Origin of the sequence: Trinickia symbiotica, assembly GCF_002934455.1 — a bacterium.
GTDB lineage: Bacteria > Pseudomonadota > Gammaproteobacteria > Burkholderiales > Burkholderiaceae > Trinickia > Trinickia symbiotica.
This window is the reverse complement of sequence record NZ_PTIR01000024.1, coordinates 1-57,129: the sequence shown is the minus strand read 5'-3', so window position 1 is coordinate 57,129 and position 57,129 is coordinate 1. Positions and strand designations below refer to the sequence as shown.

Here is a 57,129-nt window from a genome sequence, read left to right as displayed (position 1 = left end):
GGAACCGTTCGGGTTGACGCGGGCCGGGTCGAGCCCGAGCTCCGCCGTCACCGCGCATGCCTGTGCCGCGAACGCCTCGTTGGCTTCGATCACGTCGAGATCGGCCACCGAAAGCCCGGCGCGCTGGAGTGCGTGGCGCGTGGCCGGCACCGGCCCGATGCCCATGTATGCCGGATCCACGCCCGCGTGGCCGTACGCGACGATGCGCCCGAGCGGCCTGATCCCTCGCGCTTCGGCGACGCGACGCTCCATCAGCACGAGAGCGCCCGCACCGTCGTTGATGCCCGACGCATTGCCGGCCGTCACCGTCCCGCCTTCCTTCTGGTAGACAGGCTTGAGCCGCGCGAGATCTTCGATCGACGTCTCGTGCCGGACATGCTCATCGGCGTCGAAGACCACTTCGCCCTTCTTCGACGGAATCGAAATCGGCAAGACCTGGCTCTTGAAGTAACCTTCGCGAATCGCGCGCGACGCGCGCCGATGCGATTCGAGCGCGAGTGCATCCTGGGCCTCGCGCGTGATGCCGTACTTGCGCGCGACGTTCTCGGCCGTCACGCCCATATGAAACGACTCGAAGGGGTCATGAAGCGCGCCGAGCATCATGTCGACGATGCGCGCGTCGCCCATGCGCTGTCCGAAGCGCGCGGCCGGCGCGATGTACGGTGCGCGGCTCATGCTTTCCGCGCCGCCCGCGACAGCGATGTCGGTATCGCCGAGCAGAATGCTCTGCGCGGCCGAAACGACCGCCTGCAGACCCGAGCCGCACAGACGGTTGACCGTCATGGCGGGCGCGGACTGCGCCACGCCGGCGTTGAGCGCGGCCACGCGCGCGAGGTACATGTCCTTCGGCTCCGTCTGAATGACATTGCCGAAGACGACATGGCCGACTTCGTCGCCACGCACTTGCGCGCGCGACAGCGCTTCGCGCACGACGCGCGCGCCGAGCTCGGTCGGCGCGAAGTCCTTGAGGCTGCCGCCGAAATCGCCGACCGCCGTCCGCACGCCGCTCACCACTACGACTTCTCGTTGCATTGCCGTCTCCTGAACTAAGGCTGTCGATGGATGGATACGAGGCGAACGAGACGCGAAGCACGCGCTGCGGTCAGACTTCTCCCCACAGGTCGTGCCCGTCGGCGCCCGTGATTCTCACCGATACGAAGTCGCCGACCTTGTAGCGCTTCGACGCCTTCGTCGCCGGCGCGACATAGACCACGCCGTCGATCTCCGGCGCGTCGGCGGCCGTGCGGCCGATGCCGCCGTCGGCGTTGACTTCGTCGACGAGCACCTTCAGCGTTTTGCCGACCTTGCGCGCCATGCGCTTGGCCGACACTTCTTCGGCGACTTCCATGAAGCGCGCGCGACGCGCTTCCCGGACTTCATCGGGCAACGCGCCATCGAGCTCGTTCGCGCTCGCACCTTCGACGGGAGAGTACGCGAAGCAGCCCACTCGATCGAGCTCCGCGGCGCGAATGAATTCGAGGAGTGTCTCGAATTGCGCCTCCGTCTCGCCGGGGAACCCCGCGATGAACGTGCTGCGGATCGTCAGATCGGGGCAAATCCGGCGCCAGTTGGCGACGCGCTCGAGCGTCCGCTCGGCGTTGGCAGGACGCTTCATGCGCTTGAGCACTTGCGGATCGGCGTGTTGGAACGGCACGTCGAGGTAGGGCAGAACGTGGCCCTTCAGCGGGCCCTCGGCCATCATCGGAATGATCTCGTCGACGTGCGGATAGGGATAGACGTAATGGAGCCGGACCCAGGCGCCGTATTGCGCCGCGAGCTCGCCGAGGGCACCGACGAGCTCCGTCATGCGCGTCTTGAGGGGCCGACCATTCCAGAAGCCGGTGCGGAACTTGACATCGGTACCGTAGGCGCTCGTGTCCTGCGAGATGACGAGCAACTCCTTCACGCCCGATTTGAAGAGATTCTCGGCTTCCAGCATGACTTCCGCGATGGGACGCGAGACGAGGTCTCCGCGCATCGACGGGATGATGCAGAACGTGCAGCGATGGTTGCAGCCCTCGGAAATCTTCAAATACGCATAGTGGCGCGGCGTGAGCTTGATCCCCGCGGGCGGCACCAGATCGACGAACGGGTCGTGCGGCTTGGGCAGATGGCTGTGCACGGCCTGCATGACCTCGCCGACGGCGTGCGGGCCGGTGACCGCGAGCACCTTCGGATGCACTTCCTCGATGAGACCGGTGCCGCTTGCACTCTTTTTGGCGCCGAGGCAGCCGGTGACGATGACCTTGCCGTTCTCGGTGAGGGCTTCGCCGATGGCGTCGAGGCTTTCCTGAACCGCTTCATCGATGAAGCCGCAGGTGTTGACGACAACGAGATCGGCACCGTCATAGGTGCCCGAGATCTCGTAACCCTCGGCGCGCAGCTGGGTGATGATCTGCTCGGAGTCGACGAGAGCCTTGGGGCACCCGAGGGAAACGAAGCCGACTTTGGGAGCGGCGCTCGGCGCGGCGACAGGCGAGGTGGGGGATGAAGTCTGCGGCATGGGCGGTTCGGCGACAAATGGCAACGAGGGAAGCGGCGAGCGCGATAGGCGCTGTCCAGTCCCGCGGCTCGTCAGAGAAACCGCGTATTGTAACTCGCCGCCAGGGCCCGCGCCTTCGCACGCCGGCCGATCCGGCATCCGCCCGCGGATCGCCGCACCGTCCGTCCTACTTCTTTTCCGGCGGCTCCGACCCCGAGTTGGGCTTGTTGAAGGTAAACGAACTGAACATCGACTTCGCCTGGTTCTGCATCTGCTCCTGCAGTTGCACGAACATGTTCTTCGATTGTTCGATGTAGCTCGTCATCATGCCCTGCATCATCGGCGCCTGCATGTTCATGAATTGCGACCATACCTCGGGGTTCAGCGCATTGCCCTCGTAGAGGGTCTTCGACTGCTCGGCGAGCTTGTTCTGGATATCGATGAACGCCTGAATATTCTTTTCCAGATACGTGCCCATCATTCCCTGCATCGCATGCCCGTAGAAACGGATGATCTGCGAGAGCATCGAAGAGGAGAACATCGGCACGCCGCCGCTCTCCTCTTCGAGAATGATCTGCAGCAGGATGCTGCGCGTCAGATCTTCGTTGGTCTTCGCATCGATGACCTTGAAGTCCTCCTGGTCGAGCACCAGTTGCTTCACGTCGCTCAACGTGATGTACGTGCTCGTCTCCGTGTCATAGAGCCGACGGTTCGGATATTTTTTGATGAATCGCTCGGCTGTTTTCTTTGTAGTCGACATGTAACGCCTTCTAATATCAAGCCAATGTAGCGCAGTGTCGGCGCGTCGTATCCGCCGCTGTGGCACTGGCGGACCGGCCCCCGAAACCGAAACCCCGAAACGCGACTGTGCCGGCCGCGACACAGCGGAATCCGCAGCCGGCCGACGCGCATCAGCCCATGTGCAAACCGCCGTTCAACGAAAAATCGGCGCCCGTCGAAAACCCCGACTCCTCCGACGCCAGCCACGCCACGATCGAAGCGATCTCGTCCGGAGAGCCGAGCCGGCGCACCGGAATCGTCGCAATGATCTTCTCGAGCACATCGGCGCGGATCGACTTGACCATATCCGTCCCAATGTAGCCCGGCGACACCGTATTGACCGTCACGCCCTTCGTCGCCACTTCCTGCGCCAGCGCCATCGTGAAGCCGTGAATGCCCGCCTTGGCGGTCGAATAGTTCGTCTGCCCGAACTGCCCTTTCTGACCGTTGACCGACGAAATGTTGACGATGCGCCCCCATCCACGCTCGACCATCCCGTCGATGACCTGCTTGGTCACGTTGAAAAGGCTCGTCAGATTGGTGTCGATGACGGCCGTCCAGTCCTCATGCGTCATCTTGCGAAACACGACGTCGCGCGTAATGCCCGCGTTGTTGACGAGCACATCGATCTCGCCGACTTCGGCCTTCACCTTGTCGAACGCGGCCTTCGTCGACTCCCAATCGCCGACGTTGCCTTCCGACGCGACGAAATCGTAGCCGAGCGCCTTTTGCTGCTCGAGCCACGTCGCGCGGCGCGGCGAGTTCGGCCCGCAGCCCGCGACTACCCGATAGCCCTGCTTGTGAAGGCGCTGGCAGATGGCGGTGCCGATACCGCCCATCCCGCCCGTTACGTACGCAATGCGCTGACTCATGAATCACGCTCCATTTCTCTTTTTGGGCGGGGCGCCTGACGCCCCGCCCCTCGTTATCAACCGCCCCGACCAAGCGGCCCTTCCTGCGACATGCGCGCCGTCACACCCGCTCGACGGCCAGCGCCACGCCCATCCCTCCGCCGATGCAAAGCGAAGCCAAGCCGCGCTTCGCGTCGCGCTTTTGCATCTCGTGCAGCAGCGTGACAAGAATACGGCAACCCGACGCGCCGATCGGGTGACCGATCGCAATTGCGCCGCCGTTCACGTTGATCTTCGACGTATCCCAGCCCATTTGCTTGTGGACCGCCAGCGCCTGCGCCGCGAACGCCTCGTTGATTTCCATTAGATCGAGATCGCCGACAGACCATCCCGCACGCTCGAGGCAGCGCCGCGACGCCGGCACGGGCCCCATGCCCATCACCTTCGGATCGACGCCCGCATTCCCGTAGGCCTTGATGCGCGCGAGCGGCTTCAGGCCGAGCGCGTCGGCCTTCTTAGCCGACATGACGAGCACGGCCGCCGCACCGTCATTGATGCCCGACGCATTGCCGGCCGTCACCGAGCCTTCCTTCGCAAAAGCAGGCTTGAGCCCCCCCAACGATTCGGCGGTGACGCCGTGACGCACGAACTCGTCGGTGGCAAAGCGCAGCGGCTCGCCCTTCCTCTGCGGCACTTCGACGGGCACGATCTCGTCGTCGAACCGCCCCGACTTCTGCGCGGCCTCGGCCTTGTTCTGCGAGAGCGCGGCAAACTGGTCCTGCTCTTCGCGCGTCACGCTGTATTCCTTGGCGACGTTTTCGGCCGTCACGCCCATGTGATACTGGTTGTAGACGTCCCATAGGCCGTCGACGATCATCGAATCGACGAGCTTCGCGTCGCCCATGCGGAAGCCGTCGCGCGAGCCGAGCAGGATGTGCGGCGCGGCGCTCATGTTTTCCTGGCCGCCCGCAACAACGATGTCCGCATCGCCGGCAATGACGGCGTTCGCCGCGAGCATGACCGCCTTCAGGCCCGAGCCGCAGACCTTGTTGATCGTCATGCCGGGTATGGCGCTCGGCAGGCCCGCCTTGATCAGCGCTTGCCGTGCGGGGTTCTGCCCGGAGCCGCCGGTCAGCACTTGGCCCATGATGACTTCGCTGACCTGCTCGGGCTTCACGCCCGCACGCTCGAGCACCGCGCGAATCACCGTGGCCCCGAGCTCCGGCGCCGGAATCTTGGCAAGCGAGCCGCCGAATTTGCCGACGGCGGTACGAGCAGCGGAAACGATCACTACGTCTGTCATTTTGGAACTCCTCCGAGCGAGGCGGCCTTTTGGGCCGCGCCCCGTACAGTTGAAAATCAATTCCGACCGCGGTTCGCGCGGGTGCGCGTGACCGAGGTCCCGTGAAGCAGCCGATCCGGACCTTCGCGCGTCAGCGCTCGATCCGATCGAGTGTCGCGGCCGATGGAACGAACGGCTTGCCTTCGCTCAATCGCGCTCTTGCACATAGCGCCCCGGCGCCGGCTCGATGACCGGATACTCGGCTGAGCCGAGTTGCGCGCGGGACTTGACCTTGCGGCCGCCATACTGGTCGAGCCACGTGATCCAGTCGGGCCACCAGCTGCCGGGTTTTTCGACGGCCGCGTCGAACCACTCGTCCGGATCCTCGGGCAGCGTCTTCTCGCTTCCTTCATATACCCAGTAGCTGCGCTTGCGCTTCGCCGGCGGATTGATGACACCGGCGATATGGCCCGAGGCGCCGAGCACGAACCGCTGCGGCCCGGTCAACAGCGGCGCCGACCCGTAGGCCGTCCGCCACGGCACGATATGATCCTCGCGCGAGCCGTAGATGAACGTCGGCACGTCGATGCGCGACAGGTCGAGCGGCTCGCCGCACACGGTCAGCGCGCCGGGCTCTCGCACCCGATTCTCGAGATACGTGTTGCGCAGATACCAGACGAACATCGGCCCTGGCAGATTCGTCGAATCGCTGTTCCAATAGAGCAGATCGAACGGCACTGGCGTGCGGCCCTTCAGATAATTGTCGACGACGTAGTTCCAGACCAGATCGTTCGGCCGCAAAAACGAGAACGCGTTCGCGAACTCGAGGCCGCGCATGAGACCCGGCGCCGCGCCGTTGCAGCCGCCGATCGTCTGTTCGCGCATGCTCACATGCGCTTCGTCGACGAAGACGTCCAGGACCCCCGTGTCGGAGAAATCGAGCATCGCCGTGACGAGCGTCATCGAGGCGGCCGGATGCTCACCGCGCGCCGCGAGGATCGCGAGCGCCGACGCGAGCATCGTCCCGCCGATGCAGAACCCGAACGTATTGATCTGCTCGCGCTCGCTCACGCTCTTGACCACGTCGATGGCGGCGAGCACGCCTTCCGTCATGTAGTCGTCCCACGTCTTGCCCGCGAGCGACGCATCGGGATTGCGCCAGGAAATCATGTAAACCTGATGGCCCGATTCGAGCGCATGGGCGACGAGCGAACTTTCGGGTTGCAGATCGAGAATGTAGTACTTGTTGATGCAAGGCGGCACCATCAGGAGCGGGCGCTCGAAGACGCTCTCGGTGCGCGGCTTGTACTGGATCAGCTGAATGAGATCGTTCTCGAAGACGACGGCGCCTTCCGTCGAGGCGATATTCTTGCCGACCACGAACCGCGACTCGTCGCTTTGCGAGATCTTCCCGCGCCGCAGATCGGAGAGCAGGTTCATGACACCCTGACGCAAGCTCTCGCCGTGGCTCTCGACGAGCGCCTTCTGCGCTTCGGGATTGAGCGCGAGGAAGTTGCTCGGCGAGGCGGCCGCTGTCCATTGCTGGACCGAGAAGCGAATCCGCTCGCGCGTCTTCGGATCGGTGTCGACTGCGTCGGCAAGTTCCTGCAGGTATCTCGCGTTGAGCAGGTACCACGCGGCCATATAGGCAAAGGCCGGCGAGGCTTTCCAAGCTTCAGACGAAAAGCGCCGGTCCGGCAGTTCGGGCGCCGCCGCGCCGCCGGCGCTCGCCTGCTTCATCAGCTCGATGAATTCCCGCGTGTAGTCCGCCTGCAATCGCTGTAGCCGCTCGGCCGGCACCGCCAGGGGGATGCCCGGAAATCCGGCCGCCGTCTGATTGGCGTTGGGCGCGCCGGCCATGCCGTACATGGCGGACAACGACGGCATCTGCGGCATGTGGGGCATCGCCGGCATCTGCGGCATCTGTGGCATCGGCGGCATGGTGAACGGGAACGCGAACGGCGCGGCCGCTCCGTTCGACGCCGACGCGGACGCGCCCCCGCCCGACGGCGCGGCCGCGGGCCGCGACATCTCATTTGCAAACGCACGCCATGCGTTCATCCATGCATCGAACATTTGCTGCGGATCGGCGCTGCCCGCCGCGGCCTGCTGCCCGTGGCTCGAAGAAGTATCAGCGTGAGAGGAACTCGAAGGATGTTTTGAAGCTGTCATACCCGCTCGTGACCGGTAAGCCTCGGAAGACTGATTGATAGGCGGGTGCAGCGCATCCGGGCGAACCCTCGGGACTTCGATGCGCTCACCCATTGCGAGGGTCATTCTTGCTCCCCGCCGTAAGTCGTGTCAATGCTTGAGACCGATTTTGCCGCACTGCGATAGCTTTTTTATTATCGTTTTCCCGATGTCGATCGTACGGACTATCGGCAAGCCAGCAAACGTATTGTCAGTGCATACCGTTCCGTCTGACCGAGCCGCGCATCACTTTTCGACACTCATCGCGGCACGCAGTTCGCTCGTTTCTTGTGCGGCGCATCGCCTGGCACCCGTTCGCACCTCATTGATCGAGCCAGATCAGCGCGGCCATTCGCCCTGTCACGCGATCGCGTCGATACGAGTAGAAGCGATCGGCTTGCGTGACCGTGCATGCATCGCCGCCCGTCACCTGCACGATGCCATGCCGCGCCAGGCGCAACCGGGCGAGCGCATAGAGATCGGCCAAATACTTGCCTTGCGTTTGCCCGCGCGGCGCGAACGCGTCCGACGTCGGTGCGCGCTCGGCGCCCTCGGCTGCGGCCATGAATGCGTCGCGAACATCGTCACCGACTTCGAAAGCACGCGGACCGATCGCGGGCCCCAGATACGCATGCAGCGTTTGCGTCTGCGCGCCCGCGAGTGCCGCCACTTGTCGCGCCGTTTTTTCGACGATGCCGGCCACGAGCCCACGCCAGCCCGCATGCGCGGCACCCACGGCTCGCCCTGCCTCGTCGGCAAGCAGGACCGGCATACAGTCGGCCACCATGACCACGCAGGCGGCCCCGGGCCTATCGGTCATGCTCGCGTCGGCATGCGGCGAGCCGCCCGCATCGAGCACTGCGTCGGCGCGCACGACCGTGTCGCCATGAACTTGATGGAGCCATGCAGGCTGCACGCCCACCAGCGCGCGAAGACGAGCACGGTTCTCCTCGACATGAGAGGGCTCGTCGTCCGTGCGCAGCCCGAGGTTCAAGCCGCCAGGCGCTTGGGCGCCATCGACGATCCGCCCGTACGGCGGCAGGCTCACACCGCCCGAGCGCGTGGTGACTAGCGCCCGCACTCGGGACGACACGCGCCATCCCGGTTGCAGGCAGTCATGCATGGTCAGCGGGGGGCAATTCATGTCACGGTCTCACTCGATATCTTCATCACCGGCATCGATCATTCCACCGTCGTATGCCTCGTCTTCGATGAACTCGAACTCGCCTTCGTCGCCTTCGTCGATCTCACCCTCTTCGCCGAAGCCCAACGCCGCGGCGAGCCCGGTCATGTCCTCGGGCAACTCGGCGACCCAATGCATCGTGCGCCGCGTCTGCGGATGCACGAGGCCCAGACGCCACGCATGCAGCGCCTGTCGCGCGAAGCCGCCCGGCAACGGTACGCTCGAGCGGCGGCCGCGCATGCCGCCGTAGACCGGATCCGCGAGCAGCGGATGGCCCAGGTGCGCGCAATGAACGCGAATCTGGTGCGTGCGCCCGGTCTCGAGATCGCAATGAATCGCCGATACGGGTTGTCGCTGCCAGACGATTCGGTCGATCGTCCGGAAATGCGTGCGCGCGGGCTTGCCGGCCGCGCCCGTGACGACGGCCATGCGCGTGCGCTCGCGCGGATCGCGGCCGATCGGCGCATCGACGGTCCCCTCGTCGGGCATCTCGCCCCAGACGAGCGCGAAATAGCGGCGCTTCACCGTGCGCGCCTGCAACTGCCGCACGAGATCCGTTTGCGCCTCGAGCGTGCGGGCGACGACCATGAGGCCCGACGTGTCCTTGTCGAGCCGATGCACGATACCCGCGCGCGGCAGCCCGGCGGCCGCCTCGCCATAGCGGTGCAGCAGGCCGTTCAGAATCGTGCCGCTCCAATTGCCGGCGGCCGGATGCACGACGAGCCCGGCCGGCTTGTTCAGCACCACGAGCGCCTCATCCTCGTAGACGATCTCGAGCTCGACTGGCTCCGGGGTAAAGGCCAGCTCTTCGGGCAGCAGATCGGGAACGAGTTCGATGCGCGCCTCGAGCGCCACGGGCTGGCGCACTTTCGCCGGCTGGCCGTTCACGCGCACGCGCCCCGCCTCGACCCAACTTTGCAGGCGGCTTCGGGAAAACTCGGGGAATACTTTTGCGAGAACCTTGTCTAGCCTCTCCCCCGCGAGCGCGTCGGGCACCGACGCGATGCGCGCAGGAGCGTCGCCGCCTTGCGGAACGAACGGCGAGACGGCTGACGTAGAGGCCGGCGCCTCGCCTGACCGGGCCTTTTTCGGCTCGTCGGCGCCCGCAACGCTTCGGCTATAATCGGCGCTTCGATCTTTGGAGCCGATTCCGGCGCCTGAGGAACTTTTGCGGGTCATTGAAACTGGGTCACTGAGTGAGACTGATAGCTAGGAAGCATGGGGAAATGCGGCAAGCCTCGAACATCATGACGCGATCGGCTTTTCGCGCGGCCGCCCCGGTACTCGTCCGTGCAGCGAAGCGCGCGATCCGGCCCGCGGCGAGCCTCGGGCTCGTTGCCGCCGCGCTCGTCGTAACCGGCTGCCATGGCCTGCCGCAAAAGACCGACGAGACAGCGGTCTGGTCGAACCAGAAATTATACTCGGAGGCTCAGGACGCGCTCTCGGGTGGCGACTGGGGCAAGTGCGCCAAGTACTTCGAATCGCTGCAAGGGCGCGATCCGTTCGGTCATTTCGCCCAGCAAGCCCAAATCAATGTCGCGTACTGCAACTGGAAGGATGGCGAGACGGACGCCGCCAATCAGGCCATCGACCGTTTCATCAAGCTGCACCCCGATCATCCCGATATCGCCTATGCGTACTACCTCAAAGGGATGATTCACTTCAACGACGACCTGGGGCTGTTCGGGCGCTTCTCGGGTCAGGACATGAGCGAGCGCGATCCGAAGGCGCTGCGCGAGTCGTATGACGCGTTCAAGGTCGTGGTCGATAAGTACCCCGACAGCAAATACGCGCCCGATGCGGCCGCGCGCATGCGCTACATCGTGAACGCGCTGGCGTCGTATGAAGTGCACGCGGCCGACTACTACTATCGCCGCGGCGCCTATGTCGCATCGATCAACCGCGCGCAGCTCGCGATCAAGGAATACAAGAACGCGCCCGCGATCGAAGATGCGCTGCATCTGATGATTCTCTCGTACACGAAGCTCGACGAGCCGCAACTCGCCAACGATACGCGTCGTGTTCTCGCTGCCACGTTCCCGGACAGCCCTTATGTGACGGGCCATCCGCGAACAGGCGCGAAGAAGAAGTCGTGGTGGATCTTCTAAAAGGCCTCGTTCTATGAGGCCTCGTTCCAAGAGGCCTCGAAAAACTCGCGCACGACCTCGATCTCGCGCGTACGCTTGAACGGCGGCAGGCTTTGCCAGATCCGCCGGCCGTAAGGCTTATCGACGAGACGCGTATCGCAGATCATCAGCACCCCGCGATCCGTCTCCGCCCGAATGAGTCGCCCGGCCCCCTGCTTCAGCGTGATGACCGCTTGCGGGACCTGATGCACGGCGAAGGGGCTCAAGCCTTTTTTCGCCAGCACGTCGAGGCGCGCGGCGAGCACCGGATCGTCGGGCGGCGCGAACGGCAGCTTGTCGATGACCACGAGTGACAGCGCGTCGCCGCGTACATCGACGCCTTCCCAGAAGCTCTGACTCCCGACGAGGATCGCGTTGCCGTATGCGCGAAACCGGTCGAGCAGCTCCGTGCGGCTCGCGTCGCCTTGCGTGAGCAACGGCTTATCCCATCCACGCGCCTCGATGACGTCGCGAAGCTTTGCCGCGATGCGATCGACCGCGCGCAACGTCGTACACAACACGAACACCCCCCCTCCGGCCGCTTCGATCGCGGGCAGCGCCGCATTGAAGACGGCATCGGTGAATGCCGGCGAAGACGGCTGCGGCAGATTGCGCGGCACGTAGAGCAAGCCTTGCGTACCGTAATCGAACGGGCTCGGCAGCGTCATCGAGCGGCGCGCGTCGAGCCCCATCTGAGCGGCGTAATGCGTGAAATCGCCGCGCACCGACAGCGTCGCCGACGTGAAGATCCACGCGCGCGGCACGCCGGCGCGCTGTTTGGCGAAAATCGGCGCGACCGATAGTGGTGTTTCGTGCAGCTGCACGGTGTGCGCGAACACCTCGATCCAGCGGATCGATTCGTCCGTATTGGCTCGCGCCTCCCGATCGCCGACCTCGCCGACCGTTGCCGAGCCAGCGGCAGCCGCCGCTTGCACGACGGTCCGAGCCTCCCCGGGCCCCGATTGCACGGGCAGCGCTGTCCAGCGCGCGAGCTGACTTTGCAGCTCTCGCGCTCGCCGCAAGCAGGCACCGAGCGACTCGGCGCGTTCGGCCTGGCTCGCTAGCGCGCTCGCCAGCGCGTCGAGCGCGGCCTCCAGCGCATCGAGCGCGCTGAAAACCTCATGATCGTCCGGCAATTGCGCCGCCGACAGCCGCAGCGAATCGTCCTTGAATGCCAGCCGCACCTCGCGCGCCGCGCGCTCGAGCGCGGCGCCGAGCTTGACCCATTCGGCCGCGTCGCGCGCATGCACGAGTCCTTCGGCAACCGTGTCGCGCGCGAGCTCGAGCAATTGTGACGTGGAGAGGGTCTCGCCGAAGAAGAGCGTGGCCGTCTCCGGGAGCTGGTGCGCTTCGTCGAAGATGATCGTGTTCGCCGTCGGCAGCAGCTCGGCCATCCCTGTATCGCGCAACATGATGTCGGCGAAGAAAAGGTGATGGTTGACCACGACGATATCGGCTTGCTGCGCCTCGCGGCGCGCCAGCATGACGAAGCAGTCCTTGTGGTTCGGGCACTCCTGACCGAGGCAGTTGTCGCGCGTCGAAGTCACCATCGGCCATACCGGCGAGGTCTCGGGCACGCTCGCCAGCTCCGCCTTGTCGCCCGTGCGCGTGATCTTCGCGAAGCGAACGATCTCCTGCAGATGAACCGTGTCCTGCCGCGACGGCAAACGGCCGCTATCGGCCGTCCGCTGCAGGTAATAGTGACAGAGATAATTGGCGCGGCCCTTCAACATCGCCACACTGACCGGCACCGCCAATGCATCGCGGACGGTCGGAATGTCGCGCTGGAACAACTGATCCTGCAAGTGCTTGGTGCCCGTGGAAACGATGACCTTGCCTCCCCAGAGCATGGCCGGCACGAGGTAGGCAAATGTCTTCCCGGTTCCCGTCCCCGCCTCGACGATCAGCGTGTTCTCGCCAGCGCTGCTGTCGCTTTCCTCAGCGCGCTCGTGGCCATCGCGGTCCGCTTCGGAGCCGGCGGCGGCGTCGCCGTTCGTCCGGAGTCGCCGCGCGGGGCGCCGCTGCGCCTCGAACATCGCCGGCTCCGGCAGCGCGCGGCCCGACGCATCCATCGTCGCGGCCACCGCACGCGCCATTTCGATTTGCGAAGCGCGCGGCCGATAACCGTCGATCGCGCGCGCAAGCAGCCCATCGGCCGCGAAAATCGCGTCGAGCTCCGCGCTCCGTTTCGCACTCAGCGCGGCGGGCGAACGCGTCTCTCGCGTCATCCCGCGCGGTTCGTTGGGAGAATCGTCCCGCGGTGAATCCAAGGCAAGCGGCTCCTAAGGAACGACCGGCGCCGAGCCGCTGCACCGGCTCAGGGCCTGGTCACGCGTGCTTGTCCGGTTCGAGCTGCAATTGCAGCAACGTGATGTTGTCCTTGACCTTGAGCTTGCGCTTTTTCAAGCGTCTCAGCTCGAAGTCGCTGATTTCCGAAGAGTCCGACAATTTGTCGATCATGCGATCGAGTTCGCTATGCTCCGACTGCAACTGCACGATGCGGTCGCGCAGAGCATCGGGATGGATCGCTTGATGGTCGCGCATAGTCGCCTCCTCGTTCGACAGGCTGCGCGCTGCCCCCCGGCAGCACCCGCCTGAAGTTGCCGTGAAGCAGAAAATCGTCGCGTCAGTCGGCCTCCTGCTGCTCCTTGCGCAACGATTTCTGCTGCTCCTGCTGCTGCAACTGCTCTTGCTGCTTTTCCTGCGCCTTCTGCTCCGCCTGCTTCTGTCGAGCTTCGACATCGGCCTTGTGCTGAGCGGCGTCGGCCTGCTTCTCGGCGAATCGCCGCGCCCGCTCGGCGCGCTCCTTAGCATCTTGCGCCGCCTGCTGCCGAGCCTGCTCGAGCTTGCGCTGATAATCGGACTGTTTCTGATCATACGCCGCCTGATTGGCCGCGCGCTGCGGCGCTTCGGCATTGCGCCTGGCGACGTCGAGCTCGTGCTGGCGTTGCTTTTCGGCATACGACTCGGCATTGCGCGCATCGGTCGCGGCACGCTGCGACGCCTCCGCCGCATCGCTTGCCGCCTTGAGCGCCTCGCGCTCGTCGCGCGCCTGCGCGTGCGCCGCGCGCCGCTCGTCGTCGAGCTGAAGCTGCTCGGCATGAATCCGCGCCTGCGTTTCGCGCATCTTGTCGCGAGCGCGGCCGATGCAAGCGTTCACGAAAAACCGGTCATAGCAGTTGTGAACGGCGACACCGTATTCGTACTGATTCTGCGCGCCATGAGTATCGAGCACTTTTTGGCGCGCATCGAAGTCGCTCGCGGACGTGGCGGCGCTCGCCGCTCGCATGTCATCGGCAGGCTTCGAGGCATCGTGCGGCCCGTTTGCGCCGCCGGCCGCGGGCATTGTTTGTGCAGACGCCGCAAGCGGTGCCGCAACGAAAGCGGCGCCGAGCATCGCGGCGCGCAAGTAGGCGGGAAAACGGGAGATTTGCAACGTCATTGGGGGGCATCGGAACATGGCCGAAATTCTAACACCCGGCCTGGACCGCCCGCCCATTTGTGGCAAAATGCGCCGCTTCAGCAACCGGCCCGCGCCGCGCGTCCGAGTCGCCCCGCGGCTTGGGTCCAGGTGCGAAGCCTCGCAGTGAGATGCCCTCTTTCTCTATGACGGACAACGTAGCACTGAAGATCGTACGGCGCATCGCCGCCGAATTGACCGTGGAGCCGCGCCAGGTCGCAGCGGCTGTGCAACTTCTCGACGAAGGCGCGACCGTTCCGTTCATCGCGCGATACCGCAAGGAAGTCACCGGCAATCTCGACGACACGCAATTGCGTCAGCTCGAAGAACGGCTGCTCTACCTGCGCGAAATGGAAGAGCGGCGGGCCACGATTCTTGCCAGCATCGAAGAGCAAGGCAAGCTCACCGATGAACTGCGCGCCGCCATCGACGCCGCCGATAGCAAGCAGGTCCTCGAAGACCTCTACCTCCCGTACAAGCCTAAGCGCCGCACGCGCGCGCAGATCGCTCGAGAGGCGGGCCTCGAGCCCCTTGCGCAGGCGCTCCTTGCCGACCCTCGGCTCGATCCGCAAACCGAGGCCGCACGGTACGTCGACGCCGAAAAAGGCGTGGCCGACGTCAAAGCCGCGCTCGATGGCGCGCGCGACATTCTCTCGGAGCAATTCGGGGAGACGGCCGAACTGCTTGGCAAGCTGCGCGAGTACCTGTCCGAGCGCGGCATCGTCTCCTCTACCGTCGTGGAAGGCAAGGAGAACGAAGAAGGCGAGAAATTCCGCGACTACTACGACTACGCGGAAACGCTGAAGACGGTTCCTTCGCACCGTGCGCTCGCGCTCTTTCGAGGCCGCAACGCGGGCGTGCTGATGATCAAGCTCGGACTTGGCGCAGAGCTCGACGTAGAGGTGCCGCATCCGTGCGAAGCGATGATCGCGCGCCACGTCGGGATTTCGAACCAGAACCGTCCCGCCGACAAGTGGCTCGGCGACGTCTGCCGCTGGTGCTGGCGCGTCAAAGTGCAGCCGCATCTCGAGAACGAGCTGCTGACGCAGCTGCGCGAGAGCGCCGAGCACGAGGCGATCCGCGTTTTCGCCCGCAACCTGAAGGACTTGCTGCTCGCCGCGCCGGCCGGCCCGAAGGCCGTGATCGGTCTGGATCCCGGGTTGCGCACGGGTGTGAAGGTCGCCGTCGTCGATCGCACCGGCAAGCTGCTGGCCACCGATACCATCTATCCGCACGAGCCGCGCCGCGACTGGGACGGCTCGATCGCGAGGCTCGCCCGTCTCGCGAGTCAGACGCAGGCCGAACTGATCAGCATCGGCAACGGGACGGCCTCGCGCGAAACGGACAAGCTCGCCGCCGAGCTCATCGCGCGTCATCCCGAGCTCAAGCTCCAGAAGATCGTCGTCTCGGAGGCCGGTGCATCCGTCTACTCGGCTTCGGAGCTCGCGGCAAAAGAGTTTCCCGATCTCGACGTGTCGTTGCGCGGCGCCGTCTCGATCGCGCGCCGGCTGCAGGATCCGCTTGCGGAGCTCGTCAAGATCGAGCCGAAAGCGATCGGCGTCGGCCAATATCAGCACGATGTCAACCAGCGCGAGCTCGCTCGGACGCTCGACGCCGTCGTCGAGGATTGCGTGAATGCGGTCGGCGTCGATGCCAACACCGCATCGGTCGCCCTGCTCGCCCGCGTGTCGGGATTGAACGGCACGCTCGCCCGCAACATCGTCGATTACCGCGATGCGAATGGCCCTTTCCCGTCACGCGAACACCTGCGCAAAGTGCCGCGCCTCGGCGACAAGACGTTCGAGCAGGCAGCGGGCTTTCTGCGCATCAACGGCGGTGAAAACCCGCTAGACCGTTCGTCGGTTCACCCCGAAGCGTATCCCGTCGTCGAGCGCATGCTCGCGAAGATTCGCAAGAGCGTCGGCGAAGTGCTCGGCAGTCGCGAAGCGCTCGCCGGCCTCTCGCCTTCCGAGTTCGTCGACGAGCGCTTCGGCTTGCCGACCGTGCGCGACATCCTCTCCGAGCTCGAAAAGCCGGGCCGCGATCCGCGCCCCGAATTCAAGACGGCGACCTTCCGCGAAGGCGTCGAAAAGATTTCCGATCTGGCGCCCGGCATGGTGCTCGAAGGCGTCGTGACAAACGTCGCGGCATTCGGCGCGTTCGTCGATATCGGCGTTCATCAGGACGGCCTCGTGCACGTGTCGGCGATGTCGACAAAATTCGTCAAGGATCCGCACGAAGTCGTCAAAGCGGGCCAGGTCGTGAAGGTGAAGGTGCTCGAAGTCGATGTGAAGCGCCAGCGCATCGCACTGACGATGCGGCTCTCCGATGACGCCGCGCCCACCGCGCGTAGCGGCGGTGGGGAAGCCGGCGATCGCGGGGCCGGCCGCACTGGCGGCGGCATGCGGGGTCAACGTCAGCGTGAGGCGGAACCTGCGAGCGCGATGGCTGCGGCGTTCGCCAAGCTCAAGCAACGTTGAGCAAGGTGTTCCTGGTCAAGCCGGCGCCCTGAGCCGGCTTCGATGGCTTGCAGGGAGCCCGTGTCGGTTACACGGGCTTGTTTGTTACCACCAGGTCTCGGCTGCCAAAATGAGGCGGCGAGGCGGCGCCGCGCTGCAACGACCGACCGGTCAGATCTCGATCTTCGTACCGAGCTCGACGACGCGATTCGCCGGAATACGGAAGAAGTCGGTCGGCTTGGCGGCGTTCTGATGCATCCAGGCAAACACTCGCTCGCGCAGCACCGACATGCCGGGCAATTGCGTCGGCACGACCGTTTCGCGAGCCAGAAAAAACGATGTATCCATCAGCTCGAATGTCATGCCGAAGCTGTGGCTGATTTCCGCGAGAACGGCCTTGACGTCCGGTGTCTCGTTGAAACCATAGGCCGACTTGACGACGTATAGCCCGCCGCTCAGATCCTTCATCGTTACGCGCTCTTCATCTCTAACGTACGGGATGTCGCGCGTCACGAACGTCATGAACAGCGTGCGTTCGTGCAACACCTTGTTGTGCTTGAGGTTGTGCAGAAGGCTCACGGGCACGAGCTCGTCGCTGCCAGTCAGATAGATCGCAGTCCCGGACACCCGATGCGGCGGGTGCGCGAGCAATCCCTGCAGGAACGGCGCGAGCGGAATACCGTCGGCGGCCGTGCGCTCCTTCACGAGCAAACGGCCCTTGTGCCACGTCATCAACAGGAAGAACAGTAACGCCCCGATGCCGAGCGGCAGCCAGCCGCCTTCGGCGACCTTCAACAGGTTGGCACCGAAGAATGCGACATCGACGATCATGAATCCCGCGATTATCAGCGCCACGAGCAGCTTGTTCCAGTTCCAGACCTTGACCATGACGACGCAGGCCAAGACCGTCGTGATCACCATCGTCGTCGTCACAGCGATGCCATAGGCGGCAGCGAGGTTGTCCGAGCTCTTGAAGCCGATGACGATCAGCAATATGACGAGCAGCAGCATCCAGTTCACGACGGGAACATAGATCTGCCCGATCGCCAGATCCGACGTGTGAAGGATCTTCATGCGCGGCACGTAGCCGAGCTGGATAGCCTGGCTCGTCAGCGAGTAAGCGCCCGAAATGACCGCTTGGGACGCGATCACAGTCGCGACTGTCGAGAGCACGACGAGCGGCAATACGGCCCAATCGGGGGCCAACAGGAAAAAGGGATTCGCGAGCGCCTTCGGGTCGTGCATGAGCAATGCCCCCTGCCCGAAGTAGTTGAGGACGAGCGAGGGCATAACGAGGCAATACCATGCGACGCGAATCGGCTTCGCGCCGAAATGGCCCATGTCCGCGTAGAGTGCCTCGGCGCCGGTCAGCACGAGAAAGACCGACCCGAGCACGACATAAGCCTGCAGCAAATGCTGAGACATGAACGAAGCCGCGTAATAAGGATTCAGAGCGGCGATCACGCCCGGCTCGCGCACGATATGGACGACGCCGAGCACGGCGAGGGTCGCGAACCAGACGATCATGATCGGGCCGAACAGCTTGCCGACAATCGATGTGCCGTGGCGCTGGATCCAGAACAACGCCACGAGAATGACCATCGTGATCGGCACGACGAGGTGCGAGAGATGCGGCGTCGCTATCTCGAGTCCTTCCACGGCCGAAATCACGGAAATGGCCGGCGTGATGACGGCGTCGCCATAAAACATGCAAGCGCCAAAAATGCCGAGCATCATCAGGACGGCGGAAAGATTGCCTCTCGTCGGAAACGGCCTCAGCGACAAAGCCATCAGTGCCAGCACGCCGCCCTCGCCGTTGTTGTCGGCCCGCATCACGAACAGAACGTACTTGATCGAAACGACGATGACGATCGCCCAGAACAGCAGCGAAATCACGCCCAGAATCGAGCTTTCCGTGAGCGGAATCCCATGCGACTCGCTGAACGCCTGTTTCAACGAGTAAAGAGGACTGGTGCCGATGTCGCCGAAAACGACGCCTATCGCGGACAGCGCGAGGGCAGGCAGAGAGTGCTTGCGGTGGTTCTCGTAACCGTTTTCTGTCATAAACAGGAGGAAATGGCGGCCGATGAGCCGGGAGCGAGCGCTATTCTAGCCGCGCTTTGCGTCAGCGCACATGAAAAAAGCGGAGTACGACGACTCCGCTTGCATAAGGCTCGGCCGTGGCCGAGCTGCATACGCAACTAGCGTGCCTTCAGCCCGCGCTTTGCGAAATGCCGCGCTTGATCCATGCTCCGAGATTGTGCGGACGCACCGTGTCCCATTCTTCGAATGGCTGATGGATCCACGGGTTGGTCGGCAAAAACTGGACGAAATAGTCGGGCTTCACCTTCGAGCAGCCCTTGTACCAAAGCACCGCGGAGCGTACGGCCTCCACGGCCGGATATCGTTCCTTCAGGTGCTGCTGGACGCGCGCCAGCGTGACGCCCGAATCGACGAGATCGTCGACGAGCAAGACATTGCCCGATAGCTCGCCGCGCGTCATCGTGATGTACTGGGCGATGTCGAGCTCGCCTTGCAACGTGCCGGCAGCTTCGCGATAAGAACTCGTCGCGAGGATCGCGAGCGGCAGGTCGTAGATCCGCGAAAGCTGGTCGCCGACACGCAAGCCGCCGCGCGCGAGGCAAAGGATCTTGTCGAACTTCCAGCCCGAATCGTGCACGGCGAGCGCAAGCAGTTCGATCAGCCGGTGGTATTCGTCCCAGCTGATCCAAAGATTCTTTTCGTCGTTGCGTGGATCCGTCATGGCAATCATCGTCATGGCGGGCTTCAGACCTTGAACGGATGACGCAGGAGAATCGTCTCGTCGCGGTCGGGGCCCGTCGATACCATGTCGATCGGCACGCCCGCCACTTCCTGGACGCGCGACAGATACGCCTGCGCGTTCGCGGGCAGCCGGCTCCATTCCGTGATGCCGATCGTGCTCTCGTTCCAGCCACCGAACGTTTCATAGACGGGCTCACAGCGCGCCACTTCCGATGCGCCGCGCGGCAACAGATCGGCATCCTTGCCGTCGAGCTTGTAGCCGACACAAAGCTTCACTTCCTCGAGACCGTCGAGCACGTCGAGCTTCGTGATGCAGAGCCCCGATACGCCGTTGATCTGGATCGAGCGACGCAGCGCGGCCGCATCGAGCCAGCCCGTGCGGCGCGGGCGGCCAGTCACGGAGCCGAATTCCTTGCCGACGTTCGCGAGCGTGACGCCGATCGCTTCCTGTCGTTGCGGATTGTCCGCGTCATAGAGTTCGCTCGGGAACGGGCCGGCACCGACACGCGTGCAATAGGCCTTCGTGATGCCGAGGATGTAATGGAGCTTTTGCGGACCGACGCCCGCCCCCGCCGTCGCGGCGCCCGCCACGCAGTTGCTCGACGTGACGAACGGGTAAGTGCCGTGATCGATATCGAGCAGCGTGCCCTGAGCACCCTCGAAAAGCAGATTGCGGCCCGCCGCGTTCTCGTCGTATAAACGGCGTGACACGTCGGTCACCATCGGCGCGAGACGCTCGGCATAGCCGAGCATCGTGTCGAGTGTCTGTTGGAAATCGACGGCCGCCGCTCCGAGATACTGGGTCAGCACGAAGTTGTGGAAATCGAGGTTCTCGCGCAGACGCTCGGCGAACGCATCGGGGGCGAAGAGGTCCTGCACCCGCAACGCGCGCCGGCCGATCTTGTCCTCGTATGCCGGGCCGATGCCGCGCCCCGTCGTGCCGATCTTTCCCGAGCCGCGACGCGCCTCGCGCGCCTGATCGATCGCGACATGATAAGGAAGGATCAGCGTGGCGGCTTCGGAAATGAAGAGGCGGCGGCGCACGTCGAGGCCCGCCGTTTCGAGCTCTTCGATTTCCTTGAACAGTGCCTCGGGCGACAGCACGACGCCGTTGCCGATGTAGCACGCCACGTCCGCGCGCATGATGCCAGACGGGATAAGCCGCAAGATGGTCTTCTTGCCGCCGATGATGAGCGTATGCCCGGCGTTGTGACCGCCCTGGAAACGCACGACGCCTTGCGCGTGGTCCGTCAGCCAGTCTACGACCTTGCCCTTGCCTTCATCACCCCATTGAGTCCCGACGACGACGACGTTGCGTCCCGGAGCCGCGTTCACTGCACTGGCAGACATGTTGTTTCGTTAGCTGGTTAAAAACGTATTCTACCCATGTTCGTCGAAGCTTCCGAGGTTTTTCCCGAATTTCCCTTTAGCTTCAACGGCATGGGACCTTTCGTGCGGCGCGCGACCCGCTACGCGCGCGTGTCGGCTGGTGCCAGGCCCACTCGCCTGGGCTCGACGATCCAGGCGCCGTCGCGCTCGACGAGCACCCGGTCGCAGGCGAATTCGTCGAGATCGTGCTCGTGCCCGGGCAAGGCCTGGATCACGACCTCCCCCGCGTCGCGCAACGCCGCCACGCTCGCGCGCAGCCCCTCGTCGTGCTTCCAGGGCGCGAGAATCGCACTGCTGCGCGCCTCCATCGGCGAAATGCGCGCCACTTCGCGCAAGTCGAGCGAGAATCCCGTCGCGGGACGGGCGCGGCCATACGCTTGCCCGACGTGGTCGTAGCGCCCGCCGCGCGCAACGGCGTTCGGTACGCCGCTCACATAGGCAGAAAACATGACGCCGCTGTGGTAGGCATAACCGCGCAGATCGGCAAGATCGACAGTCACGTCGGCCGCTTCGACTTGCGCCGCCAGAAAACCGAGGTCGTCCAGGGCGCGCGTGATTTCAGGCCATTGCGGCAGGCGCCGGCGTGCCTCGTCGAGCACCGACGCGTCGCCGTAGAGTGCGGGCAGCGCGCGCAGCGCGTCGGCGACGGGGTCGGCCAGGCCGCGCGTCAACTCCGCGAGCCGCGCCACATCCTTGCCAGCAAGCACCTCGTAAAGGGACTCGCCGAGGGCGGCCGCGGCGGGGTCGCGCGCGAAAAGCGCCTGGAGAACGCCCGCATGGCACAAGTCGAGCCGCACGGACTGCAAGCCGGCGAGACGCAACGCATCGAGCGCGAGCTGCTGAATCTCGGCGTCCGCTTCGAGCCCCGCATGGCCGTAGATTTCGGCGCCGACCTGAATCTGCTCGCGCGTCGCGTAGAGCCCGCGTGGGCGCGTGTGCAGCACGCTTCCCGCGTAGCAAAGTCGCGTCACGCCTTGACGATTGAGCAGATGCGCGTCGATGCGCGCGACCTGCGGCGTCGTGTCGGCGCGCAGGCCGAGCGTGCGGCCCGAAAGCTGATCGACGAGCTTGAACGTGCGCAAATTCAGATCGCTGCCGCCGCTCGTCAGAAGCGACTCGAGATATTCGAGCAGCGGCGGCATCACCATTTCGTAGCCGTATGCGCGAAAGCGATCGAGCAGCGCGCGACGCAGCTCCTCGATCTTGCGCGCCTCGGACGGCAATACGTCGGCGATATTCTCGGGAAGCAGCCAGGTCGACATCGATAGGTCCTACGAGATCAATCAGATCATGAGGCGGCGCAAGCCTCGCGCCGCCGCAACCAAGTTTCGCGCTCGGGCTTCGCGCCCCGCGCCGCGTGCGTCATGATTTGCCTGCTACGTCGCGGCGAGAAGCAGCAGCAGGCCGAGCGCCATGACGATGAGTCCGCCGATGCGGATATGATGCGCGGGCCGCGTCGCTATTCTACGAAACGTCTCGCGCCACGCCGTGGGGAATACGAACGGGAACATTCCCTCGATGATGAGCATCAGCGCTATCGCGAGCAGTAACGAGCCGGCCATGTCCATTCGCAGCAGCCGCTACCGGGTGGTCGCGGCGTCTCCTCTTCTGTCTATCGTTGATATTGAGCGAATTCCGCCTATGCCTCACCGCTTGCGGGCAGCCGCGGCGGGGCCCGACGCAGGTGCCGCGGCGCCTTCCGGGCCGCGCATGAAGCGGAAGAACTCGCTGTCCGGATCGACGACGATCACGTCGTTCGGCTTGAAGATGGCGCGATAGGCTTGCAAGCTTTGGTAGAACTGATAAAAACCGGGATCGCGGCCGAAAGCGTCGGCGGCGATCTCGGCCGCCTTTGCGTCACCCTGCCCCTTGATCGCCTGTGCCTTCGCATACGCATCGGCGGCGATCGCCTGGCGTTGGCGGTCGGCGTCGGCCTTGATCTTCTCGGCCTGCGCCGCGCCCTGCGCGCGCGCGTCGCTTGCCAGTTGTTGCTGCGCCGCGGTCATGCGCTTATAGACGGCATCGGCCGCGCTCGCCGGAAAATCGACGCGGGCCAACTGGACATCGACTATCTCGATGCCGAGCGTTTCCGCTTGCGCCGTCATCGTCTGACGTGCGGTGCTCGCAATCTCGGACTGATGCGCGAGCGCATCGGTCAGCGTGCGCTTTTCGAACGCACCGGCAAGCGCCTCCCGCGTGAGCGAGGCGAGTCTGTCGGCCAGGCTTTGTGGATCCCCATCGGTCGTATCGAACAGCTTCAGCGGATCGACGATTCGGTATTTGACGAGCGGACTCACGAGCAGATCGGTCTTGTCCGACGTTTGGCAACGCTCGGCGCTGGCCGCTTCGAGCGTCTGAATACGCGTGTCGATACGCATGGCCGCCTGCAAAGGTGTCGGCAACTTGAAATGCAGCCCGGGACCGAGGACGACGGGATTCGCGTCGCTATGCGAATAAACGATAGCCACATGACGCTGATCGACGACGACGAGCGTCGACGAACCCGCGAAGAGCAGGATGACGACCAGCACGACGAGCGCGACTATACGATTCATCTTTTGCGCTCCTATTGTTGTAGTTCGTCTTCGCGCGCGCGGCTGCGCAACGTGTCGCGCGAGCGCAGCGCGTCGCTCGCGGGCACCGCCTGGCTCGCAGCGGATGGCGCCGAGGACGCGCCCGCCTGCGGCGCGGAAGCGGGCGCGGCCGACGATGCGGCGGCTTCGGCGGCGGGCCGGCGATTCGCCTCGAGCAGCTTGTCGAGCGGAACGTTCACGATGCTCGTGCCCGGCTTGCCGGCGATGAATACCTTGGTCGCGTTCGAGTAGATTTCGCGCATCGTATCGAGATACATACGCTCGCGCACGACGGCCGGCGCCTTGGCGTATTGCGCGTAGACCTCGTTGAAGCGCTCGGCGTCGCCCTCGGCCTGCTCGACGACGCGATCGGCATACGCCTTGGCGTCGTCGATCACGCGTGACGCGTCGCCCTGTGCGCGCGGCAACAGCTCGCTCGCATAAGCCTGCGCCTCGCGCTTCGCACGCTCGCGATCGTCGTTCGCGCGCGCGGCGTCGGCGTAGGCGGCCTGCACTTGCTGCGGCGGCTCGATACTCTCGACGGTCACGCCGACGACTGTCAGCCCGGCGCCATAGCGATCGAGCGAATGCTGAATCGAATCGGCGAGCGACTGCCCCAAGGCGTCGTGGTCTTTGCCGAGCAATTCGTTGCTGGCGCGCGCGCCCGCGAGCTCGCGAACCGCGGCCTGCGCCGCTTCGGTAACGCTGCGATCGGGATCGGCCGCACGAAAGAGATAATCGGCCGGCGACTTCACCTGATACCGGACCGCGAATCGAACGTCGACGATATCGCCGTCATGCGTCAGCACCGATGCGTCGCTGACGCTGCCGTCGTTGACGGTATTGTTGCGCCCGACCTCGATCGACCGAATCTCGGCCACGTTCACGATCTCATCCGTTTCGAACGGATAGGGCGAACGCAGATGAATGCCGGGCCCGACCGTGCGGCGATATTTGCCGAACTGCAGCACGACGCCCGTCTGCCCTTCTTGTACGACGAACACGCCGCTGCCGATATAGATTGCAATCAGCACGCCGACGAGAATGCCGACGCCGACACGAGCCGCGCGGCCATTGTCGGGCCTCCGATCGCCGGGCCCCGGCCCCTGGCGCCGGCCGAAGAGCCGCGAGAGCCGCCGATTGAAATCACGCCACATCTCGTCGAGATCGGGCGGGCCGTCGCCGTTGCCCTTCGGGCGGTTCGGTTCGTTCGGGCGCTGCGTGTTGCCATTGCCGTCGCTACGCCCCCAGCGAGGATCGCTGATGGAAAGCAACGCGCAAGCACGCATCCAGAAGCTCCGCTCGTTATGTTCGTTCACCTTGTTCGTTCGCTCGAGTTGGGAGTAGAGCCTTCAATTTGCCCCGTATGACGTCCCTCTTCGGGACTGAGGTTCGCTGGGCGTGTCCCGCCCTGAATCGGAACGCGGCGCCGCCTTCGTTCCGTCGATCCACGTTGCGTCGACGTCCTCGTGCGCGCGACCCGCCGGCTGATCCTCCGGCAGCGCCCGCCCGGTGTCTGAAAGATGTTCGGAGGTGGCGATCTCGGCGATGGCTGCGCGCAACGAATCGAGTCCCTGCCCCGTGCGCGCGCTCAAAAAGACGCGCGAGATATTACCATACTCATCCCGCTCGACCGCCTCCTTGCGCGCCGCCAGCTCAGGCACCGCGTCGATCTTGTTGAAGACGAGCACCTGGCGCACCGCATCGGCGCCGATTTCATGCAGCACTTCGTTCACTTGATCGATCTGATCGAGCCGCACGGCGCTCGATGCGTCGACGACGTGCAACAGCAAGTCCGCATGGATCGTCTCCTCGAGCGTCGCACGAAATGCGGCAACGAGTTGGTGCGGCAGCTCGCGAATGAATCCGACCGTATCGGAGATGACGACCTGCCCGACGTCGTCGCCGAGGAAGACACGCCGCGACGTCGTGTCGAGCGTGGCGAAGAGCTGATCGGCGGCGTAGGCCTGCGCCTTCGTGAGCGCATTGAACAAGGTCGACTTCCCCGCGTTCGTGTAGCCGACCAGCGATACCGACATCGTCCGATTGCGTTGCCGCTGCCGCCGCTGCGTGCCGTGTTGCCGCTGCAGCTTCTCGAGCCGCCCTTTCAGCATCTTGATGCGCTCGCCGATGAGCCGGCGGTCGGTTTCGAGCTGCGTTTCGCCGGGGCCGCGCAAGCCAATCCCACCCTTTTGCCGCTCGAGGTGAGTCCACGCACGCACGAGCCGTGTGGCCATGTACTGCAGTTGGGCGAGCTCGACCTGCAGCTTGCCCTCGTGCGAACGGGCGCGCTGCGCGAAGATGTCGAGGATCAGGCTCGTGCGGTCGACGACGCGCCGGTTAAGCGTCCGCTCCAGATTGCGCTGCTGAGCGGGTGCGAGCGCGTGATTGAAGATGACGATTTCCACGTCATTCGCTTCGCAGGCGAGGCGCAATTCCTCCGCCTTGCCGCTGCCGACGAACAATGCGGCGTCCGGGCTCGAGCGGCGACCGGTGAGCGTAACGGCGGGATGAGCGCCCGCGCTGTGCGCGAGCAGGCTGAGTTCTTCGAGACTGGCTTCGAAGTCGATTTTTCCGAAGTCGATGCCGACGAGCGCTGCGTTGATCAAATCGATGTGCGTCAAAATGAAGCGGCCGGCATGGCGCCGGTTGCCCCGACGTCATGCCGGCCGCTTCCATGGGTTCAGGTCGTTTCGGCGTCCGGGTGGAAGTTGACCGGACGAGCGGGCACTACTGTCGAGATGGCGTGCTTGTACACCATCTGAGTAACGGTATTCCGGAGCAACACGACGTACTGGTCGAACGATTCGATGTTCCCTTGAAGCTTGATGCCGTTCACCAAATAGATCGAGACCGGCACGTGCTCTTTGCGCAGTGCGTTCAGAAACGGGTCTTGTAACAGTTGCCCTTTGTTGCTCATAGCAAACTCCGTCGTTTTTTTGCAGGTTGGATCTGGATTGGCAGCGAAGAAAAAGAAATCCGCTACCAATCGCTACACTATAGCCGATTTTCGATAGCGCACGCGCCGCCTGGCCGTCCGGCCAGGGGCACGAGCAGGCCCCGCCGATCGCTTGTGTGCGCTGCCGCTCAGACCTTTCCAGCGTATGGATTGGTCGACGAGCGAAACTCTATCCGCAATGGAGTCCCGGTCAGCGAGAAAGTTTCTCTGAATCGATTTTCGAGATAGCGTTTGTAGGTGTCGGTCACCGCATCGAGCGCATTGCCGTGGATGACGATGATCGGCGGGTTCTGGCCGCCCTGATGCGCGTAGCGCAGCTTCGGTCGCACGGGGCCGCGCCGCCGCGGCTGCTGAAACTCGACGGCCGCGATCAGCGCGCGCGTGAGCTTCGGCGTCGGCAGCTTCGCCATCGCCGCGGCGTAAGCGTCGTCGACCGAGCGCATCAGCGCGCCGATACCCGTCTTCTCGGTGGCGGAAATGAAGTGGAACTTGGCGAAATCGAGAAACTTCAGCTTGCGCATCATGTCGGCCTTCGTCCGCGCGCGCACATGCTCGTCGAGACCATCCCACTTGTTGACGCCGACCACGAGCGCACGACCCTGCTCGACCACGAAGCCGGCAATGTGGGCGTCCTGGTCGGAAATGTCCTGGCGCGCATCGAGCAGCAAAATGACGACGTTCGCATCGGCGATCGACTGCAGCGTCTTGACGACCGAAAACTTCTCGATCGCCTCGAAGACCTTGCCGCGCCGGCGCAGGCCAGCAGTATCGATGAGCGTATAGGGCCGCCCCTGCCGTTCGAAATCGACGTAGATCGAATCACGCGTCGTGCCCGGCATATCGAAAGCGATGACACGCTCCTCGCCGATGAGCGAATTGACGAGCGTCGACTTGCCGACGTTCGGCCGCCCGACGATCGCGATCTTCACGCCGCGCGGCGCCTGCTCCGCTTCCGCTTCTTCGGGATGTCCGGCATAGGCGATCTCGAGCGCGTCGTTGATCGTTTCGGTCACGCCGTCGCCGTGCGCGGCCGAGATCGCACGCGGATCGCCGAGCCCGAGTTCGTAGAAGTCGGCGGCCACGGCCGTGTACTTCATCCCTTCCGCCTTGTTGACGACGAGCAAGATTGGCCGACCGGTCTTGCGCAAGTAGTCGGCAATGGCCTTGTCCTGCGGCGCAAGCCCGTTGCGGCCGTCGACGATGAAGACGACGACGTCCGACTCCTCCACAGCCTGACGCGTCTGGCGCGCCATCTCGTGCAGGATGCCGTCTTTCGCGACCGGCTCGAAACCGCCCGTATCGACGACGAGATAGGCGCGATCGCCGACTCGCCCCTCGCCGTAGTGGCGATCGCGCGTGAGGCCCGGCAAATCGGCGACGAGCGCATCGCGCGAGCGCGTGAGCCGGTTGAACAGCGTGGACTTCCCCACGTTGGGGCGCCCGACGAGGGCAATAACGGGTTTCATGATGTCGTCTAAACAAAGCGCCGGTGCCGGCATCGGCGCAGCGCAGGTAGCGCGCGTTTCGCGTATGCCGGGACCAACGAGCATGGCATCGGCAGGGAGCCGGTATGCGGCGTGGACCACAGACCAGCGTTCGCTACCAAAAGCAAAACGCGGCGAGCCGGCTTACGCCTCGCCGCAAATTATCACGAGCACGCCGGCGGCGCACTCGAATCGGGGACCGCGCCAGGCAATCCGCCAATCAACGATCGACGAAAGGCCTGTCGCCGAGCGACCGGGTTCCCTTCAGCCGCCGCGGGGGCTCGCGCGAACGCGAAAGCCGCGATCAGCGTGGGCGGAAGCCGTAGAGATCGCCGTCGCGCGTCTGCACGACGAGCGTATCGCCGACGATGACGGGCGCCGCCGTGATCGCGCTGCCGTCCGTCTTCACGCGCGCGACGAACGATCCGTCGTCACGCGACAGGAAATGCACGTACCCCTGGAAATCGCCAAAGACAACCGACGGCCCCAACAGCAACGGCACGCTCAGATCGCGGTTCTTCAGCTTGTCGTTGCGCCAGAGCTGGCGCCCATCGTCAGCCGCGAACGCGGTCACGACGGACCAGTCGTCGGCCGCGGCGACGGTGCCGCTATCCTGCGCTACCCCGCTCGCGCTCGAAAACGGCTTTTCCCAGATAGGCCGTCCCGAGTTCGCGTCGAAGCAGCCGATCTTGCCCTGGAAGGTCACGGCGCAACTTTCCGCGCCGACGAGCGTGGGCGCACCGGTCACGTCGTTGATCCGCTCGACCTCGGTCACGCCCTTCGGGAACGATACCGGCGCCTGCCAATAGTCGTCGCCGGTCTTCAGGTTGATCGCCGCGAGCCCACCGCCCGGGAACCCCGCGAGCACGGCGGCGTCCGCCGCGAATGTCATGCCTGCCGAGACGCGCAGATTGAGCGGCACGGCGCGGTTGTGATAAACCCATTTCAATTCGCCCGTCGCCGCGTTGAACGCGCTGATCTGGCCGTCGATCGTCCGCACGACGACGAGACCATTGCCGACGAGCGGCGGGGAGACGATCTCGCCCGGAACGTTCGACTTCCAGAGCAGTTTGCCGTTGGCATCGAGCACATACACGCCGCCGCGCTCGGCACCGACCGCGGTCATCGTGCCGTCGCTGCCCACACCGGCCGTCAGGTCGGCATGGACCTTCGTGCGCCAGATCTCCTTGCCCGTCTTGCCGTCGATCTTGGCCACGGTGCCGTTCTTACCGGCGGCGTACACCGCATCGCCGACGGCGACCGGCGAGAACAGGTAGCGCCCCGCCTTGCCGACGTCCGCCTTCCATGCGCGCTCGACGGTAAGGGCGGGCTTGAAATCCGTCAGCGGCGTCGGAATGCGGCGCTCGTCCTTCGAGGAACAGGCCGTCATCGCGAGAACGGTCATCGCGCAAGCGACGGGCACGGCAATACGTTTCAGCAAATTCATCGTTGGGCGAAGCATCGTCAGGAATGGGTCAATGTGTAGCGAACGGCGTCGCGAAGGCGCTGCTTCAGCTGCCGAGCGCATCGAGCTTGAATTGGATCAGCTGACGGCCGGCGGTATCGTTTTTCGCGAGCGAATCGAGCGCAAGCTGATAAGCGGCGCGCGCATCGTCACGTTTGCCGGCGGCCGCGAGCAGATCGCCACGACGGTCCGCGACGACGCCCTTGAATCCTTCGGGCGGCGTTCCGGCCAACAGCGCGAGCCCCGCATCGTACGACTTCTCGTCGAGCAGAACCGCGGCGAGACGCAGCCTCGCGATTTCCTTGTACTCGTCGTCCTTCGCGTGATCGACGGCCCATTGCAGCTGCGCCTTGGCGCCGGCCGTATCGCCCGCTTCGTAAAGCGCCTTGGCAGCGGCAAGCGCCGTCATTTGCCCGTAGGCGGTGCCGCCGTGACGCGATTCCATGTCCGCCGCGTCTCGCGCGACATCGGCCTTGTTCTTCGTCGCGACAGCCTGCTGCACCTGCTCGTACAGAATGGCGGCCTGCGCGGCCTCGCGCCGCTGCCAGTAGTTCCAGCCATTCCAGGCCGCGGCGGCGATCAGTGCAATGAGCACGACCCACGTCGCCGCATTCCCCCACTGTGCCCACCAAGCCTTGAAGCTTTCAATCGATTCTTGTTCGTCGTGATAACTCATGCGCGTCAGTCCTCGCCGTCTTCGGCGGTTGCAACCATCGCATTGATTAGAAATTCGGTCAAGTTCTCGACCGGCACCGTGCGTTGTTCGCCTTTCTCGGCCGATCCGCTCGTGTCGCGCAGCGGCTTCACGGCCACGTTGCCGCTGGCGATCTCGTCTTCGCCGAGAATGACCGCGAACGCCGCGCCGCTCGCATCGGCGCGCTTCATTTGCGACTTGAAGCTCGACGGCGCGCCGTCAGGGCTGCAATGGAGAATCACGTCCAGGCCGGTGTCGCGCAAGCGCTCGGCGATGATAAAAGCCTGCTCGCGGGCCGCATCGCCCTGGTGCACGACATAGACATCGCACCCTTCTTCGTGCGGCACGAGGTCGTCTTCCTTCAGCAGCTCGAGAATCCGCTCGACGCCCATCGCCCACCCGCAAGCAGCCGTCGGCTTGCCGCCCAACTGCTCGATGAGCGGATCGTAGCGCCCGCCGGCAGCAACCGTCCCTTGTGCGCCGAGCTTGTCGGTCACCCACTCGAACACGGTCAGATTGTAATAATCGAGACCGCGCACGAGCCGCGGATTGATCGTGAACGGGATGTTGTTCGCCTTCAAGAGGCGCTGCAGCCCCTCGAAGTGCTGGCGCGACTCGTCGCCGAGAAAATCGACGAGCTTCGGCGCGTTGCGCGCGATCTCCTGCAGCGCGGGATTCTTGGTATCGAGCACGCGCAGCGGATTCGTGTAGAGGCGCCGCGTCGCATCGGCATCGAGCACGTCGACGTGCTTCTCGAGATATGAGACGAGCTCGACGCGATGCCGAGCGCGCTCTTCGGCGAGGCCGAGCGAGTTGATCTCCAGGCGAATGCCCGTGAGTCCGAGATCGTCCCAAAGCCGCTGACACATGAGGATGATTTCCGCATCGGCATCGGGACCGGCAAAGCCGAGCGCTTCCACGCCGACTTGATGGAACTGGCGATAGCGCCCGCGTTGCGGTCTTTCGTGACGAAACATCGGCCCGATGTACCAGAGCCGCTTCGGGCCATCGTAGAGCAGGTTGTGCTCGATCGTCGCACGCACCGCCGCGGCCGTGCCCTCCGGCCTGAGCGTCAATTGCTCGCCATTGAGCGAATCGACGAAGCTGTACATCTCTTTCTCGACGATATCGGTTACCTCGCCGATACCGCGTGTGAAGAGTTGCGTGTGCTCGACGATCGGCGTGCGGATGTTCTGGTATCCGTACGCGCGCAGCATCGACTTCACGGTGGACTCGAAAAACTCCCAAAGCGCGGCGTCCTGCGGCAGGACGTCGTTCATGCCCTTCACGCCGGCCAGTTTCTCGAGCTTTCGTTTCTGTTCTGTCATCTGTCTTCGTTGACGGTTAACGCGAGGTCGCGGCAACGCTCTCGCGCCCATAGCGGCGCTCGACGTAGTCGCTCACGATCTGCTGGAATTCTTCGGCGATGCGATCGCCGCGCAGCGTCTTCACCTTCTCGCCGTCGATGAACACGGGGGCCGCGGGATTTTCGCCCGAGCCCGGCAAGCTGATGCCGATATTGGCGTGCTTCGATTCGCCCGGCCCGTTGACGATGCAGCCCATGACGGCGACGTGCATTTTCTCGACGCCGGGATACTGTTCGCGCCAGACCGGCATTTGCGCGCGCAGGTAATTCTGGATCTGCGACGCGAGCTCCTGGAACAGCGTGCTCGTCGTCCGGCCGCAACCCGGGCAGGCGATGACCATCGGCGTGAACGAGCGAAGGCCCATCGTCTGGAGGATCTCCTGAGCGACGACGACTTCGCCCGTGCGCGGCGCGCCCGGCTCCGGCGTGAGCGAAATGCGGATCGTGTCGCCGATGCCCTGCTGAAGCAGCACGCCGACGGCCGCCGTCGAGGCGACGATACCCTTCGAGCCCATCCCGGCCTCGGTGAGGCCCAGATGCAGCGCAAAGCGGCAGCGGCGCGCGAGCTCGCGATAGACCGCAATGAGGTCCTGGACACCGCTCACCTTACACGACAGCACGATTCTGTCACGCGCGAGCCCGAGCTCGACCGCGCGCTCGGCCGAGCCGATCGCCGACTGGATCAGCGCCTCGTACATGACGCTCTGCGATTCCCATGGCTCGGCGCGCGCGGCGTTCTCGTCCATCATCCGCGCGAGCAGATCCTGGTCGAGGCTGCCCCAGTTGACGCCGATCCGCACCGGCTTGTCGTAGCGGATCGCGGCCTCGATCATCTGCGCGAACTGCGTATCGCGCTTCGCGCCCTGCCCAACGTTGCCGGGGTTGATCCGGTACTTCGAAAGCGCTTCGGCGCATGCCGGATAGTCGCGCAAAAGCAGATGGCCGTTGTAATGGAAGTCGCCAACGAGCGGAACCGTGACACCCATACGGTCGAGCTGATCGCGAATCGCCGGAACGGCCGCGGCCGCTTCGGGCGTGTTGACCGTGATGCGTACGAGCTCCGAGCCCGCCTGCGCGAGCTCCTTCACCTGGATCGCCGTGCCGATCGCATCGGCCGTGTCCGTGTTCGTCATCGACTGCACGCGCACCGGCGCGTCGCCGCCGATGGTGACGAGCTGGCCGCCCCAGCGGACGTCGACGGTATGCGACACGCGACGTGGCGCTGGACCGCCGAAAACCGGTTCTGAAGAACAAATCTGGCTGCTGCTGTCGGATTGCATCGAAAGACCCATTAGTCCGGTTTATGCCACTTGCGCCGCGCGCTCGCGAGACGCGTCACATTCAGAGCGAGCGCACGGAAATTCAGCCGCCCGGCGCTCGCATTCGACCTCACGGCAACGAGAAGCGCGACACGTTGCCTTTACCCGTTCCGTACTTGGCCGCGTCGACCTGCTTGCCGTCGAGCATCACCGTTTGGACGCCCGCGCGATTGCCTGCCACGACCTTGAAGGGCTCTTCGCCCTGGATTTCCTTCGTATCGCCCGCGTGGACAATACCGGAGAAGAGTTCCTTGCCGCTCTTGTCCCGCACGCTGAACCAACTATCCTGCGTGACCGTGAAGGCCACCGTCGACACGCCCGGCGCCACCGTTGCACCGGACGCTTCGTTTATCGCTACTGGTTGCGGCGACTGCGCTGCGCTCGAGCTTGGCGCGGCCGCGACAGCCTTGGCCGGCGACGTCACCGCGGAAGCCTCCGGCATCGTGGCGACACTCGAGGCCACTGCCGACGGCGTCGACACCCCGGGCGCCGCCGCTTCGGCCTGCGACGCCGACGCCGCGGCGCCTTCTGTCGATGTCGACGCGGCATTCGTGCCCGCCGCCAGTTGACCGGCGCCCGCCTCGCCCGCCGCGTTCGCGTCGGACGCTCCGTTATCGGCGACGATCGCCGTCCCCGATGCGACGTTCTGCCCTTGCCCCGCGGTCGCCGAGGCCTCCCCCGAGGCGACGGCGCTCCCGTTGGCGCTCGCCTTCAGGCGCGCAAGCCAAGCCGGCGATTCGCCGCCGCTGCGCCACATCACGAGGGCGATCAGCGCGACGATGACCGCCGCGACGCCCCACCACCAGGAGCGATGACGTGGCGTGCCGCCGAGGGACACCGATACGCGGCCCCGCGGCAAGTCCGTGCCCGTCGAGGCCGGCATCGAGAGATCCGGCTCCGGCTCACCTTTGTCGCGTCGCAACGCCTGTGCGAACGGCGCCGGATCGACTCCCAGCATTTTCGCGTAGCTGCGCACCACGCCGAGCGCGAACGTCGTGCCGGGCAGTTGGCTGATGTCTCCCGCCTCGAGCGCGCGCATCTTCGGCACCGGCACCTTCAGCCGCGCCGATACGTCGTCGATCGACCAGCCCTTTGCCTCGCGCAGCTGCGCAAGGCGCATCCCGGCCGCGGCGAGCGTGTCGAAAAACGCAGGCCCGGTCGCCTGCGCGCTTCGCAGTGCGCCATTGCCGCCGGCGCCGACTGACCCCGATAGTCCTACGCTCGTCTGAGTGCCCTCATTTTCCTGCTGCTGCGGCTCACTCATCCCTGATCCTCGCGTCGATTCTTTCCACCTGTGCGTCCCGGCCGGTTTTCACCCCCGCCTCCGGATTCGCAGACCGTTTATAACAAAGTGCGGTAGTTCGTACCGCTTTCATCTTACTTCTTTCATTCATCGCATCCCGTCCGGCGCGATTCGCCGGAGCGCCCCGGTCCGCCCCGCCGCTCGGCAATAAGACCGGACTCAAGCGCGATGCACTTCGATGACCTTGCTTGCGCGCCCCGTTCGCTGGGCAAGCCGCGTCCGGTCCTTGACGGCCCCCGCAAGCTGCCCACACGCCGCATCGATGTCGTCGCCGCGCGTCTTGCGCACCGTCGTCACGATGCCCGCGTCGATCAGGATTTCGGCAAACCGCTTGATTCGCTCCGGCTTCGAGCGGATCAGGCCCGATTCCGGGAACGGATTGAACGGAATCAAGTTGAATTTGCACGGGACATCGGCCGTCACGGCGAGCAACTCGCGCGCGTGCGCGTCGGTGTCGTTGACGCCGTCGAGCATGCAGTATTCGAACGTGATGAAATCGCGCGGCGCGACGCGCAAATAGCGGCGGCAGGCCGCCATCAGCTCGGCGAGCGGGTACTTCCTGTTGAGCGGCACGAGCTCGTCGCGCAGCGCATCGTTGGGCGCATGCAGCGAGACCGCGAGCGCCACCGGCAAGTCGGCGCCGAGTCGGTCCATCATCGGCACCACCCCCGAAGTCGACACCGTCACGCGGCGGCGCGACAGTCCGTACGCATTGTCATCGAGCATGAGCGATAGCGCCGGAACGAGCGCATCGTAGTTGAGCAGCGGCTCTCCCATGCCCATCATCACGACGTTCGTGATCACGCGCTCGCCCTTGCCCTCGGTTGGCTGCCCGCCCCGCGACGCCCGCAGCGCGAATTCCGCCATGCGCAGCTGACCGATGATTTCCGCCGTGGTGAGATTGCGGGAAAAGCCCTGCTTGCCCGTCGAGCAGAACCGGCAGTTGACGGCACACCCGGCCTGCGATGACACACAAAGCGTGCCGCGCGTTTCCTCCGGGATGAACACGGTTTCCACCGCGTTCCCGTTGCCGACGTCGACGAGCCATTTGCGCGTGCCGTCGGCCGAGAGATGATCGCTTACGACGGGCGGCATCGTGATTGTCGCGCGCCCTTTCAGCTTCTCGCGCAGCGACTTCGCGAGGTCGGTCATGCCGTCGAAATCGGCCGCGTTGTACTGGTGGATCCAGCGCTGCAGCTGCTTCGCGCGAAACGACTTCTCGCCGAGGCTCTCGCAATAAGCGACGAGCCCCGGAGCGTCGAGGTCGAGAAGGTTGACGGTGGAACTGCTCGTCATGTCGGATCCTGCTGTTTCAGTACCCCGGTGCCGCATTGCGCATGCCGTCGCACCCGCGGTGATGATTCCGGTGCGCGGTGGGCGCGAAAGCGCGCCCATGTCCGTGTTCGCGCCGATGCGGCCCGGTGCCGTTTCGGCGCGCGACCCGCGCGAATCAGCGCGAGTAGACGTTGGCCTCGGGGAAGAAGAAGGCGATTTCGACGCGTGCCGTTTCGGGCGCATCGGAGCCGTGCACCGCATTGGCATCGATGCTGTCGGCAAAGTCCGCGCGGATGGTGCCCTTTTCCGCCTTCTTCGGATCGGTCGCGCCCATGAGGTCGCGGTTCTTCGTGATCGCGTCCTCACCCTCGAGAACCTGGACCATGACCGGGCCCGAGATCATGAATTCGACGAGATCCTTGAAGAACGGCCGCGCCGCGTGAACGGCGTAGAATTTTTCCGCGTCGGCGCGCGAAAGATGCACCATGCGAGCGGCGATGACCTTCAAGCCCGCGTTCTCGAAGCGGCTGTAGATCTGACCAATCACGTTCTTTGCCACCGCATCGGGCTTGATAATCGACAGGGTACGCTCGATCGCCATAAAAACTCCAAAAAATTAAGGGGTTACGAATCTTAACGAATCTGCAATTGTAGCATGTTCCGGTGTATGATTGCGATCGAACCCTTTCTCCCGTGAAAGGTCTGAAGCAGTGACGAGCCGCGGGAGAGGTCAGCGCGTCTGAAAACGCTCGAAATTTGCTCGAAAGAGACCACGAGACGTTGAAACTCCGGCGGCCGGTACTTATCTTAGTGTCGGGATGCCGAAGAAATGGGCCGCGTTGGGCGCCCGGGCATCGTCGAACGTTACTGCGTCTTACGCAAGGAGAAAGCATGAACGACTATCCGTACAACTTCGGCCGCGGCGGCGCCATCGCCACGGCGGAAACGCGCAATCGCGTGCTACGGAACACTTATTGGCTGCTCGCGCTGTCGATGGTGCCGACGGTACTCGGAGCGTGGGTCGGTGTCGTGACGGGCTTCTCGCTCTTTGCGGCGACGAGTCCGGCCATGAGCCTGCTGGCGTTCTTCGCGATCGCGTTCGGCTTCATGTTCGCGATCGAGCGGACGAAAAACAGCAGCGTCGGCGTCGTCGTGCTGCTCGGCTTCACGTTCTTCATGGGGCTGATGCTGTCGCGCCTCCTGGCCTTCATCCTCGGTTTCTCGAACGGGCCGTCGCTCATCATGCTCGCATTCGGCGGCACGGGCGTGATCTTCACTGCGATGGCGACGATCGCCACGGTCAGCAAGCGCGACTTCTCCGGTCTCGGCAAGTGGCTCTTCGTCGGCGTGATCGTGCTGCTGCTCGCCATGGTGGCGAACATGTTCCTGCACCTGCCGGCGCTGATGCTGACGGTGTCGGTCCTCGCGATCGCCATTTTCTCGGCCTACATGCTGTTCGATGTCCAGCGCGTCGTGAACGGCGGCGAGACGAACTACATCACGGCCACGCTTGCGATCTACCTCGATCTCTACAACGTGTTCGTGAACCTCTTGTCGCTGCTCGGCATCTTCGGCGGCAACCGCAACTGACCGCGACCGCGGTAAAAAAAACCGGCCTTCGGGCCGGTTTTTTTATGCGTTCGCCGCGCTGCTCGCCGTCAACCGCGTTCGAAGAGAGCGATCGATTCGACGTGAGACGTGTGTGGAAACATGTTGACGACCCCTGCGCCCTTCAAGCGATAGCCGGCTTCGTGCACGAGCAGGCCTGCGTCGCGCGCGAGCGTCGCCGGATTGCACGAAACGTAGACGATACGCGCCGGCATCGGCCCACCTCCGCTTTGCGCAATCTCCGCCAGCGCCTTCGATACGGCAAGCGCCCCCTCGCGCGGTGGATCGATGAGGAACTTCTCGAATGCGCCCAACGCGCGCAGGTCGTCGGCGGTGATCTCGAACAGGTTTCGGCACGCGAACGTCGTATGTCCGTCGACGCCGTTTTGCTTGGCGTTCGCGAGCGCGCGCGCCGTCAGGGTCTCGCTGCCTTCGATGCCCACGACCTCACGCGCGAGACGCGCAAGCGGCAGCGTGAAGTTGCCGAGCCCGCAAAAAAGATCGAGCACGCGGTCGCCGCGCGCCGGCGCCAGCAGCCGCAGGGCGCGGCCGACGAGCACGCGGTTGATCGCATGATTCACCTGCGTGAAATCCGTCGGCTTGAACGGCATCCGGATCCCGAACTCGGGCAATGTATAGTCCAGCTCGACGTCGAGCGGATGAAATGGCACCGCCGTGTCCGGCCCCTTCGGTTGAAGCCAGAACTGCACGCCGTGCTCGTCGGCGAACGCGCGCACCCGCTCCTCGTCGTCCGCGGTGAGCGGCTCCAGTACGCGTAGCACGAGCGCTGTCACGCTCGAGCCGACGGCGACTTCAATCTGCGGCAGCCGGTCACGAATGGTCAGGCTCTCGACGAGCCGTCGCAGCGGCACCAGTAAATCGGAAACATGCGGCGGCAGGACTTCACAGCTCGTCATATCGGCCACATAGCTGCTTCTTTTCTCGTGGAACCCGACGAGCACGCCGCCCTTCTTCGCCACGTGGCGGACGGTCAGGCGTGCCCGATAACGGTATCCCCACGAAGGACCTTGAATCGGGCGGAACACGGTCTCGGCCCGCACTTTGGCGAGATGCCAGAGATCGTCTTCGAGCACGCGCTGCTTGACCGCGATTTGCGCGCGCGCATCGAGGTGCTGCATCGAACATCCGCCGCAGGTGCCGAAAAAGCGACAGCGCGGCGTCGTTCGCATTACGCTCTCGCGCAGCACATCGACGACCTGGGCCTGCTCGAAGCTCGGCTTCTTGCGATAGCTCGAATAAGTCACGCGCTCGCCAGGCAAGGCGCCTTCGACGAAAATGACCTTGCCGGGCTCGCCCGTCTCCGTCTTCAGACGTCCCACGCCGCGCGCCTCCATGTCGAGGGAGTCCACCTCGATAATTGGGGCGCGGACGGACTCGGCCGGAGCGGCTTGAGCCGATACAGCGTTTTTGAGCGACTGAACGGGATGGCGGGGAGAGTCGGACACCTGCTTTTTTCCTGACGGACGTGGAACGAAAGGCGAGATTGTAGACGAACGGCGCCTCGCGACGGCGCGCGGAGGAACGAGATGCGATTGCTAAGCTGGAATATCCAATGGGGACGCGATGCAAGCGGCGTGGTCGATCTGGGCCGAACGCTCGACGAGGCGCGCCGGATCGTCGATTTCGACGTGCTGGCGCTGCAAGAAGTCACGCGCGGCTTCCGTTCGCTTCCGGGCGGCCCCTCCGACGATCAGTTCGCCGAGCTCGCCGCCGCTTTGCCCGGCTTCACAGTGCTCGAAGCGATCGGCGCCGACCTGCCGCCGCTCGTGCCGGGCGGCGCGCGTCGGCAATTCGGCAACGCGCTCGCCACGCGCTTGCCCGTCGAGCAAGTCATTCGTCATACATTGCCGTGGCCAGCCGACGAGAACACTCCGTCGATGCAACGCGTTGCGCTCGAGGCCGTGGTGCGCACGCCCATCGAGCCGTTGCGCATCATCGTCACCCACCTCGAATACTATTCGCTCAAGCAGCGCGTCGCGCAAGTGGACGACTTGAGGCGATTGCAGCTCGAAGCGGCCGGGCATGCCGCACATCCCGCGCCGGCTGAAAATGCGACCGGTCCGTTCGCCGGGACCGCGCGACCCGTGAGCGCAATCGTCTGCGGCGACTTCAACAGCGAGTTCGGCTCGGAAGCTTATCAGCGGTTCGTTGCGCCGCTGGCGGGCGCACCCGGCTTCGTCGACGCGTGGACAACGCTTCACCCGGGACATACGCCACCGCCAACAGCAGGCGTCTATGACGTGGAGCAATGGTCGTCTGGGCCGATCGCTTGCGATTTCGTCTTCATCACCGAAGACCTGACGAGCCGGCTTCAACGCTGCGAGATCGATGGCGCGACGCGCGCGTCGGATCACCAGCCGATCGTTCTCGAGCTGCGTTGACGAGCGTCGGCTACGTTGACGGACAAGGCGGGCAGCGACATGCACGCGGCAAGACTTCCGCCGCTCGTCAGCAGCCGAACGCCGCCAGATATTCGACCCAATGCGGACCCGGCTCCTGCGCCAGCGACTGTCTGACGAATACGATCTCGTCGGCATACTCGTTCGCCGTGAACGCGCCTCGCATGAGCTGGAAGCGACAATAGAGCAAGTACGTATTGACGACGTCAGTCTCGCAATAGCTCCGGATTTCATCGATGCGCCCGTCACGAAATGCCGTCCAGACCTGTCCGCCATCCATGCCGAGCTTGCCCGGAAAGCCACAAAGTTTTGCGAGCGCGTCGAGCGGTGCGTTGGCACGCGCCTGGTACATGGCGAGCACGTCCATCAAGTCCGTATGGCGTGAGTGGTAGCGGCTGATGTAGTTGTTCCACTTGAAATCGCGGTCGTCCTCACCGAGATCCCAGTAGCGCGGCGCACCGATGCCGTGCACGAGCGCGCGATAGTGGAGGACCGGCAAGTCGAAGCCGCCGCCATTCCACGATACGAGTTGAGGCGTGTACTTTTCGATCACGCGATAGAACGACTGAATCAGCGCAGCCTCGCCGTCCTCCGCGGTGCCGAGCGAGCGCACGCGCAAACCCGCGCGGTCGCGGAATACGCATGAAATCGCCACCACGCGTTGCAGATAGTGCGGCAGGAAATCGGCGCCCGTTTTTTCGCGGCGCGCCGCGAACGCGTGCTCGGCCACTTGCGCATCGCTCATCGAGTCCGGCAAATCTTCGAGCCGGCGAATGCCGGCGACATCGGGAACCGTCTCGATGTCGAAAACGAGAATAGGCGTCATTCAGGAAATTTGTCTAAACCACGTCGATAAGGTCGAGCCCTGAGCGGCCTACGCGAAGCCCGGTCCTCACACGCCGGCCTCGGCGCAGCGGCTCAAAGCACGGCGTCCTTGCGCACGCCGTTCGAGGCGAAAAACCGCTTGAGCCGCACGAGCGCCTCCTGCTGAATCTGCCGCACGCGCTCGCGTGTGAGGCCCATTTCATCGGCCAGCTCTTCGAGCGTCGCGGGCTCGATGTGATTGAGCCCGAAGCGGCGCTCGATCACGTGCCGGTGCTTGTCCGAGAGCCGCGACAGCCAGGCGCGCGTCAGCGTTTCGAGCTCGCGGTGCTGTACCTCGGCGTCGGGCGATTGGCTCTGGTCGTCCGAGAGCAGATCGAGCAGGCTGCTTGCCGGATCGAGATCGAGCGGCGCATCGAGCGAGGCCGTATGCTCGTTGAGCGCAAGGATATCGGTGACTTCGTCCGTCGTTTTACCGGTGAGGTAAGCGATATCGTCGATGCTGGCATCGCGCCGCTCATTGGGCTCGCCAGAGTTCATCGAATTCTTTTCGAGGTGGCGCTTTGCGCGCAGCACCTGGTTCAACTCGCGAATGACGTGCACGGGAAGGCGCACCGTGCGCGCCTGATTCATGATCGCGCGCTCGATGCTCTGCCGAATCCACCAGGTCGCGTAAGTCGAGAAGCGGAAGCCGCGCGTCGGGTCGAATTTCTCGATCGCGTGCATCAGGCCGAGGTTGCCCTCCTCGATCAGGTCGAGCAGCGGCACGCCGCGATTCAAATAGCCCTTCGCGATACTGACGACGAGCCGCAGGTTGCGCTCGATCATGACTTGCCGCGCCTCGAATTCGCCCGCCTTGGCGAGGCGCGAATAGCGCTGCTCCTCTTCGACCGTCAGCAGCGGCTTTACGCTGATTCGGTTCAGGTAGTGCTGAATCGTGTCAGCAGTGAGCTCCGCCTGCAGAAGCGCCCGGAAATCATCGGGATCGGGGCTCGCCGCGTCACCGACGCGCTCGCGCTCCTCGCCCTCTTCGCCTTCCCCCGCTGGACTCTCGGCGCCGAAATCGGTTTCGGCATCGGCGGCTTCGTCGTCGGCCTCGTTCATCGCAGCGCCCAAGTCCTGCTCAAGATCCTGCCCGGCGCTGGTGAGCGTTTCCGTCTCGGCTTGCTGCTTGCGGCGCTTCGATTTCGGCATAGTCGTATCGCTTCGCTTATTGCGGCGGCAAGTATTTCATCGGATCCACGGGTTTGCCTTGCTGGCGTACCTCGAAGTGCAACATCACCCGATCGGCGTCGCTGTTGCCCATCTCGGCGATCTTCTCGCCTTTGGTCACCGAGTCCCCCTCTTTTACCATCAAACTGCGGTTGTGTGCATACGCTGTCAGAAAGTTTGCGTTGTGCTTGATGATAATGAGATTGCCGTATCCGCGCAGCCCATTTCCTGCATAGACGACGCGGCCATCGGCGGCGGCCTTGACTGGCTCACCCGGCGTGCCGCCGATATTGATGCCCTTGTTGCTCGCATCGTCGAAGCGATCGAGGATCGGCCCGTGCACGGGCCATGTCAATGCGAGGTTTCCTGCGTTCGTGACAGGACCGGGGCCGGTTGCGGTCGTCGCGGGCGGCTGCGGCGGAATCGTCGTTGCCGTGGACGGGCTGCTGCCGTAGATCGGCGGCGCGGCTTTGGCGGAGCTCGAGCCCGCGCTCGGCGCCGTCGCGGGGCCGCTCGACAGCGGCGCGCTTTGCACCGGTCCGCCCACCACGGGCGCCGCCGCGACGCCTGGCGTGACCGCCGCTGCGTTCGTTCCAGGCGGCGCGACGCGGAGCAGTTGGCCGACCTCGATCTGATTCGGATTTGCGAGGTTGTTCCAGGCCGCGATGTCGCGATAGTTCTGTCCGTTGTCCAACGCCACGCGATAAAGCGTGTCGCCCGGTTTCACGCGGTAGTAGCCCGGAGGCGGCGGGCCGAGCGGCGCGGCGGCCGCCTGTCCGGCCGGCCCGCTCAGCGTCGAGGCCGGCGACGTCTGCGCGCTCGCCGCGCCGGAGCGGTCCACGACAGGTGCTTGATCGAGTCGCGTCGCGCATGCGGCGAGCGTCGACAAGGCCACCGCGCAAATGACGCGTTCAACGGCGCCCAGACGAGCGTCCATCTTCTTCGTTGGTATCGCGCGCAACGTAAACATCGGTGTCAAATCACTCCGGATTTCAAAGGAACAAAGAAAACGCGATCGAGCTGCGACTCGCGCCATTGGGTCGGCGCGACGCGTTCGACGAGCGTCAGCATCTGCTTATCGCTGTTCGGAGCCGCGACGGGCGCAACGAGCCGACCGCCCACCGCAAGCTGCTCGACGAGCGCCTGCGGAACGTCGAAGCCTGCCGCTGCAATCACGATCGCGTCGAACGGCGCCGCCGCCGGCAGGCCGATTCGTCCGTCGCCGTAATGCAGACGGATGTTCGGCACGCGCAGCGGCCTCAAGTTGAGCTTGGCTCGCTCGTAAAGTGGCCTGATCCGCTCGATCGAATAGACGTCGCGCGCGAGCCGGCTCAGCACGGCCGCCTGATAGCCGCAGCCGGTGCCGATCTCGAGCACGCGATCGAGCGCACGTCCGCTCGACGCGAGCTCGAGCATGCGCGCCACGACCGAGGGTTTCGAGATCGTCTGCTGGTGGCCGATCGGCAATGCGGCGTCCTCGTAAGCCTGAGCCGCGAGACCGGGATCGACGAACATATGGCGAGGCACCGCCGACATCGCGCCCAACACGCGCGCGTCGCGAATGCCGTTTGCTCGGAGGCGTTCGACCATGCGCTCGCGCACGCGTTCCGACGTGAGCGCAAGCGTGCTTGCGAGCGCAACGTTCGGCGCCGCCATTTTGTCCGCCGCTTGCGACGCCAGCGTGTCAGCTCGCCGCGAGGCGGACTCGCGCGCGCGCCCTCGCTCGTCGCCGCCGACGGGGGTGCCCGCGGCCGCACCGGTGCGTCCGCGCGGCTTGCGTTCGAGGTCGGCAAGCCCTAAGGGAAAACGCTTGGCGCGCTCGCTCGTCATGAAACGCGACGTCCCGCGCGCGACCATTCGCGCGTTGCTGCGAGCATTTGCGTATGCGTGAGATCGAGCTGGAGTGGCGTGATCGACACACGGCCGTTCGCCAGCGCATGGAAATCCGTACCCTCGCTTGCATCGAGGGCGGCGCCCGATGGACCGATCCAGTAAATCGGTTCACCGCGCGGATTCGTTTGGCGGATCACCGGTTGCGACGGGTGGCGCTTCCCGAGACGCGTGACCTCCCAGTCGCCCATCTCGTCGTAGGCGAGGTTCGGAATGTTGACGTTCAGAAGCGGGTGGCCCGGCAGCGGGTGCGCGAGGAAGTGCTCGACGATATCGGCCGCCACGCGCGCCGCGTCCTCGAGGTGCGCCCAATCTTTTTCGACGAGCGAAAAAGCGATGGCCGGCACCCCGAACATCACGCCTTCCGTCGCCGCCGCGACGGTCCCCGAGTACAACGTGTCCTCGCCGACGTTCTGGCCGTTGTTGATGCCGGAGACGACGATGTCGGGCTTGTCGTCGAGCATGCCGGTGAGCGCGATGTGCACCGAATCGGTCGGCGTGCCGTTCACGTAGTAAAAGCCGTTTGCCGAGCGCAGCACCGAGAGCGGCCGCGAAAGCGTGAGCGAGTTGGAGGCGCCGCTGCAGTTCTGCTCGGGCGCCATCACGGTCACGTCGCCGAAGCGCTTGAGCGCCTCATAAAGCGCCGCGAGACCCGGTGCCAGATAGCCGTCGTCGTTGCTGAGTAAGATTCGCATGCGACGATTGTAACCGAGGACATTGCGGCTCTGATCGGGTGTCATGACCGAGCACTCCCGCCGATGTCCCCCTTAACCCGCACTCGGGCACGCGACCGAAAAGGCACGGGCGTTAGTGATCCGCCTCGTACGACACGGCGCGGCGGCGCGAGCTGAGACGGCCGTCGTCCCCGGTGACGTGTCGATCAAATCACGTTGCGCTCGCGCAACCCGGCGATGGCATCGCCGTCATAACCCAGTTCGCGCAGCACTTCGTCGGTATGCTCCCCGAGAGCCGGGCCGAGCCAGCGCGTGCCGCCAGGGGTCTCGGAGAGCTTCGGCGTCACGTTCGGCAGCGAGACGTCGAGACCGTCCTGCCATTTAAAACGCCGGATCATCTCGCGAGCCGCGTACTGGGGATCGTGGAACATGTCCGCGACGCTGTAAATCCGCCCGACCGGCACGTCCGCCGCGTTGAGCACCTCGAGCGCTTCGTCGATCGTCCTGTCGGCAAGCCAGGCGGCGATCGCGTCGTCGATCTCCTGCGTGCGCGGCACGCGGCCGTCGTTGTGCGCGAGCGCGGGATCGTCGGCGAGATCGGCGCGGCCGATGGCCGTCATCAGCCGTTTGAAGATCGGGTCGCTGTTGCCGCCGATCACGATGCTGCCGTCCCTGCACGGATAAGTGTTCGACGGCACGATGCCGGGCAACGAAGCCCCCGTGCGCTCGCGCACGGCGCCATAAACGCCGTACTCCGGAACGATGCTTTCCATCATGTTGAAGACGGCTTCATAAAGCGCTACGTCGACCACCTGGCCTTTGCCGCCCGTCGCCTGCCTGTGGTGCAGCGCCATCAGCGCGCCGATCACGCCGTGTAGCGCCGCGATCGAATCGCCGATGGAGATCCCGATGCGAGGAGGCGGCAGATCCGGATAGCCGGTGATGTGCCGCAATCCGCCCATCGCTTCGGCGATCGAGCCGAAGCCCGGCCGGTCACGGTAGGGCCCCGTCTGCCCGTACCCCGACAAACGGACCATGACGAGCCCCGGATTCTGCGCGGCGAGCACGTCATAGCCGAGGCCCAGCTTCTCCAGCATCCCGGGACGGAAATTTTCGACGACGATATCCGCGACGCTCGCGAGCCGCCGGACGATCTCCTTACCCTCTTCGTCCTTCAGGTTGATCGTCACCGACTTCTTGTTGCGCGCCTGCACGGCCCACCAGAGCGACGTGCCGCCGGCCTCCGGGTAAAGCATCCGCCACTTGCGCAGCGGATCGCCGCCCTTCGGATCTTCCACTTTGACGACGTCGGCGCCGAATTCGCCGAGAAAGCGCGCGGCGAAGGGCCCCGCGATCAGCGTGCCGAGCTCGAGGACCTTGATACCCTGGAGCGGGCCGGCTGTTGCGGCTGCTGTACTGCTCATTGTCTTCCTCTCATGGCTCGTCATTGCGGCGACGGTAGCGTCCGTCGTAGCGCCGCCTCTCCGTTGCCTCCGACAACGACGGTCAGATCGCTCGCCTGTCGAGCATCGCGCGCGCAATGGTTCCCGCGTCGACGTATTCGAGCTCGCCGCCGACAGGCACGCCCCGCGCAAGCCGCGTCACCGCGAGGCCGCGCGCCTTCAGCGCCTGCGCAAGGTAGTGCGCGGTGGCCTCACCCTCGTTCGTGAAGTTCGTCGCGAGCACGACTTCCTTGACGACGCCGTCCGTCGCCCGCTTGACGAGCCGCTCGAAATGGATCTCCTTGGGGCCGATCCGGTCGAGCGGGCTCAAGCGCCCCATCAGGACGAAATAGAGCCCGCGATAGGTCATGGTTTGCTCGAGCATGACCTGATCGGACGGTGTTTCGACGACGGCGAGCAGCGTCGGATCGCGCGACTCGTCGCTGCAGACGTCGCAAATCCGGGCCTCGGTGAACGTATTGCACCGCTCGCAGTGCCGTAGATGCTCTGTCGCGAAGAGAAGCGCATGGCCGAGACGCTCGGCGCCTTCGCGATCATGCTGCATGAGGTGATACGCCATTCGCTGAGCCGACTTCGGCCCGACACCCGGAAGCGCGCGCAGCGCGTCGACGAGCGCAACGAGAGCGGAAGGCTGTTTCATGACGATGACGGCGGTTCGTCCTGGGCGTACACGCCGCTCAGAACGGCAGCTTGAATCCCGGCGGCAGCGGCAGCCCCGCCGTCATGCCGCCCATCTTTTCCTGAACCGTCGCCTCGGCCTTGCGTACCGCATCGTTGAAGGCGGCGGCGACAAGATCCTCGAGCATGTCTTTGTCGTCGGCGAGAAGGCTCGGGTCGATCGATACGCGGCGCACATCGTTCTTGCAGGTCATCGTCACCTTGACGAGGCCCGCGCCCGATTGCCCTTCGACTTCGATCTGCGCAAGCTGCTCCTGCATCTTCTTCATGTTTTCCTGCATCTGCTGGGCTTGCTTCATCAGCCCGGCGAGTTGGCCTTTCATCATGGATGTGCTCCTTTGATCGTATGGATTTCAATGCGGCGCCCGAGCGGGCGGGCGCCGAATGTCAGGTGGGCGGGCACGGGTCTTCAGCGAGCGCTGGCCCCCGTATCAGGCGATAGCGGCTTGATCGAGCCTGGGACGATCGTCGCGCCGAATTCGCGGACGAGCGATTGCACGAACGGATCAGCCCCGATCTCGCGCTCAGCTTCGCGCTGGCGCTCGGCGCGCGCGGCAGCCTCGAGCACCGCGGCCGTCCGGCGCGCCGGCCCGACTTCCACGCGGAGCTCGACCGGCCTGCCGAGCCGTTGGGCGAGCGCTGCCTTCAGCTTCGCGACTTGCGCCGCTTCGGCATATTGCGGCACGGGCACCGCGAGCTTCAGGACTTCGCCCTCGAGCGCCGTCAGCTCGCTGTTGAACGCAAGCTGATACGCGACGCCCGTGAGCCCCAGATCGACCGCGAGCGCCGGCCAGTCGCCGGCGAAACCGATCGTATCGAGCAGCACCGGTGCGGGCAGCTTGGTGAGATCGATGGCGGGCGCCGTTTCGCTTTCGCGCGTGCCGCGCGCATCGCCGCCCGTTCGGTCGTCCGGCGGGGCAAAGCCCTCATCGGGCGCAGAGAAATAAGTGTCTTCCGCCGACAACGGGACGTAGTCGTCGAACGCGGCATCGAGCGGGGGCGCGTCGTCCCACGGTGGCGTCGGCGGAGTGTCCCGCGACACGGGAGGCTCTCGACGCTCCCGCGCTGCCGATACGGCAGCCGGCGCGGACGGTCCTCCGTCGTCACGTCGTGCCCTCGGCACGGAAACCTCGACCGGCACTCGCGGCGCGGCGGGCTTCGGCGCGGGGGCCGCTGCCGCTTTCGCGGCTTCGCCCCTCGCGCGGCCGCGATCCGTCGACACGCGCAGTCCGGCGCTGCGCAACACCTCGAGCGCCGCGCTCGCGCCGCCCGTTCGCGCGGGCGACGCCGCATCGACCGGTGCGGCGTTCGTACGCGGCGGCGCGTCGAGGCCACGACCCGGATCCGATGTGGCATGTGTCTCTTTCTCTGCCGGTCGGGGCGGCGCATCGTTAGCGACAATCGGCGCAGGCCGCGGCGTTTCGCTCACTTTGTCCGCTGTATCCGTGGCCGGCTCGTCAACGTGGGTGTCCGCGGCGACCGAGCGCGCGGCGACTTGCGAGTCCGCGGGAACGGCCCGCCCCGTCGGCAAAGCCGGCGCAGACGGCGCTTCACCAACGGCAAGCCCGGCGCTGCTGCCCGCCTCCACCTTCGCGCGACGCGCACCGACGGGCGCCGCGGTGGTCGACGGCGCACGGCCGCCCGCCCCGCCACCCTCCCTTGCCGGCTCGAACGCGAGCATGCGCAGGAGAGTCATCGTAAAGCCCGCATATTCGTCGGGCGCGAGCCCAAGCTCGCTTCGGCCGATCGCGGCGATCTGGTAGAAGAGCTGCACTTGCTCGGGCGAAAGCGCCTGCGCGAAGCGACGCACGTCGTTCGCCTCCGGCCATTCGTCGAGGACAGCCGCTGGCGCGAATTGCGCCCACGCGATCCGGTGAAAGAGGCTGGCGAGATCCTGCAGCGCCGTGGAAAACGATAGGCTGCGCAGTGCCATTTCGTCGGCGATGGCGAGCACGAGCGCGCCGTCGGCCTCGACCAGCGCGTCGACGAGGCGAATCAGGTAGCTTTGATCGAGCGCGCCGAGCATGCCGCGCACGGCGTCCTCGGTCACTTCATTGGCCGAGTAGGCGATGGCCTGGTCAGTCAGCGAAAGCGCGTCGCGCATGCTGCCGTCGGCCGCGCGCGCGAGCAGCCGCAACGCCTGCGGCTCGAACGCGATCCCTTCGGCAGCGAGAATCCGCTCGAGATGACCGACGATGTGGCCGGCCGGCATCTGCTTCAGATTGAACTGCAGGCAGCGCGAGAGCACCGTGACGGGAATCTTTTGCGGATCGGTCGTCGCGAGGATGAACTTGATGTGCGGCGGCGGCTCCTCGAGCGTCTTCAACATCGCGTTGAACGCGTGATTCGTCAGCATGTGCACTTCGTCGATCATGTAGACCTTGAAGCGCGCATCGACGGGCGCGTAGACGGCTCGCTCCAGCAGCGCGGCCATTTCATCGACGCCGCGATTGCTGGCCGCGTCCATTTCGACATAATCGACGAAGCGCCCCTCGTCGATCTCGCGGCACGCGCGGCAAACGCCGCAGGGCGTCGCCGTGATGCCGGTCTCGCAATTGAGCGCTTTCGCGAAAATCCGCGAGAGCGTGGTCTTGCCGACGCCGCGCGTGCCCGTGAAGAGATAGGCATGGTGCAGGCGTGCGCCGTCAAGCGCGTGCGTGAGCGCACGTACGACGTGTTCTTGTCCGACGAGCGAAGCGAAATCCTTCGGCCGCCATTTGCGTGCGAGAACTTGGTAGGTCATCGCGGAATTGTATCAGCAACGATGCATGGCTCAGGCAGTGTGGCGGGGCTTGCCGTGCATGCCTGCGCACGCAGTAACGACGCGCGTCGCGGCACTCTCGATGTGCGAGGGAAATTCCGCGCGGGCGAACGACGCGCGAGGCAAGCGATATAGGCGCGACACCGGAGCGCTCGCTCAACGGAACTGGAGAGGGGATTGAAGCGAAAGGTGACGAGCCCGACCCTCGGCACTGGCGGAAAACGGCTGTGGCTGCTTCGTTCCCGACCTGACCAGGTTGACCGTCCCTCCATGCGAGGAGGCCCGTCACTGCGCATTCTATCATCGACGGGCGCGGCGCGCGACTCCTGCTTTTTCAGCCCCCCGGCGGTGCGCCGCGCCCGGGCGTGGGCGCGGCTATCGGCTTCGCGCGGCAAATAGCAATTTGGGCTAATATGACACCCGAGTGACCCGTAATCGGCGAGCCCCGGCAACGACGGCCCGCCCCGCTTTCGAAAGCCCCTTGCGTGCATGCCCCGCCTCCCGCGCGTTCGGACGCCCGTCCTACCGGGCGAGCACGCTCGGAACGTTTTTTGTCGTTTTGGTGTATCGTGGCGGGCAATTCAGTCTCGGGCCAGGAACCCGCAGAGGTATTTACATGAGCGAACAAATCAAGCACATCAGTGACGTATCGTTCGAGCAGGATGTCGTGAAGTCCGACAAGCCTGTACTGCTCGACTTTTGGGCCGAGTGGTGCGGCCCCTGCAAGATGATCGCCCCGATCCTCGACGAAATCGCCAAGGACTACGCCGATCGCCTGCAAATCGCCAAGATCAACGTCGACGAGCACCAGGCCACGCCGGCCAAGTTCGGCGTGCGCGGCATCCCCACGCTGATTCTGTTCAAGAACGGCGCGGTCGCCGCGCAAAAGGTCGGCGCGCTGTCGAAATCGCAATTGACGGCTTTCCTCGACAGTCATCTCTGATTCAAATCCGGGCTTGTTGTCGTCGTGCAACAAGCCCGGCGCCGTTCCCTATTCGGCGCGCGCGACCGTGGCACCGCGTGTGCTATGCTAGAATCACAAGAGTCAAAAAGACGTACAAGCCCCTGAGCGGTTCCGCTCATTCCCCTCCAAATTTCTTTTCGTCGCACCTTCTCTCCCCGGCGGGATTTCCGTATGCATTTATCCGAGCTCAAGTCTCTGCACGTGTCTCAATTGATCGAGATGGCGAATGGCCTCGAGATCGAAAGCGCGAACCGGCTGCGCAAGCAGGAACTGATGTTCGCCATTCTCAAAAAGCGCGCCAAAACCGGCGAGACCATTTTCGGCGATGGCACGCTCGAAGTTCTGCCGGACGGCTTCGGCTTCCTGCGCTCGCCGGAAATGTCGTACCTCGCGAGCACGGACGACATTTACATCAGCCCCTCGCAGATCCGGCGCTTCAATCTGCACACGGGCGACACGATCGAAGGTGAAGTACGCACGCCGAAAGACGGCGAGCGCTACTTCGCCCTCGTGAAGGTCGACAAAGTCAACGGGCAGCCGCCCGAGGCTTCGAAACATAAGATCATGTTCGAAAACCTCACGCCGCTGCACCCGAACAAGCCGCTCCTGCTCGAGCGCGAGATGCGCGGCGAGGAAAACGTCACCGGCCGCATCATCGACATGATCGCGCCGATCGGCAAGGGACAACGCGGGCTTCTCGTCGCCTCGCCGAAGTCGGGCAAGACGGTCATGCTTCAGCACATCGCGCATGCGATCAAGCAGAACCATCCCGATGTCGTGCTGTTCGTGCTGCTCATCGACGAGCGGCCCGAGGAAGTGACGGAAATGCAGCGCTCGGTGGCGGGCGAAGTGATCGCGTCGACATTCGATGAACCAGCCACGCGTCACGTGCAGGTCGCCGAGATGGTGATCGAGAAGGCGAAACGCCTCGTCGAAATGAAGCACGACGTCGTGATCCTGCTCGATTCGATCACGCGTCTCGCGCGCGCGTACAACACCGTGATTCCTGCTTCGGGCAAGGTGCTGACCGGCGGTGTCGACGCCAACGCGCTGCAGCGGCCGAAACGCTTTTTCGGCGCGGCCCGCAACATCGAGGAAGGCGGCTCGCTGACGATTATCGGCACGGCGCTGATCGAAACGGGCAGCCGGATGGACGACGTCATCTACGAAGAGTTCAAGGGCACCGGCAACATGGAAGTGCACTTGGAACGCCGGCTTGCGGAAAAGCGCGTCTATCCGTCGATCAACCTCAACAAGTCGGGCACGCGTCGCGAGGAACTGCTGATCAAGCCTGAGATCCTGCAAAAGATCTGGGTGCTGCGCAAATTCATCCACGACATGGATGAGGTCGAAGCGATGGAATTCCTGCTCGACAAGATCCGGCAGACGAAGGGCAATTCCGAGTTCTTCGAATTGATGCGCCGGGGCGGCTGACGCCTCCCGGCAATCCCTTGCGCGCGGCCGGCGGCTCCAATGTTCTCGAGGCTCACACACTGGCTCGATAGCAGGCGGCGCGAACGCGCGCTCCGCCATTACGCGATACCGGATTCGTTGTGGCGCGAAACGGTCGATCGCCTGCCGTTTCTCTCCTATCTCGACGCGGCCGATCTCGAGCGGCTGCGCGAGCTGACGAGCCTTTTCATCGCGCGAAAGGAGTTCTCCCCCGCGCATGAGCTCGAGCTCACCGATGCGATGACAGTCGCGATCGCCGCGCAGGCATCGCTGCCGGTGCTCAACCTCGACCTCGATCTTTATCGCGGCTGGGTGGGCGTCATCGTCTACCCCGGCGAGTTCGTGATCCGCAAGACGGTGGAGGACGAAGCCGGCGTCGTGCACGAGGTCGAGCACGACGCCAGCGGCGAGGCCTGGGAAGGCGGCCCCGTCCTGATCTCGTGGGAAGACGCGCAGATGTCCGACGGCAAGGAAGCCTACAACGTCATCATTCACGAATTCGCGCACAAGATCGATATGCTCACGGGAGAAGCGGACGGCCATCCGCCGCTCTTCCGCCGCTGGCACGCGCCGCTCGATTCTGAAGCGTGGGCCGACGTCTTCGACAACGCTTACGATCAATTCTGCGCGAAGGTCGACGCCGTTCCCGAGCGCCGTTGGGCACGTTTCGAGCGCGAATCGCTGATCGACCCGTACGCCGCCGATCATCCTTCGGAGTTCTTCGCGGTATGCAGCGAAGCGCTCTTCGTCACGCCGCATGCCTTCGAGACGGAGTATCCGGAGCTCTACAGGCTGCTCGCGCGCTATTACCGGCAGGATCCGGCCCGCACCGGCGTGCTCGGTGGCAGTCTCATCGGCACGGGCTCGGCGAAAAGTCCAAATAATTCGTCAACCGTCTGATTCTGTGGCACAATCACCGTTTTTCGACCTTGGGCAAGTGGCTCGCGCCAAGTTTGCCGTTCCCGCGCATCGCAGCATCATGCGTCGAGGAGCGTAGCGAAACCCCGAACGCGTGGGCTGGCTACCGCCAGACTGAAGGAAAGACCATGAAAGAAGGCATTCACCCCAATTACCGCGAAGTCGTTTTCCAGGACATGTCGAACGGCTTCATGTTCGTGACGCGCTCCACTATCCAAACTCGCGAAACCGTCGACTACCAGGGCAAGACGTATCCGCTCGCCAAGATCGAAGTGTCGTCGGAATCGCACCCGTTCTACACGGGCCAGCAAAAGATCATGGACACGGCAGGCCGTGTCGAGAAGTTCAACAAGAAGTTCGGTGCGCGCGCCGCTGCGAAGGCAGCGAAGTAACGCCACGCCATCCGTCGAGCGGCAACGAAAAGGCCGTGGGGCGAGAAAAAAGGCAGCCTCGGCTGCCTTTTTTCATTGCAGCTCGTCAATGCCGCAATGGCGTTTGCGCCGCCGCTCAGCCGGTGAGCCGACCGATTGACCGGCGCCTGCGAGCGGCCCATCCCGCCGCGCGGGCACCGGGCATCGCCGCCCTCTACCATGCCGCATCTCGAAACGCGGACAACTACAACGATCGCCGCCCATCCGCATGAGAACCGTCGTCCGCCTCACCGCCTCCGCGACTCGCGCCCTGCCGCGTTGGCTCCTGCTCGCGATTTCGATCGTCTACGCCGCCTTTGGCCTCTTCGGCCGCGATCCGTGGAAAAACGAGGACGCTGCCGGTTTCGGCGTGATGTGGACGATGGCGAACGGCGACGCACACGACTGGCTGTTGCCGAACCTCGTCGGCAAATTCATCACGGAAAGCGGCCCCGGCGGCTACTGGCTGGGTGCGATGTTGATTCGCCTGCTCGCCCCGTGGGTCGATGCCGCCGACGCATCGCGTGTCTCGACTGGCGTCCTCTTTTGCTTGACCTGCGCGCTCGTCTGGCACGCGGCCTATCTGCTCGGACGACGCCCCGAGGTCCAACCTTTCAAGTACGCATTCGGCGGCGAGCCGGAGCCGCGCGATTACGGGCGCACGCTCGCCGACGGGGCACTGCTGATCCTGCTCGCCTCTTTCGGACTTGCCGAGCGCGGGCACGAAACGACACCGCAGCTCGCGCAGTTCATGAGCATCGCGCTCGTCGTCTATGGACTCGTGCGCGGCCTCGACAAGCCATTGCAAGGGGCCATCTGCTGGGGCGTCGGGCTCGGCCTCGTCGGGTTCACGGGCAATCCGCTGCTCGTCGCCGCTTTGCTCCTCGGCACGCTCGTGATGACCGCGTTCGTGCGCGAAGCTCGTTCGCCGTGGCTCTTCGCCGTAGGTGTTCCGCTCGCGCTCGTGTTGGCGGCCGCCTGGCCCGCCGCCGTTCTCGGGCTCTATCGCGATGGCGACGCACGCTGGTTCGTCGAGCAATGGTTCAACGGCAGTATCAATCGATTCTCGCCGCCGCCCGGCCATGTCGTGATCTACGCGCTCAAGAACCTGCCGCTCTTCACGTGGCCCGCGTGGCCGCTCGCCGCGTGGGCGTGGTATAGCTGGGGCGGCTTACGGAACAAGCCCCATGTCGCGGTACCGCTCGCGGTGATCGTGCCGGTTCTCATCCTGTCCGTCTTGCAGAGCCATCAGACAAACCGGCTCTACATTCTGCTGCTGCCGGCGCTCGCCACGCTGGCCGCGTTCGCGCTGCCGACGATGAAACGCAGCGCGATCAATGCGATCGACTGGTTCGCGGTGCTCAGCTTCACGATACTGAGCACGTTCGTCTGGCTAGTCTGGCTCGCGTCGCAAACGGGTTTCCCGCATCCGCTCGCGCGCAATTTGAGCCGCCTCGTGCCCGGCTTCACGCCGCATTTCGACGCCCTTTCGTTCGTCTGCGCGATCGCGGTGACGGTCTGCTGGTTCGCGCTCGTGCGCTGGCGCATTTCGCGGCATCCGAACGTGCTTTGGCGCAGCGTCGTGCTCTCGAGCGCGGGCACGACGCTAATGTGGGTTCTGCTGATGACGCTGTGGCTGCCGATCGTCAACTACAGCCGGACCTACCGCGACGTCGCGTTGCAGATCGCCCAGCATCTTCCCGATGATTACACCTGCATCTCGCCGGTGCGTCTCGGCGATGCGCAGCTCGCCTCGTTTGCCTACTTCGCGGACATGCAGTTCTCTTTCAGCGGCGATTGCGATGTGCTCCTGCGCCAGGATACGCAGGATTTCAGCGCGCCGAGCCCGATGCCGAGCTACATTTGGCAGCTCGTCTGGGAAGGCCGGCGCGCAGCCGACCGCGACGAGCGCTTCCGCCTCTACGTGCGCGTCGATCGTCCGAAAGTGGCGCCGCCGCATCGGAAGCCCCTCGTCAGGCATCGGTGAAAGGTCATTGATCCATGGGCGCCCCGCAAATGGCTAATTCAATGCTCGCAGACATTCGCAAGATCGCCGCCCTCGCCTGGCCCGTGTTGATCGGGCAACTCGCGATCATCGCGTTCGGCGTCATCGATACGGCGATGGTCGGTCGTTACTCGGCCATCGATCTGGCCGCGCTCGGCCTCGGCAATTCGATATACATCTCGGTCTATCTGGGCTTGACGGGGGTCGTGCTCGCGCTCCAGCCGATAGCAGGGCAGCTGTTCGGTGCGCGGCGTTACACGGAGATCGGCGAGGAAGCGCGCCAGGCGCTCTGGCTCGCCGCCGCACTAGCCATCGTCGGTTTCGTGATCATGTATTTCCCGGCGCCGCTGCTCGCCATCGCGCACGTGCCGCCCGCGCTCTACGATCGCACGGACCTTTATCTGCGCATTACCGCCATCGGGCTGCCCGCCGCGCTCGCATTCCGCGTCTATTCGGGGCTCGCCAACGGCATCGGCATGCCGCGGCTCGTGATGATGCTGCAAGTCGCGGGTCTCGCCGCCAAGATCGCGCTCAACTACTGGTTCATCTTCGGCGGGCTCGGCGGGCTCGGCGTGCCGGCGCTCGGCGGCCCCGGCTGCGCGCTGGCAAGCACCGTTGTCAACTTCGCGCTCGCCGTCATCGGGCTCGTCCTGCTCGTGCGGCTCGAGGTGTTTGCGCCGTTCGGAATTTTCAAGCAATTTTGTTGGCCCAGTTGGCGCAGGCAAGCGGGGCTGCTCAAGCTCGGCCTGCCGATGGGTCTCTCGTTTCTCATCGAAGTTTCGTCCTACGCGTTCATGGCGCTTTTCATCGCCCGCTTCGGGACGACGACGCTTGCGGGCCATCAAATCACCGGCAATTTCGGCGCCGTGTTGTATATGACGCCGATGTCGATCGGCGTCGCGACATCGACGCTGGTCGCCCATGCGATCGGGGCGCACAACCACGATGAGGCGCGCAGACTCGCCCGTCGCGGCATTGCGACGGCGTGCACGATCGGCTGCTGCTATGCGGCCATCAGCTTCTTGCTGCGGCCCTCGATCATCGCGGCCTATACGCCGGATGCGGCGGTCTTGGCCGCCGCGATGCCGCTCATTCCAATCATGCTCGTCTATCACCTCTTCGATACGTTCCAGACGGTGACGGCCTTCGTGTTGCGCGCCTATCGCGTCGCCGTCGTGCCGACGATCATCTATGCGATCGCGCTATGGGGCGTTGGCCTGGGCGGCGGCTATCTGATCGGGTTCAACGTGTTCGGCAACGTGCCCGCATGGCTCAATGGAGCGCGCGGCTTTTGGGCCGCGAGCGCCGCCAGTCTCGCCGCCGCCGGCTGCGGCCTCTTTCTGCATTGGCGCTCGATCAGCACGCGCTATGCGCAAGAAGCCGCGGTGGCCGACGGCACGGGAACGTCGAGTGCGCCCCTCAGCTCCGTCGATCAGGACTCCTGAGCGTCGCGCGCGGCAAAGACTTCGCGCGCCGCGAAAAGCGCGTTGAGCGCCGCGGGAAAGCCGGCATATACGGCCATCTGGATAAAGACTTCCACGATCTCCTCACGCGTGCAGCCGACATTGAGCGCGCCTTCGATATGCACTTTGAGTTGTGGCGCGGCGTTGCCGAGCGCGGCGAGCGCCGCGATCGTCGCGATTTCACGCGATTTGAGGTCGAGCGCCGGCCGACTGTAGATATCGCCGAAAGGGAATTCGATCAGGAGTCGCGCGAAATCGGGTGCAATTGGATCGAGCGCCTCGATGACGCGCTCGCCCGCATGACCGTCGATTTCCTTCAGCTTGGCCCATCCTCGGGCGTAGCGTTCGTCGTGGGGTCGATTGTCTGCTTGTGCCATCGTAATTCCTTGTCGTGAGGTTGAGGCTTGGGTCGCCGGTCCGTCATGTCCTGGGCAAGGCGTTCGTAATGAGCGATCTTCTCGTCGATCACAGCGAGATTGGCCTCCAACTGCCGCAACTCGCCGAGCACCGCAGCGCGATGCTCAATCAGCAGCGCGAGCCGTTTGCCGACTGTCTTCTCACCGCGCGCACGCAATGCGGCGAACTCCTGCATACCCGCGATCGGCATACCGGTTGCCTTGAGCCGCATGACGAACCGTAGCCATTCGATGTCGTCGCGCGCGTAGAGGCGGTGGCCCGCGCTCGTGCGCGAAACCGGCTGCATCAGCCCGGCTTGCTCGTAATAGCGCAGCGTGTGCGTCGACACGCCGAGCGCGGCGGCCATACGGCCGATCGTGAGTGCTTCCGACATGACACCTCCAACGTTAAGGCTTCGAGTGCACACGAAGTCAACAGCCTTCGTGCAAGTTTTTGCGCCGTCCCGCTATTGAGCATCGAGTAGGGGACGGGGTTGCCCCCGTCGCCCTCTCACACCACCGTACGTGCGGTTCCGCATACGGCGGTTCATGAACAACGCTGGAGGCGCC

General features: G+C 64.6%; 50 protein-coding genes and 1 other RNA gene (1 of these 51 only partly in view). 10 read left to right on the top strand and 41 right to left on the bottom strand.

Features of this window, described 5'->3' with window-relative positions; translation table 11 throughout:
* The 8 genes from bktB to B0G57_RS26270 all read right to left on the bottom strand — a co-directional run.
* Positions 1-1,032 carry the 5' portion of a beta-ketothiolase BktB gene (gene bktB / locus B0G57_RS26305; protein ID WP_018441658.1) on the bottom strand. 159 nt of this gene lie to the left of the window's left edge, so 1,032 of the gene's 1,191 nt are visible here — the first part of the coding sequence; its start codon is at positions 1,030-1,032; the stop codon falls past the left edge of the window.
* A gap of 70 nt (positions 1,033-1,102) precedes the next feature.
* The gene (rimO, locus tag B0G57_RS26300) at positions 1,103-2,503 is read right to left on the bottom strand and encodes a 30S ribosomal protein S12 methylthiotransferase RimO (protein ID WP_018441657.1); all 1,401 of its coding nucleotides are present in this window, start codon (positions 2,501-2,503) and stop codon (positions 1,103-1,105) included.
* A gap of 166 nt (positions 2,504-2,669) precedes the next feature.
* A complete protein-coding gene (phaR, locus tag B0G57_RS26295) occupies positions 2,670-3,242 on the bottom strand; it encodes a polyhydroxyalkanoate synthesis repressor PhaR (protein ID WP_018441656.1) in 573 nt (190 codons plus the stop codon).
* Between the two features lie 151 nt (positions 3,243-3,393).
* A complete protein-coding gene (locus tag B0G57_RS26290) occupies positions 3,394-4,134 on the bottom strand; it encodes a 3-ketoacyl-ACP reductase (protein WP_020566300.1) in 741 nt (246 codons plus the stop codon).
* A 100-nt stretch (positions 4,135-4,234) separates the two neighbouring features.
* Complete coding sequence (locus B0G57_RS26285) at positions 4,235-5,416, bottom strand: acetyl-CoA C-acetyltransferase (RefSeq protein WP_026229842.1); 1,182 nt, start codon at positions 5,414-5,416, stop codon at positions 4,235-4,237.
* A 186-nt stretch (positions 5,417-5,602) separates the two neighbouring features.
* On the bottom strand, positions 5,603-7,567 hold the full coding sequence (gene phaC, locus B0G57_RS26280; protein WP_083925668.1) for a class I poly(R)-hydroxyalkanoic acid synthase: 1,965 nt from the start codon (positions 7,565-7,567) through the stop codon (positions 5,603-5,605).
* Between the two features lie 340 nt (positions 7,568-7,907).
* A complete protein-coding gene (gene pgeF / locus B0G57_RS26275) occupies positions 7,908-8,729 on the bottom strand; it encodes a peptidoglycan editing factor PgeF (RefSeq protein WP_035468896.1) in 822 nt (273 codons plus the stop codon).
* A gap of 9 nt (positions 8,730-8,738) precedes the next feature.
* Positions 8,739-9,947, bottom strand: coding sequence for an RluA family pseudouridine synthase (locus B0G57_RS26270; protein WP_102607257.1), 1,209 nt, complete (start codon positions 9,945-9,947; stop codon positions 8,739-8,741).
* Between the two features lie 68 nt (positions 9,948-10,015).
* On the opposite strand from B0G57_RS26270, the gene B0G57_RS26265 reads away from it, so the two are divergent.
* Positions 10,016-10,876 (top strand): outer membrane protein assembly factor BamD, encoded by an 861-nt coding sequence (locus B0G57_RS26265; protein WP_085952733.1) that lies wholly within the window; start codon positions 10,016-10,018, stop codon positions 10,874-10,876.
* 11 nt (positions 10,877-10,887) lie between these two features.
* On the opposite strand, the gene B0G57_RS26260 is transcribed toward B0G57_RS26265, so the two are convergent.
* The 3 genes from B0G57_RS26260 to B0G57_RS26250 form a co-directional block, all read right to left on the bottom strand.
* Complete coding sequence (locus B0G57_RS26260) at positions 10,888-13,122, bottom strand: ATP-dependent DNA helicase (RefSeq protein WP_018441648.1); 2,235 nt, start codon at positions 13,120-13,122, stop codon at positions 10,888-10,890.
* 100 nt (positions 13,123-13,222) lie between these two features.
* A complete protein-coding gene (locus tag B0G57_RS26255) occupies positions 13,223-13,438 on the bottom strand; it encodes a DUF465 domain-containing protein (protein ID WP_018441647.1) in 216 nt (71 codons plus the stop codon).
* Positions 13,439-13,520: 82 nt separating this feature from the next.
* Positions 13,521-14,354 (bottom strand): colicin transporter, encoded by an 834-nt coding sequence (locus tag B0G57_RS26250; RefSeq protein ID WP_399278865.1) that lies wholly within the window; start codon positions 14,352-14,354, stop codon positions 13,521-13,523.
* Between the two features lie 146 nt (positions 14,355-14,500).
* Between B0G57_RS26250 and B0G57_RS26245 the strand changes: the two genes are divergently transcribed.
* Complete coding sequence (locus B0G57_RS26245; RefSeq protein WP_018441645.1) at positions 14,501-16,834, top strand: Tex family protein; 2,334 nt, start codon at positions 14,501-14,503, stop codon at positions 16,832-16,834.
* 150 nt (positions 16,835-16,984) lie between these two features.
* Here the strand turns inward: B0G57_RS26245 and B0G57_RS26240 are convergent, their stop codons facing one another.
* The 17 genes from B0G57_RS26240 to ndk all read right to left on the bottom strand — a co-directional run bounded on the left by B0G57_RS26240 (position 16,985) and on the right by ndk (position 36,025).
* On the bottom strand, positions 16,985-18,877 hold the full coding sequence (locus tag B0G57_RS26240) for a potassium transporter Kup (RefSeq protein ID WP_018441644.1): 1,893 nt from the start codon (positions 18,875-18,877) through the stop codon (positions 16,985-16,987).
* Between the two features lie 148 nt (positions 18,878-19,025).
* Positions 19,026-19,586, bottom strand: coding sequence for a phosphoribosyltransferase (locus B0G57_RS26235; RefSeq protein ID WP_026229838.1), 561 nt, complete (start codon positions 19,584-19,586; stop codon positions 19,026-19,028).
* A 14-nt stretch (positions 19,587-19,600) separates the two neighbouring features.
* The gene (locus B0G57_RS26230) at positions 19,601-20,947 is read right to left on the bottom strand and encodes an adenylosuccinate synthase (protein ID WP_026229837.1); all 1,347 of its coding nucleotides are present in this window, start codon (positions 20,945-20,947) and stop codon (positions 19,601-19,603) included.
* A gap of 119 nt (positions 20,948-21,066) precedes the next feature.
* Positions 21,067-22,248 carry an ATP phosphoribosyltransferase regulatory subunit gene (locus tag B0G57_RS26225; RefSeq protein ID WP_018441641.1) on the bottom strand — a complete coding sequence of 394 codons (1,182 nt, stop codon included), beginning with the start codon at positions 22,246-22,248 and terminating at the stop codon, positions 21,067-21,069.
* Between the two features lie 114 nt (positions 22,249-22,362).
* The gene (locus B0G57_RS26220; RefSeq protein WP_018441640.1) at positions 22,363-22,554 is read right to left on the bottom strand and encodes a DUF2065 domain-containing protein; all 192 of its coding nucleotides are present in this window, start codon (positions 22,552-22,554) and stop codon (positions 22,363-22,365) included.
* A 78-nt stretch (positions 22,555-22,632) separates the two neighbouring features.
* Entirely contained in the window at positions 22,633-23,541 is a 909-nt protein-coding gene (gene hflC, locus B0G57_RS26215; RefSeq protein ID WP_102607255.1) for a protease modulator HflC, read from the bottom strand.
* A gap of 11 nt (positions 23,542-23,552) precedes the next feature.
* Positions 23,553-24,878 carry an FtsH protease activity modulator HflK gene (gene hflK / locus B0G57_RS26210; RefSeq protein WP_018441638.1) on the bottom strand — a complete coding sequence of 442 codons (1,326 nt, stop codon included), beginning with the start codon at positions 24,876-24,878 and terminating at the stop codon, positions 23,553-23,555.
* Positions 24,879-24,911: 33 nt separating this feature from the next.
* Positions 24,912-26,168 (bottom strand): GTPase HflX, encoded by a 1,257-nt coding sequence (gene hflX, locus B0G57_RS26205; protein WP_018441637.1) that lies wholly within the window; start codon positions 26,166-26,168, stop codon positions 24,912-24,914.
* 74 nt (positions 26,169-26,242) lie between these two features.
* Positions 26,243-26,479: an RNA chaperone Hfq gene (hfq, locus tag B0G57_RS26200; protein ID WP_020566297.1), complete on the bottom strand. Its 237-nt coding sequence runs from the start codon at positions 26,477-26,479 to the stop codon at positions 26,243-26,245.
* Between the two features lie 167 nt (positions 26,480-26,646).
* Complete coding sequence (gene der, locus B0G57_RS26195) at positions 26,647-27,984, bottom strand: ribosome biogenesis GTPase Der (protein WP_026229836.1); 1,338 nt, start codon at positions 27,982-27,984, stop codon at positions 26,647-26,649.
* Between the two features lie 322 nt (positions 27,985-28,306).
* A complete protein-coding gene (bamB, locus tag B0G57_RS26190; RefSeq protein WP_018441634.1) occupies positions 28,307-29,449 on the bottom strand; it encodes an outer membrane protein assembly factor BamB in 1,143 nt (380 codons plus the stop codon).
* 64 nt (positions 29,450-29,513) lie between these two features.
* Positions 29,514-30,143 carry a tetratricopeptide repeat protein gene (locus B0G57_RS26185; RefSeq protein WP_018441633.1) on the bottom strand — a complete coding sequence of 210 codons (630 nt, stop codon included), beginning with the start codon at positions 30,141-30,143 and terminating at the stop codon, positions 29,514-29,516.
* 5 nt (positions 30,144-30,148) lie between these two features.
* A complete protein-coding gene (gene hisS, locus B0G57_RS26180; protein WP_018441632.1) occupies positions 30,149-31,489 on the bottom strand; it encodes a histidine--tRNA ligase in 1,341 nt (446 codons plus the stop codon).
* A gap of 16 nt (positions 31,490-31,505) precedes the next feature.
* On the bottom strand, positions 31,506-32,819 hold the full coding sequence (gene ispG / locus B0G57_RS26175; RefSeq protein WP_020566294.1) for a flavodoxin-dependent (E)-4-hydroxy-3-methylbut-2-enyl-diphosphate synthase: 1,314 nt from the start codon (positions 32,817-32,819) through the stop codon (positions 31,506-31,508).
* Positions 32,820-32,916: 97 nt separating this feature from the next.
* On the bottom strand, positions 32,917-34,110 hold the full coding sequence (locus B0G57_RS26170; protein WP_018441630.1) for a RodZ domain-containing protein: 1,194 nt from the start codon (positions 34,108-34,110) through the stop codon (positions 32,917-32,919).
* A gap of 198 nt (positions 34,111-34,308) precedes the next feature.
* The gene (gene rlmN, locus B0G57_RS26165) at positions 34,309-35,445 is read right to left on the bottom strand and encodes a 23S rRNA (adenine(2503)-C(2))-methyltransferase RlmN (protein ID WP_018441629.1); all 1,137 of its coding nucleotides are present in this window, start codon (positions 35,443-35,445) and stop codon (positions 34,309-34,311) included.
* 154 nt (positions 35,446-35,599) lie between these two features.
* Complete coding sequence (gene ndk / locus B0G57_RS26160; RefSeq protein ID WP_018441628.1) at positions 35,600-36,025, bottom strand: nucleoside-diphosphate kinase; 426 nt, start codon at positions 36,023-36,025, stop codon at positions 35,600-35,602.
* 290 nt (positions 36,026-36,315) lie between these two features.
* Here ndk and B0G57_RS26155 point away from each other — a divergent pair, with 290 nt between their 5' ends.
* Complete coding sequence (locus B0G57_RS26155; RefSeq protein ID WP_018441627.1) at positions 36,316-37,014, top strand: Bax inhibitor-1/YccA family protein; 699 nt, start codon at positions 36,316-36,318, stop codon at positions 37,012-37,014.
* A 68-nt stretch (positions 37,015-37,082) separates the two neighbouring features.
* Here B0G57_RS26155 and rlmD read toward each other — a convergent pair whose 3' ends face one another.
* Positions 37,083-38,498 carry a 23S rRNA (uracil(1939)-C(5))-methyltransferase RlmD gene (rlmD, locus tag B0G57_RS26150; protein WP_051090064.1) on the bottom strand — a complete coding sequence of 472 codons (1,416 nt, stop codon included), beginning with the start codon at positions 38,496-38,498 and terminating at the stop codon, positions 37,083-37,085.
* An 81-nt stretch (positions 38,499-38,579) separates the two neighbouring features.
* On the opposite strand from rlmD, the gene B0G57_RS26145 reads away from it, so the two are divergent.
* Positions 38,580-39,434 carry an endonuclease/exonuclease/phosphatase family protein gene (locus tag B0G57_RS26145; protein ID WP_018441625.1) on the top strand — a complete coding sequence of 285 codons (855 nt, stop codon included), beginning with the start codon at positions 38,580-38,582 and terminating at the stop codon, positions 39,432-39,434.
* Positions 39,435-39,501: 67 nt separating this feature from the next.
* Here B0G57_RS26145 and B0G57_RS26140 read toward each other — a convergent pair whose 3' ends face one another.
* The 10 genes from B0G57_RS26140 to ffs form a co-directional block, all read right to left on the bottom strand.
* Complete coding sequence (locus B0G57_RS26140; protein WP_018441624.1) at positions 39,502-40,278, bottom strand: 3'-5' exonuclease; 777 nt, start codon at positions 40,276-40,278, stop codon at positions 39,502-39,504.
* Between the two features lie 92 nt (positions 40,279-40,370).
* Positions 40,371-41,468, bottom strand: coding sequence for an RNA polymerase sigma factor RpoS (gene rpoS, locus B0G57_RS26135; protein WP_018441623.1), 1,098 nt, complete (start codon positions 41,466-41,468; stop codon positions 40,371-40,373).
* Positions 41,469-41,484: 16 nt separating this feature from the next.
* The gene (locus tag B0G57_RS26130) at positions 41,485-42,456 is read right to left on the bottom strand and encodes a peptidoglycan DD-metalloendopeptidase family protein (RefSeq protein WP_018441622.1); all 972 of its coding nucleotides are present in this window, start codon (positions 42,454-42,456) and stop codon (positions 41,485-41,487) included.
* A 5-nt stretch (positions 42,457-42,461) separates the two neighbouring features.
* On the bottom strand, positions 42,462-43,316 hold the full coding sequence (locus tag B0G57_RS26125; RefSeq protein ID WP_026229835.1) for a protein-L-isoaspartate(D-aspartate) O-methyltransferase: 855 nt from the start codon (positions 43,314-43,316) through the stop codon (positions 42,462-42,464).
* Positions 43,313-44,071 carry a 5'/3'-nucleotidase SurE gene (gene surE, locus B0G57_RS26120; RefSeq protein WP_026229834.1) on the bottom strand — a complete coding sequence of 253 codons (759 nt, stop codon included), beginning with the start codon at positions 44,069-44,071 and terminating at the stop codon, positions 43,313-43,315. Before surE ends, B0G57_RS26125 begins: the two co-directional genes overlap by 4 nt.
* A gap of 185 nt (positions 44,072-44,256) precedes the next feature.
* Positions 44,257-45,474: a CaiB/BaiF CoA transferase family protein gene (locus B0G57_RS26115; RefSeq protein WP_018441619.1), complete on the bottom strand. Its 1,218-nt coding sequence runs from the start codon at positions 45,472-45,474 to the stop codon at positions 44,257-44,259.
* Between the two features lie 82 nt (positions 45,475-45,556).
* Positions 45,557-46,153: a recombination mediator RecR gene (gene recR, locus B0G57_RS26110; RefSeq protein ID WP_018441618.1), complete on the bottom strand. Its 597-nt coding sequence runs from the start codon at positions 46,151-46,153 to the stop codon at positions 45,557-45,559.
* Positions 46,154-46,190: 37 nt separating this feature from the next.
* Entirely contained in the window at positions 46,191-46,517 is a 327-nt protein-coding gene (locus tag B0G57_RS26105) for a YbaB/EbfC family nucleoid-associated protein (protein WP_018441617.1), read from the bottom strand.
* Positions 46,518-46,600: 83 nt separating this feature from the next.
* Complete coding sequence (dnaX, locus tag B0G57_RS26100) at positions 46,601-48,934, bottom strand: DNA polymerase III subunit gamma/tau (RefSeq protein ID WP_018441616.1); 2,334 nt, start codon at positions 48,932-48,934, stop codon at positions 46,601-46,603.
* Between the two features lie 206 nt (positions 48,935-49,140).
* An RNA gene (gene ffs, locus B0G57_RS26095) (signal recognition particle sRNA small type) lies at positions 49,141-49,239 on the bottom strand.
* Between the two features lie 329 nt (positions 49,240-49,568).
* Between ffs and trxA the strand changes: the two genes are divergently transcribed.
* The 6 genes from trxA to B0G57_RS26065 all read left to right on the top strand — a co-directional run bounded on the left by trxA (position 49,569) and on the right by B0G57_RS26065 (position 56,146).
* Entirely contained in the window at positions 49,569-49,895 is a 327-nt protein-coding gene (gene trxA / locus B0G57_RS26090; protein ID WP_018441615.1) for a thioredoxin TrxA, read from the top strand.
* 192 nt (positions 49,896-50,087) lie between these two features.
* A complete protein-coding gene (gene rho, locus B0G57_RS26085) occupies positions 50,088-51,350 on the top strand; it encodes a transcription termination factor Rho (protein ID WP_018441614.1) in 1,263 nt (420 codons plus the stop codon).
* A 39-nt stretch (positions 51,351-51,389) separates the two neighbouring features.
* Positions 51,390-52,268, top strand: coding sequence for a M90 family metallopeptidase (locus B0G57_RS26080; protein WP_018441613.1), 879 nt, complete (start codon positions 51,390-51,392; stop codon positions 52,266-52,268).
* Positions 52,269-52,414: 146 nt separating this feature from the next.
* Entirely contained in the window at positions 52,415-52,678 is a 264-nt protein-coding gene (locus B0G57_RS26075) for a type B 50S ribosomal protein L31 (RefSeq protein ID WP_020566292.1), read from the top strand.
* Between the two features lie 247 nt (positions 52,679-52,925).
* Positions 52,926-54,683, top strand: coding sequence for an ArnT family glycosyltransferase (locus B0G57_RS26070; RefSeq protein ID WP_018441611.1), 1,758 nt, complete (start codon positions 52,926-52,928; stop codon positions 54,681-54,683).
* Positions 54,684-54,724: 41 nt separating this feature from the next.
* Entirely contained in the window at positions 54,725-56,146 is a 1,422-nt protein-coding gene (locus B0G57_RS26065) for an MATE family efflux transporter (RefSeq protein WP_018441610.1), read from the top strand.
* On the opposite strand, the gene B0G57_RS26060 is transcribed toward B0G57_RS26065, so the two are convergent.
* On the bottom strand, positions 56,134-56,541 hold the full coding sequence (locus B0G57_RS26060; protein ID WP_018441609.1) for a carboxymuconolactone decarboxylase family protein: 408 nt from the start codon (positions 56,539-56,541) through the stop codon (positions 56,134-56,136). The two genes, B0G57_RS26065 and B0G57_RS26060, sit on opposite strands and share 13 nt — an antisense overlap.
* Entirely contained in the window at positions 56,481-56,954 is a 474-nt protein-coding gene (locus B0G57_RS26055) for a MerR family transcriptional regulator (RefSeq protein ID WP_018441608.1), read from the bottom strand. The genes B0G57_RS26060 and B0G57_RS26055 overlap by 61 nt, the downstream gene beginning before the upstream one ends.
* Positions 56,955-57,129 lie beyond the last annotated feature (175 nt).

Excerpts from the sequence above, each read along its gene's own strand:
- B0G57_RS26225 (WP_018441641.1), bottom strand. The coding sequence starts at position 22,248 with ATGTCGACCTGGCTGCTTCCCGAGAATATCGCCGACGTATTGCCGTCC.
- B0G57_RS26070 (WP_018441611.1), top strand. The coding sequence starts at position 52,926 with ATGAGAACCGTCGTCCGCCTCACCGCCTCCGCGACTCGCGCCCTGCCG.
- B0G57_RS26115 (WP_018441619.1), bottom strand. The coding sequence starts at position 45,474 with ATGAGCAGTACAGCAGCCGCAACAGCCGGCCCGCTCCAGGGTATCAAG.
- B0G57_RS26130 (WP_018441622.1), bottom strand. The coding sequence starts at position 42,456 with ATGTTTACGTTGCGCGCGATACCAACGAAGAAGATGGACGCTCGTCTG.
- trxA (WP_018441615.1), top strand. The coding sequence starts at position 49,569 with ATGAGCGAACAAATCAAGCACATCAGTGACGTATCGTTCGAGCAGGAT.
- B0G57_RS26245 (WP_018441645.1), top strand. The coding sequence starts at position 14,501 with ATGACGGACAACGTAGCACTGAAGATCGTACGGCGCATCGCCGCCGAA.
- B0G57_RS26125 (WP_026229835.1), bottom strand. The coding sequence starts at position 43,316 with ATGACGAGCGAGCGCGCCAAGCGTTTTCCCTTAGGGCTTGCCGACCTC.
- ispG (WP_020566294.1), bottom strand. The coding sequence starts at position 32,819 with ATGGGTCTTTCGATGCAATCCGACAGCAGCAGCCAGATTTGTTCTTCA.
- B0G57_RS26290 (WP_020566300.1), bottom strand. The coding sequence starts at position 4,134 with ATGAGTCAGCGCATTGCGTACGTAACGGGCGGGATGGGCGGTATCGGC.
- phaC (WP_083925668.1), bottom strand. The coding sequence starts at position 7,567 with ATGACAGCTTCAAAACATCCTTCGAGTTCCTCTCACGCTGATACTTCT.
- B0G57_RS26170 (WP_018441630.1), bottom strand. The coding sequence starts at position 34,110 with ATGAGTGAGCCGCAGCAGCAGGAAAATGAGGGCACTCAGACGAGCGTA.
- B0G57_RS26285 (WP_026229842.1), bottom strand. The coding sequence starts at position 5,416 with ATGACAGACGTAGTGATCGTTTCCGCTGCTCGTACCGCCGTCGGCAAA.
- rlmN (WP_018441629.1), bottom strand. The coding sequence starts at position 35,445 with ATGACGAGCAGTTCCACCGTCAACCTTCTCGACCTCGACGCTCCGGGG.
- B0G57_RS26185 (WP_018441633.1), bottom strand. The coding sequence starts at position 30,143 with ATGAGTTATCACGACGAACAAGAATCGATTGAAAGCTTCAAGGCTTGG.
- dnaX (WP_018441616.1), bottom strand. The coding sequence starts at position 48,934 with ATGACCTACCAAGTTCTCGCACGCAAATGGCGGCCGAAGGATTTCGCT.
- phaR (WP_018441656.1), bottom strand. The coding sequence starts at position 3,242 with ATGTCGACTACAAAGAAAACAGCCGAGCGATTCATCAAAAAATATCCG.
- surE (WP_026229834.1), bottom strand. The coding sequence starts at position 44,071 with ATGCGAATCTTACTCAGCAACGACGACGGCTATCTGGCACCGGGTCTC.
- rho (WP_018441614.1), top strand. The coding sequence starts at position 50,088 with ATGCATTTATCCGAGCTCAAGTCTCTGCACGTGTCTCAATTGATCGAG.
- B0G57_RS26140 (WP_018441624.1), bottom strand. The coding sequence starts at position 40,278 with ATGACGCCTATTCTCGTTTTCGACATCGAGACGGTTCCCGATGTCGCC.
- pgeF (WP_035468896.1), bottom strand. The coding sequence starts at position 8,729 with ATGAATTGCCCCCCGCTGACCATGCATGACTGCCTGCAACCGGGATGG.
- B0G57_RS26250 (WP_399278865.1), bottom strand. The coding sequence starts at position 14,354 with ATGTTCCGATGCCCCCCAATGACGTTGCAAATCTCCCGTTTTCCCGCC.
- hflC (WP_102607255.1), bottom strand. The coding sequence starts at position 23,541 with ATGAATCGTATAGTCGCGCTCGTCGTGCTGGTCGTCATCCTGCTCTTC.
- B0G57_RS26255 (WP_018441647.1), bottom strand. The coding sequence starts at position 13,438 with ATGCGCGACCATCAAGCGATCCATCCCGATGCTCTGCGCGACCGCATC.
- rimO (WP_018441657.1), bottom strand. The coding sequence starts at position 2,503 with ATGCCGCAGACTTCATCCCCCACCTCGCCTGTCGCCGCGCCGAGCGCC.
- bamB (WP_018441634.1), bottom strand. The coding sequence starts at position 29,449 with ATGAATTTGCTGAAACGTATTGCCGTGCCCGTCGCTTGCGCGATGACC.
- B0G57_RS26145 (WP_018441625.1), top strand. The coding sequence starts at position 38,580 with ATGCGATTGCTAAGCTGGAATATCCAATGGGGACGCGATGCAAGCGGC.
- hisS (WP_018441632.1), bottom strand. The coding sequence starts at position 31,489 with ATGACAGAACAGAAACGAAAGCTCGAGAAACTGGCCGGCGTGAAGGGC.
- B0G57_RS26080 (WP_018441613.1), top strand. The coding sequence starts at position 51,390 with ATGTTCTCGAGGCTCACACACTGGCTCGATAGCAGGCGGCGCGAACGC.
- der (WP_026229836.1), bottom strand. The coding sequence starts at position 27,984 with ATGAAACCCGTTATTGCCCTCGTCGGGCGCCCCAACGTGGGGAAGTCC.
- hfq (WP_020566297.1), bottom strand. The coding sequence starts at position 26,479 with ATGAGCAACAAAGGGCAACTGTTACAAGACCCGTTTCTGAACGCACTG.
- B0G57_RS26075 (WP_020566292.1), top strand. The coding sequence starts at position 52,415 with ATGAAAGAAGGCATTCACCCCAATTACCGCGAAGTCGTTTTCCAGGAC.
- B0G57_RS26270 (WP_102607257.1), bottom strand. The coding sequence starts at position 9,947 with ATGACCCGCAAAAGTTCCTCAGGCGCCGGAATCGGCTCCAAAGATCGA.
- B0G57_RS26230 (WP_026229837.1), bottom strand. The coding sequence starts at position 20,947 with ATGTCTGCCAGTGCAGTGAACGCGGCTCCGGGACGCAACGTCGTCGTC.
- B0G57_RS26240 (WP_018441644.1), bottom strand. The coding sequence starts at position 18,877 with ATGACAGAAAACGGTTACGAGAACCACCGCAAGCACTCTCTGCCTGCC.
- B0G57_RS26220 (WP_018441640.1), bottom strand. The coding sequence starts at position 22,554 with ATGGACATGGCCGGCTCGTTACTGCTCGCGATAGCGCTGATGCTCATC.
- B0G57_RS26260 (WP_018441648.1), bottom strand. The coding sequence starts at position 13,122 with ATGACGCGAGAGACGCGTTCGCCCGCCGCGCTGAGTGCGAAACGGAGC.
- B0G57_RS26065 (WP_018441610.1), top strand. The coding sequence starts at position 54,725 with ATGCTCGCAGACATTCGCAAGATCGCCGCCCTCGCCTGGCCCGTGTTG.
- recR (WP_018441618.1), bottom strand. The coding sequence starts at position 46,153 with ATGAAACAGCCTTCCGCTCTCGTTGCGCTCGTCGACGCGCTGCGCGCG.
- B0G57_RS26055 (WP_018441608.1), bottom strand. The coding sequence starts at position 56,954 with ATGTCGGAAGCACTCACGATCGGCCGTATGGCCGCCGCGCTCGGCGTG.
- B0G57_RS26235 (WP_026229838.1), bottom strand. The coding sequence starts at position 19,586 with ATGATTGCCATGACGGATCCACGCAACGACGAAAAGAATCTTTGGATC.
- rpoS (WP_018441623.1), bottom strand. The coding sequence starts at position 41,468 with ATGCCGAAATCGAAGCGCCGCAAGCAGCAAGCCGAGACGGAAACGCTC.
- B0G57_RS26265 (WP_085952733.1), top strand. The coding sequence starts at position 10,016 with ATGACGCGATCGGCTTTTCGCGCGGCCGCCCCGGTACTCGTCCGTGCA.
- ndk (WP_018441628.1), bottom strand. The coding sequence starts at position 36,025 with ATGGCGATCGAGCGTACCCTGTCGATTATCAAGCCCGATGCGGTGGCA.
- B0G57_RS26105 (WP_018441617.1), bottom strand. The coding sequence starts at position 46,517 with ATGATGAAAGGCCAACTCGCCGGGCTGATGAAGCAAGCCCAGCAGATG.
- B0G57_RS26060 (WP_018441609.1), bottom strand. The coding sequence starts at position 56,541 with ATGGCACAAGCAGACAATCGACCCCACGACGAACGCTACGCCCGAGGA.
- B0G57_RS26155 (WP_018441627.1), top strand. The coding sequence starts at position 36,316 with ATGAACGACTATCCGTACAACTTCGGCCGCGGCGGCGCCATCGCCACG.